Annotated in this window: 51 protein-coding genes and 2 pseudogenes (1 of these 53 only partly in view); 29 read left to right on the forward strand and 24 right to left on the reverse strand. The window is 68.9% G+C overall.

Annotated elements, in window-relative coordinates; all coding sequences use genetic code 11:
• Both HTY53_RS19860 and HTY53_RS19865 read right to left on the reverse strand, forming a co-directional pair.
• Window positions 1–268 (reverse strand): annotated as a pseudogene (locus tag HTY53_RS19860) (DUF3108 domain-containing protein); the annotation flags it as partial.
• The gene (locus HTY53_RS19865; RefSeq protein WP_174108217.1) at window positions 228–1,061 is read right to left on the reverse strand and encodes an IclR family transcriptional regulator; all 834 of its coding nucleotides are present in this window, start codon (window positions 1,059–1,061) and stop codon (window positions 228–230) included. The gene HTY53_RS19865 and the pseudogene HTY53_RS19860, both read right to left, overlap by 41 nt.
• A gap of 386 nt (window positions 1,062–1,447) precedes the next feature.
• Here HTY53_RS19865 and HTY53_RS19870 point away from each other — a divergent pair, with 386 nt between their 5' ends.
• The 7 genes from HTY53_RS19870 to rfaE2 all read left to right on the forward strand — a co-directional run bounded on the left by HTY53_RS19870 (window position 1,448) and on the right by rfaE2 (window position 8,355).
• Window positions 1,448–2,413, forward strand: a complete 966-nt coding sequence (locus tag HTY53_RS19870; protein ID WP_174108334.1) for a tripartite tricarboxylate transporter substrate binding protein — start codon at window positions 1,448–1,450, stop codon at window positions 2,411–2,413.
• Window positions 2,414–2,503: 90 nt separating this feature from the next.
• Window positions 2,504–3,487: a fumarylacetoacetate hydrolase family protein gene (locus tag HTY53_RS19875; RefSeq protein ID WP_174108219.1), complete on the forward strand. Its 984-nt coding sequence runs from the start codon at window positions 2,504–2,506 to the stop codon at window positions 3,485–3,487.
• 146 nt (window positions 3,488–3,633) lie between these two features.
• Window positions 3,634–4,473, forward strand: a complete 840-nt coding sequence (locus HTY53_RS19880; RefSeq protein WP_174108221.1) for an enoyl-CoA hydratase/isomerase family protein — start codon at window positions 3,634–3,636, stop codon at window positions 4,471–4,473.
• 110 nt (window positions 4,474–4,583) lie between these two features.
• The gene (locus HTY53_RS19885; protein WP_174108223.1) at window positions 4,584–5,549 is read left to right on the forward strand and encodes a PhaM family polyhydroxyalkanoate granule multifunctional regulatory protein; all 966 of its coding nucleotides are present in this window, start codon (window positions 4,584–4,586) and stop codon (window positions 5,547–5,549) included.
• Window positions 5,550–5,596: 47 nt separating this feature from the next.
• A complete protein-coding gene (locus HTY53_RS19890; RefSeq protein ID WP_174108336.1) occupies window positions 5,597–6,799 on the forward strand; it encodes a patatin-like phospholipase family protein in 1,203 nt (400 codons plus the stop codon).
• 172 nt (window positions 6,800–6,971) lie between these two features.
• Window positions 6,972–7,835, forward strand: coding sequence for an acyl-ACP desaturase (locus HTY53_RS19895; protein ID WP_174108225.1), 864 nt, complete (start codon window positions 6,972–6,974; stop codon window positions 7,833–7,835).
• Between the two features lie 19 nt (window positions 7,836–7,854).
• Window positions 7,855–8,355: a D-glycero-beta-D-manno-heptose 1-phosphate adenylyltransferase gene (rfaE2, locus tag HTY53_RS19900; RefSeq protein WP_174108227.1), complete on the forward strand. Its 501-nt coding sequence runs from the start codon at window positions 7,855–7,857 to the stop codon at window positions 8,353–8,355.
• Window positions 8,356–8,471: 116 nt separating this feature from the next.
• Here the strand turns inward: rfaE2 and HTY53_RS19905 are convergent, their stop codons facing one another.
• A complete protein-coding gene (locus tag HTY53_RS19905) occupies window positions 8,472–9,359 on the reverse strand; it encodes a type III pantothenate kinase (RefSeq protein ID WP_254600035.1) in 888 nt (295 codons plus the stop codon).
• Window positions 9,356–10,270, reverse strand: coding sequence for a biotin--[acetyl-CoA-carboxylase] ligase (locus HTY53_RS19910; RefSeq protein ID WP_174108229.1), 915 nt, complete (start codon window positions 10,268–10,270; stop codon window positions 9,356–9,358). The genes HTY53_RS19905 and HTY53_RS19910 overlap by 4 nt, the downstream gene beginning before the upstream one ends.
• 129 nt (window positions 10,271–10,399) lie before the next feature.
• Between HTY53_RS19910 and HTY53_RS19915 the strand changes: the two genes are divergently transcribed.
• The 5 genes from HTY53_RS19915 to HTY53_RS19935 all read left to right on the forward strand — a co-directional run bounded on the left by HTY53_RS19915 (window position 10,400) and on the right by HTY53_RS19935 (window position 15,323).
• Complete coding sequence (locus HTY53_RS19915) at window positions 10,400–11,524, forward strand: MlaE family ABC transporter permease (protein ID WP_174108230.1); 1,125 nt, start codon at window positions 10,400–10,402, stop codon at window positions 11,522–11,524.
• Entirely contained in the window at window positions 11,521–12,399 is an 879-nt protein-coding gene (locus tag HTY53_RS19920) for an ABC transporter ATP-binding protein (RefSeq protein WP_174108232.1), read from the forward strand. Before HTY53_RS19915 ends, HTY53_RS19920 begins: the two co-directional genes overlap by 4 nt.
• Window positions 12,399–13,358, forward strand: a complete 960-nt coding sequence (locus HTY53_RS19925) for an MlaD family protein (protein ID WP_174108234.1) — start codon at window positions 12,399–12,401, stop codon at window positions 13,356–13,358. Before HTY53_RS19920 ends, HTY53_RS19925 begins: the two co-directional genes overlap by 1 nt.
• 71 nt (window positions 13,359–13,429) lie before the next feature.
• Window positions 13,430–14,029, forward strand: a complete 600-nt coding sequence (locus HTY53_RS19930; protein ID WP_238509790.1) for an ABC-type transport auxiliary lipoprotein family protein — start codon at window positions 13,430–13,432, stop codon at window positions 14,027–14,029.
• Window positions 14,030–14,054: 25 nt separating this feature from the next.
• Window positions 14,055–15,323, forward strand: a complete 1,269-nt coding sequence (locus HTY53_RS19935; RefSeq protein ID WP_174108235.1) for a VanZ family protein — start codon at window positions 14,055–14,057, stop codon at window positions 15,321–15,323.
• Here HTY53_RS19935 and pxpA read toward each other — a convergent pair.
• The 3 genes from pxpA to pxpB form a co-directional block, all read right to left on the reverse strand.
• Window positions 15,320–16,054, reverse strand: a complete 735-nt coding sequence (gene pxpA / locus HTY53_RS19940; protein ID WP_174108237.1) for a 5-oxoprolinase subunit PxpA — start codon at window positions 16,052–16,054, stop codon at window positions 15,320–15,322. The two genes, HTY53_RS19935 and pxpA, sit on opposite strands and share 4 nt — an antisense overlap.
• A 74-nt stretch (window positions 16,055–16,128) precedes the next feature.
• Window positions 16,129–17,202: a biotin-dependent carboxyltransferase family protein gene (locus HTY53_RS19945; RefSeq protein ID WP_174108239.1), complete on the reverse strand. Its 1,074-nt coding sequence runs from the start codon at window positions 17,200–17,202 to the stop codon at window positions 16,129–16,131.
• Entirely contained in the window at window positions 17,199–17,891 is a 693-nt protein-coding gene (gene pxpB / locus HTY53_RS19950) for a 5-oxoprolinase subunit PxpB (protein ID WP_174108247.1), read from the reverse strand. Before pxpB ends, HTY53_RS19945 begins: the two co-directional genes overlap by 4 nt.
• Before the next feature lie 235 nt (window positions 17,892–18,126).
• Between pxpB and HTY53_RS19955 the strand changes: the two genes are divergently transcribed.
• Together HTY53_RS19955 and HTY53_RS19960 are read left to right on the forward strand one after the other, a co-directional pair.
• Window positions 18,127–19,116, forward strand: a complete 990-nt coding sequence (locus HTY53_RS19955; protein ID WP_174108249.1) for a tripartite tricarboxylate transporter substrate-binding protein — start codon at window positions 18,127–18,129, stop codon at window positions 19,114–19,116.
• Between the two features lie 63 nt (window positions 19,117–19,179).
• Window positions 19,180–20,826, forward strand: coding sequence for an alkaline phosphatase family protein (locus HTY53_RS19960; RefSeq protein WP_174108251.1), 1,647 nt, complete (start codon window positions 19,180–19,182; stop codon window positions 20,824–20,826).
• Here the strand turns inward: HTY53_RS19960 and HTY53_RS19965 are convergent.
• The 4 genes from HTY53_RS19965 to HTY53_RS19980 all read right to left on the reverse strand — a co-directional run bounded on the left by HTY53_RS19965 (window position 20,823) and on the right by HTY53_RS19980 (window position 23,896).
• Window positions 20,823–21,479 carry a MarR family winged helix-turn-helix transcriptional regulator gene (locus tag HTY53_RS19965; protein ID WP_174108253.1) on the reverse strand — a complete coding sequence of 219 codons (657 nt, stop codon included), beginning with the start codon at window positions 21,477–21,479 and terminating at the stop codon, window positions 20,823–20,825. The two genes, HTY53_RS19960 and HTY53_RS19965, sit on opposite strands and share 4 nt — an antisense overlap.
• Window positions 21,480–21,516: 37 nt before the next feature.
• A complete protein-coding gene (gene lipA / locus HTY53_RS19970) occupies window positions 21,517–22,515 on the reverse strand; it encodes a lipoyl synthase (RefSeq protein ID WP_174108255.1) in 999 nt (332 codons plus the stop codon).
• A 36-nt stretch (window positions 22,516–22,551) separates the two neighbouring features.
• On the reverse strand, window positions 22,552–23,343 hold the full coding sequence (lipB, locus tag HTY53_RS19975; RefSeq protein WP_174108256.1) for a lipoyl(octanoyl) transferase LipB: 792 nt from the start codon (window positions 23,341–23,343) through the stop codon (window positions 22,552–22,554).
• 190 nt (window positions 23,344–23,533) lie between these two features.
• The gene (locus tag HTY53_RS19980) at window positions 23,534–23,896 is read right to left on the reverse strand and encodes a DUF2917 domain-containing protein (RefSeq protein WP_174108258.1); all 363 of its coding nucleotides are present in this window, start codon (window positions 23,894–23,896) and stop codon (window positions 23,534–23,536) included.
• 209 nt (window positions 23,897–24,105) lie between these two features.
• On the opposite strand from HTY53_RS19980, the gene HTY53_RS19985 reads away from it, so the two are divergent.
• Window positions 24,106–25,059 carry a transcriptional regulator GcvA gene (locus tag HTY53_RS19985; protein ID WP_174108260.1) on the forward strand — a complete coding sequence of 318 codons (954 nt, stop codon included), beginning with the start codon at window positions 24,106–24,108 and terminating at the stop codon, window positions 25,057–25,059.
• Between the two features lie 16 nt (window positions 25,060–25,075).
• On the opposite strand, the gene HTY53_RS19990 is transcribed toward HTY53_RS19985, so the two are convergent.
• The 6 genes from HTY53_RS19990 to gatC all read right to left on the reverse strand — a co-directional run bounded on the left by HTY53_RS19990 (window position 25,076) and on the right by gatC (window position 31,205).
• Window positions 25,076–26,143: a tyrosine recombinase XerC gene (locus tag HTY53_RS19990; protein WP_174108262.1), complete on the reverse strand. Its 1,068-nt coding sequence runs from the start codon at window positions 26,141–26,143 to the stop codon at window positions 25,076–25,078.
• 23 nt (window positions 26,144–26,166) lie between these two features.
• Window positions 26,167–26,934, reverse strand: a complete 768-nt coding sequence (locus tag HTY53_RS19995) for a DUF484 family protein (RefSeq protein WP_174108264.1) — start codon at window positions 26,932–26,934, stop codon at window positions 26,167–26,169.
• A 299-nt stretch (window positions 26,935–27,233) separates the two neighbouring features.
• Window positions 27,234–28,691 (reverse strand): Asp-tRNA(Asn)/Glu-tRNA(Gln) amidotransferase subunit GatB, encoded by a 1,458-nt coding sequence (gene gatB, locus HTY53_RS20000; protein WP_174108265.1) that lies wholly within the window; start codon window positions 28,689–28,691, stop codon window positions 27,234–27,236.
• 59 nt (window positions 28,692–28,750) lie between these two features.
• A complete protein-coding gene (locus tag HTY53_RS20005; RefSeq protein WP_238509775.1) occupies window positions 28,751–29,245 on the reverse strand; it encodes a hypothetical protein in 495 nt (164 codons plus the stop codon).
• A complete protein-coding gene (gene gatA, locus HTY53_RS20010; protein WP_174108267.1) occupies window positions 29,242–30,765 on the reverse strand; it encodes an Asp-tRNA(Asn)/Glu-tRNA(Gln) amidotransferase subunit GatA in 1,524 nt (507 codons plus the stop codon). Before gatA ends, HTY53_RS20005 begins: the two co-directional genes overlap by 4 nt.
• Before the next feature lie 140 nt (window positions 30,766–30,905).
• Window positions 30,906–31,205 carry an Asp-tRNA(Asn)/Glu-tRNA(Gln) amidotransferase subunit GatC gene (gatC, locus tag HTY53_RS20015; protein WP_149317339.1) on the reverse strand — a complete coding sequence of 100 codons (300 nt, stop codon included), beginning with the start codon at window positions 31,203–31,205 and terminating at the stop codon, window positions 30,906–30,908.
• A 680-nt stretch (window positions 31,206–31,885) separates the two neighbouring features.
• Here gatC and HTY53_RS20020 point away from each other — a divergent pair.
• The 5 genes from HTY53_RS20020 to rodA all read left to right on the forward strand — a co-directional run bounded on the left by HTY53_RS20020 (window position 31,886) and on the right by rodA (window position 38,280).
• Entirely contained in the window at window positions 31,886–32,929 is a 1,044-nt protein-coding gene (locus HTY53_RS20020) for a rod shape-determining protein (RefSeq protein ID WP_023264573.1), read from the forward strand.
• Window positions 32,930–33,143: 214 nt separating this feature from the next.
• Window positions 33,144–34,196, forward strand: a complete 1,053-nt coding sequence (gene mreC / locus HTY53_RS20025) for a rod shape-determining protein MreC (RefSeq protein WP_174108269.1) — start codon at window positions 33,144–33,146, stop codon at window positions 34,194–34,196.
• Window positions 34,193–34,705 (forward strand): rod shape-determining protein MreD, encoded by a 513-nt coding sequence (gene mreD, locus HTY53_RS20030; protein ID WP_174108270.1) that lies wholly within the window; start codon window positions 34,193–34,195, stop codon window positions 34,703–34,705. Before mreC ends, mreD begins: the two co-directional genes overlap by 4 nt.
• Before the next feature lie 60 nt (window positions 34,706–34,765).
• The gene (gene mrdA / locus HTY53_RS20035) at window positions 34,766–37,126 is read left to right on the forward strand and encodes a penicillin-binding protein 2 (protein ID WP_174108272.1); all 2,361 of its coding nucleotides are present in this window, start codon (window positions 34,766–34,768) and stop codon (window positions 37,124–37,126) included.
• A gap of 11 nt (window positions 37,127–37,137) precedes the next feature.
• Entirely contained in the window at window positions 37,138–38,280 is a 1,143-nt protein-coding gene (rodA, locus tag HTY53_RS20040; RefSeq protein WP_174108274.1) for a rod shape-determining protein RodA, read from the forward strand.
• 9 nt (window positions 38,281–38,289) lie between these two features.
• Here the strand turns inward: rodA and HTY53_RS20045 are convergent, their stop codons facing one another.
• A complete protein-coding gene (locus HTY53_RS20045) occupies window positions 38,290–38,991 on the reverse strand; it encodes a tetratricopeptide repeat protein (protein ID WP_174108276.1) in 702 nt (233 codons plus the stop codon).
• 274 nt (window positions 38,992–39,265) lie between these two features.
• Between HTY53_RS20045 and HTY53_RS20050 the strand changes: the two genes are divergently transcribed.
• The 3 genes from HTY53_RS20050 (at window position 39,266) to HTY53_RS20060 (ending at window position 42,401) form a co-directional block, all read left to right on the forward strand.
• Window positions 39,266–40,234, forward strand: coding sequence for a LysR family transcriptional regulator (locus HTY53_RS20050; protein WP_174108278.1), 969 nt, complete (start codon window positions 39,266–39,268; stop codon window positions 40,232–40,234).
• A 190-nt stretch (window positions 40,235–40,424) separates the two neighbouring features.
• Window positions 40,425–41,420 carry a Bug family tripartite tricarboxylate transporter substrate binding protein gene (locus HTY53_RS20055; RefSeq protein WP_174108279.1) on the forward strand — a complete coding sequence of 332 codons (996 nt, stop codon included), beginning with the start codon at window positions 40,425–40,427 and terminating at the stop codon, window positions 41,418–41,420.
• A 9-nt stretch (window positions 41,421–41,429) separates the two neighbouring features.
• Window positions 41,430–42,401: a M14 family metallopeptidase gene (locus tag HTY53_RS20060; RefSeq protein ID WP_174108281.1), complete on the forward strand. Its 972-nt coding sequence runs from the start codon at window positions 41,430–41,432 to the stop codon at window positions 42,399–42,401.
• Between the two features lie 43 nt (window positions 42,402–42,444).
• On the opposite strand, the gene HTY53_RS20065 is transcribed toward HTY53_RS20060, so the two are convergent.
• Window positions 42,445–43,398, reverse strand: coding sequence for an Rpn family recombination-promoting nuclease/putative transposase (locus tag HTY53_RS20065; RefSeq protein ID WP_174108282.1), 954 nt, complete (start codon window positions 43,396–43,398; stop codon window positions 42,445–42,447).
• A 119-nt stretch (window positions 43,399–43,517) separates the two neighbouring features.
• The gene (locus HTY53_RS20070; RefSeq protein WP_174108284.1) at window positions 43,518–43,790 is read right to left on the reverse strand and encodes a helix-turn-helix domain-containing protein; all 273 of its coding nucleotides are present in this window, start codon (window positions 43,788–43,790) and stop codon (window positions 43,518–43,520) included.
• 222 nt (window positions 43,791–44,012) lie between these two features.
• Between HTY53_RS20070 and HTY53_RS20075 the strand changes: the two genes are divergently transcribed.
• Entirely contained in the window at window positions 44,013–46,073 is a 2,061-nt protein-coding gene (locus HTY53_RS20075) for a methyl-accepting chemotaxis protein (RefSeq protein ID WP_368041044.1), read from the forward strand.
• Here the strand turns inward: HTY53_RS20075 and HTY53_RS20080 are convergent.
• Entirely contained in the window at window positions 46,060–46,683 is a 624-nt protein-coding gene (locus HTY53_RS20080) for an Sbal_3080 family lipoprotein (RefSeq protein WP_254600036.1), read from the reverse strand. The two genes, HTY53_RS20075 and HTY53_RS20080, sit on opposite strands and share 14 nt — an antisense overlap.
• A 344-nt stretch (window positions 46,684–47,027) precedes the next feature.
• Here HTY53_RS20080 and HTY53_RS20085 point away from each other — a divergent pair, with 344 nt between their 5' ends.
• From HTY53_RS20085 to HTY53_RS25145, 5 genes and pseudogenes are all read left to right on the forward strand, one after another.
• Window positions 47,028–50,378: a carboxyl transferase domain-containing protein gene (locus tag HTY53_RS20085; RefSeq protein ID WP_174108286.1), complete on the forward strand. Its 3,351-nt coding sequence runs from the start codon at window positions 47,028–47,030 to the stop codon at window positions 50,376–50,378.
• An 81-nt stretch (window positions 50,379–50,459) separates the two neighbouring features.
• On the forward strand, window positions 50,460–52,247 hold the full coding sequence (locus HTY53_RS20090; protein ID WP_174108287.1) for an AMP-binding protein: 1,788 nt from the start codon (window positions 50,460–50,462) through the stop codon (window positions 52,245–52,247).
• Window positions 52,248–52,419: 172 nt separating this feature from the next.
• Window positions 52,420–53,409 carry a Bug family tripartite tricarboxylate transporter substrate binding protein gene (locus tag HTY53_RS20095; RefSeq protein ID WP_174108289.1) on the forward strand — a complete coding sequence of 330 codons (990 nt, stop codon included), beginning with the start codon at window positions 52,420–52,422 and terminating at the stop codon, window positions 53,407–53,409.
• A 49-nt stretch (window positions 53,410–53,458) separates the two neighbouring features.
• Window positions 53,459–54,256, forward strand: a complete 798-nt coding sequence (locus HTY53_RS20100) for an IclR family transcriptional regulator (protein ID WP_174108291.1) — start codon at window positions 53,459–53,461, stop codon at window positions 54,254–54,256.
• Between the two features lie 22 nt (window positions 54,257–54,278).
• Window positions 54,279–54,410: pseudogene (locus HTY53_RS25145) on the forward strand (hypothetical protein); the annotation flags it as partial.
• Window positions 54,411–54,431: 21 nt separating this feature from the next.
• Here HTY53_RS25145 and HTY53_RS24850 read toward each other — a convergent pair.
• The 3 genes from HTY53_RS24850 to gcvA form a co-directional block, all read right to left on the reverse strand.
• Window positions 54,432–54,578, reverse strand: a complete 147-nt coding sequence (locus tag HTY53_RS24850) for a hypothetical protein (protein ID WP_254600037.1) — start codon at window positions 54,576–54,578, stop codon at window positions 54,432–54,434.
• 255 nt (window positions 54,579–54,833) lie between these two features.
• Window positions 54,834–55,547, reverse strand: a complete 714-nt coding sequence (locus HTY53_RS20110; RefSeq protein WP_174108295.1) for an MgtC/SapB family protein — start codon at window positions 55,545–55,547, stop codon at window positions 54,834–54,836.
• 76 nt (window positions 55,548–55,623) lie between these two features.
• Window positions 55,624–55,968, reverse strand: partial view of a transcriptional regulator GcvA gene (gene gcvA, locus HTY53_RS20115; protein WP_174108297.1) — the 3' end only. The gene runs 579 nt beyond the window's last position; 345 of the gene's 924 nt are visible here — the last part of the coding sequence; its start codon lies beyond the right edge, outside the window — the gene reads right to left on this strand; it ends in the stop codon at window positions 55,624–55,626.

Below are 55,968 nucleotides of genomic sequence, written 5' to 3' on the forward strand. Positions count from 1 at the left end.
GAGCGGGAGCGGGTTTGGGCGGAGGCGGTCGCGGACGTGGCGGCGGGGCCGGCGCCACGGCGACCGGCTTGGGCGGCAGCAGGATCGCCTCGAGCGCCGGCGTGTCGACCGCGTCCAGCGGGATCAGCGGACCCGGCATCCGCACCAGCCCGATCAGCACCAGCGCATGGGCGATCAGTACGACGGCCAGCGCGACCGCCCAGCGCAGGCGGCGCGCACGTTTCGCATCAGGCGTGACCGGCGTTTCCGGTCGGCGGGGTCCCGCCAAGATATCCAAGCTCCGTCGAGATCCGTTGTGCAATCTCGCGCACTCGGCGGTCGATCGCTCCGCCCCATTCTGCATCGAATACGGTCTGGGCGCCCAGCACGATCAGCGCCATCGCGACGTGGCCGCTGGCATCGAACACCGGAAACGAGATCGCGTTGATGCCGGGCAGCACGCCGCCCAGCGTGCGGGCCGCGCCGTGCGCGCGCACGTCGGCGCACACTGCATCGTAGTCGGCCAGCGAGCGGGGCAGGTCCGGCAGGTTGTCGTCGCGGCGCTCGTTGAGCTCGCGCTCGATCAGTGGCAGCGTCTGCTGGCGCGGCAGATAGGCGCCGAACAGTCGCCCGGTGGCCGAATTGAGCATCGGCATCACGTCGCCCAGCCGCAGGCTGACGGTGACCGGATGGCTCGACTCCTCCCAATGCACCACGGTCGGGCCGTGGTTGCCCCAGACCGCGATGCCGACGGTCTGGTCGATGTCGTCGCGCAGCTGGGACAGGATCGGCCGCGCCTTCTTGACCGGATCGAGCCGGTTCAGCCCGGCCAAACCCAGTTGCAGCGCGAACGGCCCCAGGTCGTAGCGTCCGCTGACCGGATCCTGCGCCACCATGCCCAGCCGCTGGAAGCTGACCAGATAGCGGTGCGCCTTGGCCGGATTCATGTCGGCCGCGGCGGCCAGGTCGCGCAGCATCATCGCGCGCGGCGAGGCGGCCAGCGCCTTGAGCAGCTGGAAGCCCACTTCGATGGACTGGATGCCGGTGCGCAGCTTGGCGTCGTCTTCGTCGATTTCGGTCATGCGTCGAAACAGGGCGGGCAGGATTGGGGCACGGGCTCGGGCACGGACGGCCACGGACGGGCCGCGGACAGGCCACGCCGGTTGGCGGGCAAGCGCGGCAATATAGTTCGATTCCGGCACGTCGCGCTACGCCTCGATCCGTAAATTTACTATAGCGAAATCGATTTACCAGTTTTTAATCCGTCGCTAGACTGCGCAAAGCGTGCCTGACCGCGCTTTAAATCGCCGAGAGTGCCTGAAAGCGCCCGAAAACACCCGACAGCGCCGGTCCAGAAATCACGGCCGCACCACAACATCTCCCGGAGACCCGCATGCCAGCCCCGTTCGCCGCTGCGCGCACCGCGCGCCTTTCCCCGTCGAAGCTGCGTCGCCTGCTGAACGCCGCCATGCTCAGTGCCGCCGCGCTGGCGGCCATGGCCGCCGTCCTGCCGCGTCCGGCCGCCGCCCAGCCGGCCTGGCCCAGCCAGCCGGTCCGCTGGGTGGTGCCCTACCCCGCCGGCGGCGGCACCGACGTGGTGGCGCGCACGCTGGCCCAGGCAATCTCGCCCGCGCTGGGCAAGCAGGTGGTGATCGACAACCGTCCGGGCGCGGCGACGATCGTCGGCGCCGACACCGTCGCGCACAGCAAGCCGGACGGCTACACGATCCTGACGGCCGACACCGCGACGCTGGCGGCCAACCCGTCGCTGTACAAAAAGCTGCCGTACGACCCGGCCAGGGACTTCGTCCATGTCGGCATGATTGCCCGCTTTCCGCTGATCCTGGTCGCCAACCCGAACTTCCCCGCGCGCACGCTGAAGGAGGCCGTCGACTATGCGCGCCAGCACCCCGGCAAGGTCAACTTCGCCTCGCCCGGCGCCGGCAGCCCGCACCATCTGGCGATGGAACTGTTCATGGAGCAGACCGGCGTCAGGATGACCCACGTTCCGTACAAGGGCGCGGCCCCCGCCGTGCAGGACCTGCTGGCCGGCCAGGTCGACGTGATGTTTCTCGATCTGGCGGCAGGCCAGCAGAACGTGCTCGGCGGCAAGCTGCGCGCGCTCGGCAGCGCGACGCCGAAGCGGCTCGCCGCGCTGCCGCAGGTCCCCACGGTGGCCGAGGGCGGCGTCGCCGGCTTCGAGGCCTATGCCTGGCAGGGCGTGGTGGCCCCGGCCGGCACGCCGCAGCCGGTGGTGACCCGGCTGAACGCCGAACTGGTCAAGGCGCTGAAGCAGCCCGAGGTACAGAAGCGTTTCGAGGGCATCGGTGTCGAGCCGGTCTCCAGCACGCCCGACGAATTCGCGCACTACGCGCGCAGCGAGGCGGAGCGCTGGGGCAAACTGATCAAGGCCAAGGGCATCACGGTAGACTGACGCCCTCGCGGCGGCCGGCATGGCCGGCGCCGCTTCAGCCATCCCGGACGCCGGCGCGATGCCGGCGTCGTTCTTGATGCAGGAATCCCGATGAAACTGGCCACCCTGAAGGACGGCTCGCGCGACGGACAACTCGTGGTCGTGTCGCGCGATCTGAAGACCGCGCACTATGCCACCGACATCGCCGGCAAGCTGCAGACCGCGCTGGACGACTGGCACTTCCTGGCGCCCCAGCTGCAGGACCTGTACGACGCGCTGAACGCGGGCCGTGCCCGCCATCCGTTTGCGTTCGATCCGCGCCAGTGCATGGCGCCGCTGCCGCGCGCCTATCAATGGGCCGACGGCTCGGCCTACGTCAATCACGTCGAGCTGGTGCGCCGCGCACGGGGCGCCGAGATGCCGCCGGAGTTCTGGACCGATCCGCTGATGTACCAGGGCGGCTCCGACGAACTGCTCGGCCCCTGCGACGACATCGTCTGCGCCAGCGAGGCGTGGGGCATCGACTTCGAGGCCGAGGTCGCGGTGATCACTGGCGACGTGCGCATGGGCGCCACGCCCGAGCAGGCGGCCGAAGGCATCCGGCTGCTGGTGCTGGCCAACGACGTGTCGCTGCGCAATCTGATCCCCGCCGAACTGGCCAAGGGCTTCGGCTTCTTCCAGAGCAAGCCGGCCACGGCGTTCTCGCCGGTCGCGGTCACGCCCGACGAGCTCGGCGAGGCCTGGCGCGAGCGCAAGGTCCACCTGCCGCTGAACGTCTGGTGGAACAGCAAGAAGGTCGGCTCGCCCGACTGCGGCACCGACATGGTGTTCGACTTCGGCCAGCTGATCGCCCATATCTGCAAGACGCGCAATGTGCGGGCCGGCAGCATCGTCGGCTCGGGCACGATCTCCAACGTCGACCGCAGCAAGGGATACTGCTGCATCGCCGAGAAGCGCACGCTCGAGACGATCGAGAGCGGCGCGCCGGTGACGCCGTTCATGCAGTACGGCGACGCGGTCAAGATCGAGATGTTCGACGCGCAAGGCCGCTCGATCTTCGGCGCGATCGACCAGGTGGTGGCCGCGCCGGCCTGATCGGCGGCGCGCGGCGTTGCGCCTATAATTCTCCGACCGCCCGGTTGGGGAATTGACGCGGGCCCGACTCGGGCCCGCTCTCCTGCTGCCGGGTCCGGCGCGGCCGCTTGCCGTGCCTCCTTCCACCGCCAGGAGCTCCACCCGCGATGACAGCCACTCCAGCCGCCACCGGCACCGCCCCTTCCTCACGCTACGACCGCTATCAGGCGCTGACGCTGCGTCAGCACGGCCCGATCCTCGAGATCGTGATGGGCGCCCAGCAATCGGCCAACCGCAAGCTCGCTACCGCCGACGCCAACATGCACCGCGAACTGGCCGAGATCTGGCGCGACGTGTCGGCCGATCCGCAGATCCGCGTCGCGCTGATCCGCGGCGAGGGCAAGGGCTTCTCGGCCGGCGGCGATCTGGCGCTGGTCGAGGACATGGCCAACGATTTCGACACCCGCTCGCGCGTCTGGCACGAGGCGCGCGACCTGGTCTACAACGTGATCAACTGCGACAAGCCGGTGGTCTCGGCGATGCACGGCCCGGCGGTCGGCGCCGGGCTGGTGGCCGGGCTGCTGGCCGATATCTCGATCGCCGCGCGCAGCGCGCGCATCGTCGACGGCCATACGCGGCTCGGCGTCGCCGCCGGCGACCACGCCGCGATCGTCTGGCCGCTGCTGTGCGGCATGGCGAAGGCCAAGTACTATCTGATGCTGTGCGAGTCGGTCAGCGGCGAGGAAGCCGAGCGCATCGGCCTGGTCTCGCTGGCGGTCGACGAGAGCGAGCTGGTGGCCAAGGCCTTCGAGATCGCCAACCGGCTCGCCGAAGGTTCGGAAAGCGCGATCCGCTGGACCAAGTACGCGCTGAACAACTGGCTGCGCATGGCCGGGCCCGCCTTCGATACCTCGCTGGCGCTCGAGTTCATGGGCTTTGCCGGACCCGATGTCCGCGAGGGCGTGGCCAGCCTGCGCGAGAAACGGCCGCCGCGCTTCGGCGCATAAGCAGGCGCAAGCCGGCGCGAGCCAGCGCGAGCCAGCGCGAGCCAGTGCGCGCGGGATGCACTGGCAGCGCGCCAACCCAATGACGATGGCCCCACCGCGGAGCACAGACCATGTTTGGACAGATACCCGATTTCAACGACGGCTTCGAATTTCTGCGCAAGATGTGGGGCAACGCGGCGGGCATGCCGACGGGGCTGATGCCGGGCCTGCAGGCGATGACGCCGCCGATGGATCTGGACGAGGTCGACAAGCGCATCCATGACCTGAAGGCGGTCGAAAGCTGGCTGCAGCTCAACGCCAACCTGCTGCGCACCACCATTCAGGGGCTCGAGGTCCAGCGCGCGACGCTGGTCGCGCTGAAGACGGTCGGCGAGGCGCTGTCGCCGGAGGCGCTGCAAAGCGCGATGGAAAACGTCGCCCGGGCGGCCAACGCGCCAAGCGCGGCGCCGCCGCGGCGGCCTTCGGCACCGCCCCCGGCACAGCCTGCCGCCGGCGCGGAAGGCATCGATCCGAGCGATCTGGCCGACATGGCGGAGATGGAGGCCACGCCGGATCAGGATGACGACGACATCCCGGACCACGAACCCCCACCGGAACACGGCAAGCCAGGGAGCGGTCAGCAGGCCGGACCCTCGCAAGCGAAAGGCACAGGGACAGGGGCATCGGCACCGCCGCAGGCCAATCTGTGGTGGGACATGCTGCAGAAGCAGTTCAACCAGATTGCCAGCAGCGCCGCCGCGGCGAGCCTGGCCTCGCTGAACAACCTGGGCGCCTTCGGCGCAGGCCAGCCGGGAGCGGGTGCGGCGGCCCAGAGCAGCGGCTCGCCCGGAGCCACGAGCGCGAACGAAGCGGAACCGTCGGCGCAGTCCGACAAAACTGCCGCCCGGCCGACGGCCCGGGGCCGCACCAGGACGACGGCGAAGGCGGCAAGCGCCGGCAGCACGGCGGGCACCGCGAAGGACGGCAGCAGCGGCAGCAAGAACGGCGCCTCCAACGGCGCCTCCAACGGCGGGGCAAGGCCGGCCGGCAAGACCGCGAAGCCGGCACGCCGCGGCAAGGCGAATAACGGGCACTGACGCCGGAGCGCGCCTTGGCAGCGAGCAAGACCACCGCGGTGATCCTGATGGGCGGCGGCGCGCGCGCCGCCTACCAGGCCGGCGTCCTGCGCGGCATCGCGCGCCTGGCCGCCCGCCATGGCCTGGGCGGGCGCAATCCCTTCCAGATCGTCTGCGGCACCTCGGCCGGCGCGATCAACGGCGCCGGGCTGGCGATCGACGCCGGCGACTTCGATCGCGCCACCGAAACGCTGGCCGCGCTGTGGTCGAGCATCCATGCCGAGGACGTCTATCGCACCGACGTGCTGCGGGTCGGCATCTCGGGCGCCCGCTGGCTGTCGGCGCTGGCGGTCGGTTGGGCGCTGCAGCACGCGCCCCGCTCGCTGTTCGACAACAAGCCGCTGGACAGCCTGCTCAGCGAGCTGTTCGACCCCGAGCGCGTGCAAGGCAGCCTCGACGCCGGCCATCTGCAGGCGCTGGCCATCACCGCGCTGTCGTATTCGACCGGCCGGCACGTGACCTTCTACCAGTCTCACCGGCGCATCCAGCCCTGGCGCCGCAGCCAGCGCGTCGCGGTGGCGGCGCGCATCGGCGTCGACCATCTGCTGGCTTCGTCGTCGATCCCCTTCCTGTTCCCTGCCACCCCGCTGGAGCTGGACGGTCACCACGAGTGGTTCGGCGACGGCACCATGCGGCAGATGTCGCCGCTGTCGCCGGCCATCCATCTGGGCGCCTCCCGCATCCTGGCGATCGGCGCGGCCTCGCGTCAGCGCGCCGGCTGGTACGACACCGTGCCGGCAGGCGGCTATCCGTCGCTGGCGCAGGTCGGCGGCCAGGCGCTGGCCAGCATCTTCCTGGACGGGCTGTCGACCGATGTGGAGCGGCTGCAGCATATCAACACGCTGCTGGCGCGCATGCCGGAGGTCGCCAACGATCGGGAAGGCTGGCGGCCGGTGCAGGTGATGACGATCTCGCCAAGCGAGCCGATCGAGGCGCTGGCGATCGAACATGTCAAGCGGCTGCCGCGCACCGTGCGGGCGCTGCTGGCGCCGCTGGGCGGCACCGAAGCGAAAGGCGCGGCATTTGCTAGTTACCTGCTGTTCGAGCCCGAGTTCACGCAGGCGCTGATCGCCCTTGGCGAGCGCGACGCGGGGGCACAGGGCGACGAACTGGCCGCTTTCCTGTACGGCGTAATCCCCGGCACACCGGCCGCAAGCAGCGCGCCGGCGACCAGCGAGGCAGGCTCGCCGCCCGCCTCGGCGCTGGCCTGACGCGGTTTCAGTGGTTTTCACAATGCCGACAGCTGGCTGTGGCAGGCTGCGGCGGGTCCGCCCTGGCAAGCGGCATCGAACCGTTCGCGCCGCAACTTGCGGACGGCCTGCAAAAGGTCTATAGGAATGATTCGCATCTGGTAGAATCTGCCCGTAATTTCAAAGGCTTACCATGCTCTACCCCGAACTGTTCAAATCGCTGGAAGCGGTCCGATGGCATATGGACAAGGACATCCCCTGGGATTCCTTCGATGCCAGCCTGCTGACGGACGATCAGGCGAAAACCATCCGCATGAACGCGATCACCGAGTGGTCCGCCCTGCCGGCCACCGAGATGTTCCTGCGCGACAACCGCCACGACTCCGACTTTTCGGCGTTCATGAGCGTGTGGTTCTTTGAGGAGCAGAAGCATTCGCTGGTGCTGATGGAGTACCTGCGCCGCTTCCGCCCGGACATGGTCCCGACCGAGGAAGAACTGCACGCGGTGCGCTTCGAATTCGATCCGGCGCCCCCGCTCGAAACGCTGATGCTGCATTTCTGCGGCGAGATCCGCCTGAACCACTGGTACCGCCGTGCCGCCGAATGGCACACCGAACCGGTGATCAAGCATATCTACCGCACGCTGTCGCAGGACGAGGCTCGCCATGGCGGCGCCTATCTGCGCTACATGAAGAAGTATCTGAACCAGTTCGGCGACAACGCGCGCTCGGCCTTCGCCAAGATCGGCGTTCTGATGGCGTCGGCGCGCCGCACCGAGAAGCCGCTGCATCCGACCAATCTGCACGTCAACAAGGCGCTGTTCCCGAACGACACCGTGCAGTCGCGCCTGCCCGATCCGGACTGGCTCGAGCACTGGCTGGACAAGCAGATCCGCTTCGACGAAGGCTGGGAGAAGAAGGTCATCGAACGCATCCTGCACAACATGTCGCTGCTGTTCGAGCGCACCTTCGAGACCGTGCAGGACCTGAACCGCTATCGCAAGGAACTGAACGCGCGGCTGCAAGCCAACGGCGGCACCAACCCCGCCGAAGCCTGACGCCGGCGCCGTCCTTGCGATGACGCTCTCCTCCCCGGCCTTCGAGGCCAAGATCGCCTCGACCGACAATCCCCAGGCGCTGCAACGGCGCCTGGCGGCCTTGCCGCGCCCGATGGTGTTTACCAATGGCGTGTTCGACATCCTGCATCGCGGCCATGCCACCTATCTGGCGCAGGCGCGCCAGCTGGGCGCCTGCCTGGTGGTCGGCGTCAACAGCGACGCCTCGGTGCGGATGCTCGGCAAGGGCGACGATCGCCCGCTCAATGGCGAGGCCGACCGGATGGCGCTGCTGGCCGCGCTCGAATCGGTCGATCTGGTGCTGATGTTCGGCGAGAAGACGCCGGTCGAACTGATTCGCGTGGTCCGCCCGGACATCTACGTCAAGGGCGGCGACTACGAGATCGATACCCTGGAAGAAACCCGGCTGGTGCGCAGCTGGGGCGGCCAGGCCTACGCGATCCCCTTCCTGCACGACCGCTCGACCACCAAGCTGCTGCACAAGGTCCGGCAGGGTGCCTGAGCGATCGAGCAGTTGAGCGGCTGAGGCCGCGAGCCGGCTCACGGCCGTCGTGCTGTCGGCCAGCGCCCGCGCTTGTCCCACACCGAGCCCGCACCGAGCCCGCGCCCAGCCTGCGCTCAGTCCGCCCGCTGCTGCGCCGCCATCACCGACAGACCCAGCAACACCAGATTCTCGTGCCGCTCGAAGGGCAGCGTCAGCGCGCCGGCCAGCGCCTCGCGCGCGCCGCCGGACAGCAGGCAGCGGGCCGGACCGCGCTCGCTCAGCATGCGCCAGGCGCGTTCGATCGACCCGACCTGGGCCGCCAGGCAACCGGCGGCGATCGCATCGCGGGTGTTGTCGGCCCACGCCGTCGCGGCATGAGCTTCGCCAATCTCGACCGCGGGCAGTTGCGCGGTATTGCGCGCCAACGATCCCATCATCAGCGCCAGGCCGGGCAGGATCATGCCGCCGGCAAAACGCGAGCGCGCCGGCGTGCCGCCGCTGCCATGATGGCCGTCGGGTGCCAGCACCACGTCGATCGTGGTCGCGGTACCGGCCGTGACGATCAGCAGATTGCCGTCGGGCAGATGGTGCCGCGCGCCGATGCTGCCGACCCAGCGGTCGACGCCGAGCTGGCTCGGTTCGCGATAGCCGTTGTCGAGCGTGCCGTGCGACGCCGTGGCCCGCGCCCAGTGGACCGCCGGCGGACCGCCGAAGGCATCGGCCAGCAAGGCGTCGACCGCGGCGGCGATGATCGGGCCCGCCACATTGCTGATCCACACGCCGCGCGGGCCGCCATCGGCATCGGCCAGCGCGCGCCAGTCCTGGGCAAGGGCGGGCAGCGCTTCATGCCCGCAGGCGCCGCTGGCGCGCCAGGGCACCGGCAGCACGCCAGCGGGCGCGGCATCGCGCGACGCGGCCTCGCACCAGGCCCACTTCAAGCGGGTATTGCCGATATCGATCAGCAGCATGGCGCCGTCGGCATTGGCGTTGGCCTTGCCCTTCGCCCCGCCGTTCGCACTCATCGCACCCCCTCGTCCGCAGGCCGCAGCGACACTTCCCCGGAGGCGATCCGCTGCAGGCCGCTGGCGGTTTCCAGCAGCAGATGGCCCTCGTGGTCGACGCCGCGCGCCATGCCCTCGGCCTGCACCGCGCCGTCGTGCAACAGCCGCACCGGCTGGTCGCGATAGGCATCGCGCGCCGACCAGCGCCGCGCCATCGGCGCGAAGCCATCCGCGAGGAAGGCGCTACGCATCGCCGCCAGCCGATTCAGCACCGCGGCCAGCAGATCCGTCGGCCCATGCAGCGGATCGAATCCATCCATGCATTCGGTGACGCCGGCCAGCGAGCGGCCCAGCGCGGCCTCCATCGCGGCGTCGCGCACCAGGTTCAGGCCGATGCCGACCACCGCCCAGACACGCTGCGGACCCGCGGGCACCGATTCGATCAGGATGCCCGCCAGCTTGCGGCCGTCAATCTGCAGATCGTTCGGCCATTTGAGGTCGACCGCCTTGCCCAGCCGTGCGTCGAAGTCGTTCAGGGCCTCGGCCAGCGCCAGTCCGACGGCAAGGCTCAGTCCCGCCAACCGCGCGGGCGGAAGCGCCAGCGGCATCGCCACCGAGAACGTCATGCCCGCCTGGCCCTGCCAGGGCCGCCCCTGCCGTCCACGGCCGGCGGTCTGGCGGTAGGCGAGCCGCAGCATGCCGGCCGGCGGCATGTCGCCCTCAGCCCACGGCGCCCGGCGGCAGGCCTGGACCAGATCGGCGTTGGTCGAGCCGGTTTCCTCGACGAGTTCGCACTGCCATTGCCGCGCGTCGTCGACCAGCGCGGCCTGCAGGCGAACGGGATCGATGCGCCAGACGGGCGGCAGGGGCGACGACGCGGCGGAATGGGCCGAATCGGTGGGATCGGTCGAATCGGTCGATGAGGCGGTCATGCGGGCAGCAGAAGGCGGGAATCCGGTGGGGCCGAGGGATCTCGGGCCATGCGCATTGTAGCGGCGCGACTTTGGCGGCTGCTCTCGCGTGGCTTAAAATCGGCTTTCGCACCTTACATCGGTCAGCCATTGGAACGCTATACGAAGCCGGACATCGCTGTCACGCAACAGGACGGCACCGCCGCCGTGCAGTTGCAGGGGGACTGGACCGCGTTGTCGCTGGCGCAGGCGCGCTGCGCCCATGACCTGCGCCGGCAGTTGCAGGGACTCGTTCCCGATGCGGCGCGCTGGCAGCTGACCGGCATCGGCCGGCTCGACCATATCGGCGCGCAACTATTGTGGCAGGCCTGGGGCGAGCGCTTTCCGGCCCATCTCGAGGCCACCGACGGCCAGCGCCGCGCCTTCGAGCGGATCGCCGCGGTACGGCGGCTCGGCTGGAAAAAACGGATGGTCGACCGCTTCAACCCGGTCACGCTGCTCGGCGCATCGGTGCTGTCGCTGTTCTCGCAGCTCGGCAACGGCATCGCGATGCTGGGCCAGCTGTCGCTGGACCTGCTGCGCTTCGCCGCGGCGCCGCGGCGCGGGCCGTGGCGCGAGATCTCGGCGAATGTCTACAGCATCGGCTACAAGGCGCTGGGCATCACCGCGCTGGTCGGCTTTCTGATCGGCGTGGTGCTGGCCTATCTGCTGGCGAGCCAGCTGCGTACCTATGGCGCCAGCGTCTTCATCGTCAATATCCTCGGCATGTCGGTGATCCGCGAACTCGGTCCGGTGCTGGCCGCGATCCTGGTGGCCGGCCGCTCGGGCTCGGCGATCACCGCGCAGATCGGCGTGATGCGGGTCACCGAGGAGCTCGACGCGATGCGGGTGATGGGCATCTCGCACAGCTTCCGGCTGATCATGCCGCGCGCGATCGCACTGGCCGTGGCGATGCCGCTGCTGGTGGCCTGGACCGCGCTGCTGGCGCTGATCGGCGGCATGGTGGCCTCGAACGTCCAGCTGGGCCTGAGCCCGGTCTTCTTCCTGCGCGAGCTGCCCAATGCGGTGCCGGTCGCCAACCTGTGGCTGGGCCTGGGCAAGGGCGTAGCGTTCGGCATGCTGATCGCGCTGACGGCGTGCCACTTCGGGCTGCGCATCAAGCCCAATACGCAGAGCCTGGGCGAAGGGACCACCGCCTCGGTGGTCACCGCGATCACCGTGGTGATCGTCGCCGATGCGGTCTTCGCGATCCTGTTCAAGGATGTCGGCATATGACGGCGATCATCGGTACCCCCGCGGACACCGGCACCGGCACCGGGCAGCACGCCCGCACGCCGATCATCGAGGTGCGCGGGCTGGTCAAGCGCTTCGGCGACACCGTCGTGCACGACGGGCTGGACCTGGAGGTCTACCGCGACGAGGTGCTGTCGATCGTCGGCGGCTCGGGCACCGGCAAGACCGTGCTGCTGCGCCAGATCGTTGGCCTGGAGCGCCCCACCGCCGGCACCATCCGGCTGTTCGGCGAAGACCTCGCCGGCCTCGACCCGGCGCGGCTGCAATGGATGCGCAACCGCTGGGGCATGCAGTTCCAGCGCGGCGCGCTGTTCTCGTCGCTGTCGGTGATCGACAATATCGCGCTGCCGCTGCGTGAACTTCGCTGCCTGCCCGACAATCTGATCTGCGAAGCGTCGCTGCTCAAGCTCGAACTGGTCGGACTGTCGGCGCGCGACGCGGACAAGATGCCGGCCGATCTGTCCGGCGGCATGATCAAGCGCGTGGCGCTGGCCCGCGCGCTGGCACTGGAGCCGGAACTGGTGTTCCTGGACGAGCCCACCGCGGGCCTGGATCCGATGGCATCGGACGACTATGTCGCGCTGATCCGCGAACTGCGGCGCGAACTGAAGCTGACGGTGGTGATGGTCACGCACGATCTGGACACGCTGGTCGCGCTGTCCGACCGCGTCGCGGTGCTGGCCGACCGCAAGGTCCTGGCCGCGCTGCCGATCCCGCAGCTGGTGAGGATCGACCATCCCTTCATCCGCGAATATTTCCTCGGCGAACGCGGCCGGCGGGCGCTCAGCGCGCTGCCCGCCGGCGCCAACCCTGCATCGGACGTGGCGGCCATGGGCCGTCACGCTGGAGGTTCGTGATGGAAAACAAGTCGAACGCCTTTCTCGCCGGCGTCTTCACCATCGGCCTGGCCGTGCTGGTGCTGTTCGCGCTGTTCTGGTTCGGCACCGACCACACCGAACGCGTGCCCTACGACTTGGTCACGCGCTCGACCGTGACCGGGCTCGGCCCGCAGGCCGACGTCAAATACCGCGGCCTGACGGTGGGCCGGGTCGAATCGATCCGCTTCGATGCCTCCGTGCCGGGCCAGATCATCGTGCGCATCAGCGTCGACAAGGAGGCGCCGATCACGCGCACGACCTATGCCACACTGGGCCTGCAGGGCGTGACCGGCATCGCCTATGTGCAGCTGGACGATACCGCCGCGCAGGAAGGCAGCACCGCGCCGTCGCCGCCGCTGGAGACCTCGCCGCGCTCGGTCGCCCGCATCCAGATGCGGCCGGGCTTCTTCGAGGAGCTGGAGCGGCGCGGCGACTCGCTGCTGACGCAGGTCGAATCGCTGATGGCCTCGCTCAACGACATGTTCCAGGGCGAGAACCGGCGCGAGCTGATGACGACGATCCGTTCCATCAAGGAAGGCGTCGACGACTATGCGCGCGTCGCGCGTGCGCTCGAACCGGCCGCGCGACAACTGCCGCAGGTCACCGCGAATCTGAACGCGACGCTGAAGTCGACCCAGCAGCTAACCCGCGAGCTCGGCAGTCCCGACGGCACGCTGCTGCGCACCGTCGACGGCGTCGGTCAGCAGTTGCGGGCCGCAGCGGGCTCGGTCGAGCACGCGGCCAACAATCTGAACGACCAGACCCTGCCGCAGCTCAACGGCCTTGCGCGCGATGCGCGGCAGACGGTGCGCAGCCTGGACCGCGCCGCCGGCCAGTTCAACGAACGGCCGCAGAGCGTGCTGTTCGGCGGCTCGGCGACCCCGCCCGGTCCCGGCGAGGACGGCTTCAGCGCGCCATCGGCGGGGACCGCACCGTGAATCCAACCGTCCACCGTGAACCGATGCCCATGACCGACGCTGTCCCGCTCCGCCTTGCCCGCCTTTGCGCCATGCCCCGCTTCGGCGCCGGCGCAATGCTGGTCGCCACGCTGCTGGTCGCCGCACTGCTGGCCGGCTGCTCGCTGCTGCCCGCCACGCCGCACAGCACCACCTACGACCTCGGCCCACCCGCCGCCGCGCCGGCCGCGGGCAAGACCCTGCCGCCGCTGCGCGTGCTGTCCACCGATGGCCCGTCCTGGCTCGACGGCAACGCGATCCACTACCGGCTGCGCTATGCCCAGGCCGAGCGCCTGCAGCCCTATGCCACGCAGCGCTGGATCATGTCGCCGGTGCGGCTGTTCGACGAACGGCTGCGCGAAGCGGTATCGGCGCGCGGCGAGCTGAGCTGGGGCGGCGACACGCAGGCGCCCGCGCTGAAGGTCGATATCGTCGACTTCGAGCAGGTGTTCGACAGCGCCGACAGCAGCCGCGGCGTGGTCCAGGTGCGCGCCACCGTGATGCGCAACGGCATGATCGGCCAGAAGACCTTCACCGCCGAGCAGCCCGCCCCCAGCGCCGACGGTGCGGGCGGTGTACGGGCACTGGCCGGCAGCACCGATGCCGTGATCGCGGCGATCATCGACTGGGTGGCGACGCTGCCGGTACGCTGAACCGGTACGCCAGCAAAGCGGCACCATGAAACAGGCCGATCTGCCCCCCTCTTCCGCTCCGCCGGATCCGCGCCTCGCCGCGGCGCCGCTGGAGAGCGCGATTGCGCTGCGCCATTCGCCGCTGGCGCGCTTCGGCCTGCTGTGCGTGACGCTGCTGATGGTCTATGCCAGCCTGTACCCGTTCACCGGCTGGACCGACAACGGCATCTCGCCGTGGGCCTTCCTCAATGCGCCCAAGCCGCGCTACATCACCGACTTCGATCTGCTGACCAACGTGCTCGGCTATTGCCCGTTCGGCGCGCTGGTGGTGCTGTCGCTGCATCCGCGCGTGACGGGGGCGCGCGCCGCGCTGCTGGCCTTCGCCGCGGGCTTCGTGCTGTCCGGCGCGATGGAAGCGCTGCAGACCTGGCTGCCCAACCGCATCCCGTCCAATATCGACCTGATGACCAATGCGCTGGGCGCGCTGCTCGGCGGCACGATGATGGCGCCGTTCGCCAGCGCGATGATCGACCGCGGCACGCTGCGGCGCCTGCGCATCGCCTGGTTCGAGTCGCACGCCAGCTTCGCCATCATCCTGATCCTGCTGTGGCCGTTCGCGCAGATCTTTCCGCAGGAGCATCTGTTCGGCATGGGTGGCCTGGTGCGGCAATGGCTGACCAATCCCGACTCGTGGCCAATGCAACTGGTGCAGTGGGTGTTTCCCGGCTTCCTGCGGCTGCAGGAAGACATCGGTCTGCGCCCCGACGACATGCAGCAACACCAATTGCTCGAATCGCTGGTGACCGGCTGCGCGTGGGTGGGCACCGGCCTGTTCGCCTCGGTGGCGATGCGGCGGCAGGCGCCGACGCTGCGCATCCTCGCCGGCCTGCTGGCCGCCACGCTGCTGCTCAAGGGCCTGGCCGCCGAACTGCAGTTTCCGGCCGACAATGCGTTCAACTGGCTTTCGGAAGGCGGCCGCTACGCGCTGGTGACGGGCACGCTCGCGCTGGTGCTGCTGGTGCGCCTGCCGCGCCCGCTGCGCGGCATCCTCGCGATGAGCGCGCTGCTGACGCTGGTGATCCTGACCAACGTGCTGCCGCCCAACCCTTATGCATGGGTCTCGGAACAGGGCTGGCGCCTCGGCCGCTTCGTCCATTTCAACGGCCTGGCCCAATGGCTCGGCTGGCTGTGGCCCTTCCTCGCCTTCTGCTATCTCGCCTGGCGCGTCGAGCAGTTCGGGCTGACGCGGCGAAGGGAACGGAGGAGCCGGCGCGGGGGGCGGCGGGCCGCGCCGAACACCGGCGACTCCGCCTAAGCCCGCACCGCAATCCCCTCATCCCGCAAACGGTCCCGGATCCGCTGCGCGAAGGCCAGCGCGTGCGGGCCGTCGCCGTGCAGGCAGACGGTATCGGCCTGGATCGGGATCCATTGGCCGTCGATCGCGCGCACCTTGCGCTCGCGGACCATCGACAGCGTCTGCGCCAGCACGGCCTGGTCGTCGTCTAGCAGCGCGCCGGGCGTGCCGCGGCGGACCAGGGAGCCGTCGGGGTTGTAGCCGCGATCGGCGAAGACCTCTTCCTTGACCGTCAGCCCGGCCTCGCGCGCAACCTCGATCATCACGCTGCCCGCCAAGCCGAAGAAGGTCAGCTGGGGGTCGAAATCGCGTACCGCGTCGACGATCGCCTGCGCCTGCACGCGGTCGCGCGCGGCCTGGTTGTAGAGGGCGCCATGCGCCTTGACGTGGGCGAGGCGGCCGCCCTGTGCCCTGACGATCGCGGCGAGCGCGCCGATCTGGTAGAGCACGTCGGCATAGACCTGGCGCGGATCGCGCTGCATCTCGGTGCGGCCGAAGTTCTCGCGGTCGGGATAGCTCGGATGCGCGCCGATCGCTACGCCTTTCGCCAGTGCCCACTGCACCGTCTGCAGCATGGTGGAGGCGTCGCCGGCATGCCAGCCGCAGGCGATATTGGCCGAGCTGATCAGCGCCAGCAGCGCTTCGTCGCTGCCGCAGCCTTCGCCGAGGTCGGCATTCAGATCGATCTGCATGTCGGGTCTCCAGGATGGGTTCGGTCGGTTCGTTGCGTTCGTTTGGTTCGCTGCGTTCGTTGGGTGCTCTCGCGTCACGGCAGCGTGGCGCCGGCCGGTGACAGCTGGCGCGTCATCGCCCGCCGCCGCGCGGCCGGCGCCTGCGCCCCGGTCCGGGCCTCGGATTGCCATGCCACCGCCTGTGCGACCTGGCCCAGATATGTCTGCACCTGCATGCGCGCGGCCTCTGCCTCCTCGAGGCCGACGCGGTGAAAACGCACCGCGGCGCCGAGCGGCGCCTGCGCCAGGCGCCACAGATCGGCCTCGATGACGACGCCGATCTTCGGATAGCCGCCGGTGGTCTGGGCATCGGCCATCAGCACGATCGGCTGGCCGCCCGGCGGTACCTGCATGACGCCCGGCACCACCCCGTGGGACAGCAGCTCCGGGGCGCCGGAGCGCCGCGCCAGCGCGGGACCTTCGAGCCGGAAGCCCATGCGGTTGCTGTTGGGCGTGACGGTCCAGTCGGCCTCCCACAGCGCCTGCTGGGCATCGGGCTCGAATTGATCGTACTCCAGCGCGGGCAGCATGCGGATCGACAGCGCGCGGCCGTCGGCCTGCGGCGCCGGCAAGGCCCAGGCCGGCGACAGCACGCCAATTCTCGGCGATGGCGGCGATGGCGGCGATGGCACCGCGGCAGCTTCGGACCGAAGCGCGGCCAGCCGATCGCCCCGCCGCAAGGCGCGGCCCTGGTATCCGCCGAAGCCGGCCTTCAGATCGGTGCTGCGCGAGCCCATCGCGAGCGGCACATCGATGCCGCCGGCCACGCACAGATAGGTACGGGTGCCGGCGCGCGCGGCCGGCAGGGTCAGCGTGCTGCCCGCGCGTACGTCGAACGCGTGCCAGCACCAGACCAGCTCGCCGTCGAGATCCGCGCGGCATTCGGCGCCGGACAGCGCGATGCGCAGGTCGGCATGAAAGCGGACCGTGGCGCGGCCCAGCGTGAATTCGATCGCGGCGGCACCGGCGTCATTGCCCAGCAGCAGATTGCCGACCCGCAGCGCGACGCTGTCGAGCGCGCCGGCCCCGCCGACGCCGAATCGCCGCATGCCGTTGCGGCCGAGGTCCTGGATCGACGCCAGCGCGCCGGGGCGAAGGATCTCGATCATGCGCGTACCGGTTTGGCCATCGATGCAGCGACCGATTCGACGGATTGAACGACGAAGCGCACGGTGTCGCCTGGCGCCAGCAACGAGGGCGGATCGCGCTCGGGTTCGAACAGCGCCAGCTCGGTGCGGCCGATCAGCTGCCAGCCGCCGGGCGCGGCCGCCGGATAGACCCCGGTCTGCTCGCCGCCGATGCCGACCGCGCCGGCCGGCACCGCCAGGCGCGGCTCGGATCGGCGCGGCGTGGCGAGCGCCGGGTCCAGCCCGCCGAGATAAGCGAAGCCGGGCTGGAAGCCGAGAAAGTAGACGGTATAGGTTCCCTCGCTGTGTCGCCGCACCACTTCCTCGGGCGTCAGGCCGGTATGGGCCGCCACATCGGCCAGATCGGGGCCGTCGTCGCCCCCGTAGCGGACGGGGATCTCCACGATGCGGCCGCTGGCATTGCCGCTCTCGGCGCCCTCGCCCCGTTCCCACGCCTGCTTCAGCGAGGTCTCCAACTCGGCCGGGTCGGCCTCGTCATCGAACAGGACTGTCAGGCTGTTCATGCCGGGATAGGCATCGACCACGCCCGGCCATGCGCCGGCCTGATCCGCCATCGCCCAGAAGCGGCGTTGCACGTCGAGCGACGCAGGGGGCGGCACACTGCACAGCAGCGCGCGCTCGGCAAGACGGTGAATCGTGCAACTGGCCATGGTGGTTTTTGGTCCGGAATCCAGGTGGCGGGCGCCGTTCGGGCAGGCGCGGCGAAACGCGAAATGGCGTCTTGTCGGCAATTTATCGAGAAAGTGAGTTTTGCGAAACCTGTGCCGTCATGCCGGCGCCTAGGGTTTTCCATAGCCAGGCGACGCGATAGTTGATTAGATCAATCGTCGCTGTCCCGCTTAAATTTCCCCGCATCCTCGCAGAAAGGAACCTCACGGAGACGCCATGACATTCGCAACCTTCGCCCGCAAGGCCCGCCACGCGGCGGTGGCCGTTGCACTGCTGGCAGCCGGCGCGGCCGCCGCGCCCGCCGCGCTGGCGCAGAAGATCGACGGACCGCTGCGCTTTGTCGTCGGATACGCGCCAGGCGGCGCCTCGGACCGCGCCGCGCGCATCGTCGGGCAGGCCCTGCAGGCCAGGTACGGCGTCACCGTGGTGGTCGAGAACAAGGCCGGCGCCGGCGGGCGACTGGCCGCGCAACAGCTCAAGCACGCCGGTCCCGCCGACAACGTGCTGATGCTGGGCAATCCGGCGGTCATGACGGTCGCGCCGCTGGTGTTCAAGGACACCAGCTACGATCCAGACGCCGACTTCGTGCCGGTGTCGCAGGTCTCGTCCTACGACTTCGCCGTAATCACGGGTCCGCAGGTGCCGGTGCGGGAGATGTCGCATCTGGTGGCCTGGCTCAAGGCCAATCCCGGCAAGGCCTTCTTCGGCGTGCCGGCCACCGGCAGCCTGCCCCACTTCTTCGCGCTGATGTTGGCCGAGCGGGCCGGCGTCAAGGGTGACGTGGTCGGCTACAAGGGCTCGGCGCCGCTGGCGACCGACATGCTGGGCGGTCAGGTGCCGGTCGGCGTCGACACGCTGGACGCGGTGCTGTCGCTGCATCAGAGCGGCAAGCTGAAGATCCTGGCGGTCTCCGGCAAGACGCGCTCGTCGTTCGCCAAGGACATCCCCACGCTGAAGGAGGCCGGCATCGATCTGTCCGCCGACGGCTGGAACGCGTTCTTCGCGCCCCGGTCGATGCCGCCCGAGAAGGTCAAGGCGCTGTCGGCGGCGATCCACAGCGTGATGTCGGACCCGGCGGTGCAGCAGCGCTTCGTCGCCGCCAACATGCAGCCGGTGGCCAGCACGCAGCAGCAGACCGCGGACATGCTGAAGGCCTACAAGGCGCAGTGGCAGCCGGTGGTCCAGCGCAGCGGCTTCCAGCAATAACCTTCCCGCAATAACCTTCCCGCAATGACGTCCGGCCGGACGCATCAGCAAGGAGCGACGGCGATGGCCCGCAATATCCTCTTCATCATGTGCGACCAGCTGCGGTGGGACTACCTGTCCTGCACCGGGCATCCGACCATCCGCACGCCGAACATCGACGCGCTGGCCGCGCGCGGGGTGCGGTTCTCGCGCGCCTACGCGCAATCGACGATCTGCGGCTCGTCGCGGATGAGCTTCTACACCGGCCGCTATGTCGATTCGCACGGCGCCGCCTGGAACAACTTCCCGCTGAAGGTCGGCGAGATGACGCTGGGCGACTATCTGCGCCCGCTGGGCCGGCAGACGGTGCTGGTCGGCAAGACCCATATGGCGGCCGACACCGAGGGCATGGCGCGGCTCGGCATCGATCCGGATTCGACGATCGGCACACGCGTGGCCGAGTGCGGCTTCGATCCGTACGAGCGCGACGACGGCCTGCACGGCAGCGGGCCGTCCGGCCGCTACGACCCGAAGCCGGTGCGCTACAACGACTACCTGCGCGAGCTCGGCTACGCCGGCGACGATGGCTGGGACGACTGGGCCAATGCCGGCGAGGACGAGAACGGCAATCTGCTGTCGGGCTGGCTGCTGCGCAATTCGACCCGGCCCGCGCGCGTGGCCGAGGAGCATTCGGAAACGCCATACATGACGCGGCGTGCGATGCAGTTCATCGAGCAGGCCGGCGAGTCGCCGTGGTGCCTGCATCTGTCCTATATCAAGCCGCACTGGCCATGCATCGCGCCCGCGCCCTATCACGCGATGTACGGGGCCGCCGACGTGCCGCCGCCGGTGCGCAGCGAGACGGAACGTGCGCAGCCGCATCCGATCTACCAGGCCTTTCTGAATTCGCGCGTCAGCCGCGCGTTTTCGCGCGACGAGGTGCGCGAGGCGGTGATTCCCGCCTATATGGGCCTGATCACGCAGATCGACGACCAGATTGGCGTGCTGATGCGCTTGCTGGAGAGTAAGGGCCGGCTCGACGACACCATGATCGTGTTCACCTCCGATCATGGCGATTATCTTGGCGACCACTGGATGGGCGAGAAGGACCTGTTCCACGAGCCGTCGGTGCGGCTGCCGCTGATCGTGGTCGATCCCTCGCCGGCGGCCGACGCGACGCGCGGCTCGGTCTGCGATGCGCTGGTCGAGGCGATCGATCTGGTGCCGACCTTTGTCGAAGCCTGTGGCGGCGCGCCGCAGCCGCATCGGCTCGAAGGCCGCGCGCTGCAGCCCTGGCTGCACGGACAGCCGCCGGCCAACTGGCGCCGCCATGCGATCAGCGAATACGACTACTCGGCCACCGGCGTTGCGGTGTCGCTGGGCGTCGCGCCGCTCGATGCGCGGCTGTTCATGGTGGTCGACGAGCGCTGGAAGTACATCCATGCGCCGGGCTTCCGGCCGATGCTGTTCGATCTGGTCAACGATCCGCAGGAGCTGCACGACCTCGGCGACGATCCGGCCCACCAGGCGCAATGCGAGCGCATGTATCTGGCCCTGGCGCAATGGGGCCTGCGGCAGTCGCAGCGTACCGCGATCAGCGACGAGCGCATCGCCGCGATGCGCGGCGCCTCGATCCGCAAGGGCATCCTGCTGGGATTCTGGGACGAGAGCGAGCTGCCGGAGGAGCTGCTGCACGAGAAATGGCGTGGCGCGCGCGAGGCGCTGCGCTAGCGGACGGGACTCTCTTTGTCCGAGGTGGCTTCCGTCTCCGATGCGACCTCCGATCCGGCCTGCGATTCATCCTCCGGCGCCGTCCATTGGCGGCGCGCGCCGCCGCGCCAGCGATTGGTGCTGACCGTCGTGGCAACCTGCCGCTTCACGCGCACCGCCTGCTCGGTCAGCGCGGTCAGCAGCGTGTCCAGCGTCGCCACTTCGCCATCGGACAGCGTCTCGACCAGACGCCGATTGATCGCCGCCACTTCCTCGAACAGCTGCCGATAGAGCGCCTGCCCCACCGGCGTCAGCGCGACGCTGGCGCGGCGGCGGTCGCCATCGAGCGTCTGGCGGCGGATCAAACCCTTCGCGGTCAGGCGCGTGATCGCGCGCGACACGCGGGTCCGGTCCAGATGGCATTGGTCGGCGATCTCCGACGGCGCCTGCGCGCCGCGCACGGCCAGCAGCCCCAGCAGCGCCCATTCGCGGCGCGACACGCCGTACTGCCCCTCGCACAGGCGAATCACCGCCGCGCCGCTGGCGCCTACCAGCGCCGCGAGACGGAAATTGAGCAGATCGGTGATATCGCGCGGGGCGCGCAGGCGGCTCGTGCCTGCATCAAGAGAAGGGGCGGCCGCGGAAGAGGCGGCCGCGCGAGCGTTGTCAGGCAAGGCGGATGCCGGCGCCGCGAACGGGCGCCGGGCGGGATCAGGCGAAGCCGGCCTGGTGCGCCTGCTGGTCGGCATGGTAGGAGCTGCGCACCATCGCACCGACCGCGGCGTGGGTGAAGCCCATCTTGTAGGCCTCTTCCTCGAACATCTTGAAGGTGTCGGGATGGACGTAGCGCAGCACCGGCAGGTGATGGTTCGACGGTGCCAGGTACTGACCGATGGTCAGCATGTCGATATCGTGCGCGCGCATGTCGCGCATGACCTCAAGGATTTCCTCATCGGTCTCGCCCAGGCCGACCATCAGGCCCGACTTGGTCGGCACGTCCGGATTGCGTCGCTTGAACTCCTGCAGCAGCTTCAGCGAGTGCGTGTAATCGGCGCCCGGGCGGGCCTGCTTGTACAGGCGCGGCACCGTTTCCAGGTTGTGGTTCATCACGTCCGGCGGGCAGGCCTGCAGGATGTCCAGCGCCTTCTCCAGACGGCCGCGAAAGTCGGGCACCAGCACCTCGATGCGGGTGATCGGCGACAGCTCGCGGGTCTTGCTGATGCAATCGACATAGTGCTGGGCGCCGCCGTCGCGCAGGTCGTCGCGGTCGACGCTGGTGATCACCACGTAGTTCAGCTTCAGCTGGGCGATGGTCTTCGCCAAGTTCAGCGGCTCGTTGACGTCGAGCGGATCCGGGCGGCCGTGGCCGACGTCGCAGAACGGGCAGCGGCGCGTGCACTTGTCGCCCATGATCATGAACGTCGCGGTGCCCTTGCCGAAGCATTCGCCGATGTTCGGGCAGCTCGCTTCCTCGCACACCGTCACCAGATTGTTGGCGCGCAGGATGTCCTTGATCTCGTAGAAGCGCGAATTGCCGGTGGCGGCCTTGACGCGGATCCAGTCCGGCTTCTTCAGCTTCTCGGCGGGGACGATCTTGATGGGAATGCGGGCGGTCTTGTCGGCCGACTTCTGCTTGCGGGTCGGGTCGTAGGCCGCGCCTTGTGCGGCATCGCCTTGGGGATTCGAAGTGGCGATCAGGGCGTCGCTCATGGTGTTCTCCGCGCGCTCCCCGCGCGCATAGGTCGGCTAGGCCGTGGTCAGGGGTGTCAGTTGGCCGGGGGCCATGGCGGCTGGCTCGTTCGCCGGTTCGTTCGCTTGCTCGCTCACCGCCGGCTCGCTGGCTGCCGTGCGCAGCTGCGCCGCCGCCAGTACCTCGCACAATGCTGCCGCCAGGCGTCGTGCGATCTCGGGTTGGTGCCGGGCGTCGACCGGTACGTGGCGCACGGCGCCGTCGGTATCGGCCTGCCGCACCGTCGCGCCGGCGCGCGCCATGTCGACCGTTTCCAGGCCGGCATAACCGCACGGGTTGATACGCAGGAACGGGTCCAGGTCCATCCGCACGTTCAGGCTGACGCCGTGGTAGCTGCAGCCGTTGCGGATCTTCAGGCCCAGCGCGGCGATCTTGGCGCCGCGGTGCGGACCGTCGGACAGATAGATGCCGGGCGCGCCAGGCTTGCGTTCGGCGGGCAGATTATACGCCGCGAGCGTGTCCAGTACCGCCTGCTCGATCGCATGGACCAGCTCGCGCACCATCAGCTTGCGGCGGCGCAGGTCCAGCAGCAGGTAGGCGACGACTTGTCCGGGGCCGTGATAGGTGATCTGTCCGCCACGATCGATCCGCACCATCGGGATGGCGGGATCGGGAGACAGCAGGTGCGAAGGATCGCCCGCCTGCCCCAGCGTATAGACCGGAGGGTGCTCGACGAGCCAGATCTGGTCGGGGGATTCGGCGGTGCGCGCGGCGGTGTAGGCGCGCATCGCGTCGAAACAGGGCGCGTAGTCCTCCCGGCCCCGTTCGATGACTTCGATTGCTTGCATGCCGAGAGTGTAGCGAAAAGGGCCGGTTCGCACCGGCCCCCTGCTTCGCTGGCGGCTGTCACCCTGGCGCCTTCAGGGTTGTCCGCCGCCCGGATGTCGTTCGGGATGACCTTCGCCGGAGATCGCGGGCGCCGGCGGCCGGCTGTACACCAGCCGCAGATGGCGCCGGCTCGAGGAATCCGCTTCCGGTTCAGGACGCCGCGACGACGTCCCGGTTAGGCGACCATTGCGTGCCTCGAACCAGTCGTCTCACGATGCGGTTCACCAGATGCGGCAGGTTGGTGGCGGCCGGGCGGCGGGCTTCGGCGATCAGCGCCAGCCGCACCGGGCGTTCGGCGCGCGGATCGACGCTGAGCACCACTTCGTCGCCGCGGTTCAGCTGCAGGCTGGCGCCGCAGCGCAGCCAGTAATCTTCCGAGTCGCCGTCGCGGGTGACCCACAGGTTCAGGCCGGCGGCATCTTCCACATAGAGCCGTTGCGCGGTATGCACCGACAGCGGCGCGACCTCGCCCGGGTTCAGGCTGAAGACGGTCGTTGTGAGCAGGGTTTCCATTTTGGACTTCCTTCACTAAGGTGACGGTACCGTCCGGCACGCGAGTCTCGCGTGGCTGGCGTCGCGCTTTACCGTGTCTGGCCTGGTTTGGCCTGGCGCGCTCGCTGTTGCGGTCCCGATGCACTGCATTCTAGTGATTGCCCGGCCACCTCCAAAACGATATATATTGATTTCCCTTGTTAGCCTATCTCACATAACGCACTCCTGAGATGACCCTCAAGCGCAACCCCGTCGAACTGCCGCGCGCCTGGCATCGGGAACTGCCGCGGCTGCCGGCGCTGACCGCACTGCGCGCCTTCGAGGCCGCCGCCCGGCACGAAAGCTTCTCGCGCGCCGCCACCGAGCTGTTCGTCACGCATGGGGCGGTCAGCCATCAGGTGCGCGCGCTGGAGGAGGAACTGGGCCAGCCGTTGTTCGCCCGCAACGGCAAGCGGGTCAGCCTGACGCCGGCCGGCCGCGTCTACGCCGAGCGCGTACGCGACGCGCTGCTGCAGATCGCCGAGGCGACGCGGGCGCTGCAGTCCGGCACGCGCGACAAGCGGCTGACCATCAGCACCATGCCGTCGTTCGCGGCGCGCTGGCTGACGCCGCGCATCGGCAGCTTCATCGAGCGGCATCCCGAGCTGGACGTCGAGCTGATGTCGTCGAACACGCTGGTCGATTTCACCCGCGACGAGGTCGACGTGGCGCTGCGCATGGGCAGCGGCGACTATCCGGGGCTCTATGTCGAACGGCTGCTCGACGACGTGTTCTTCCCGGTCTGCAGCCCGAATTTCCTGGGCGGCAAGCTGCCGCAGCGCCCCGAGGACATGCAGGGGCTGACGCTGCTGCGCGGCGAAGGCGATCCGTGGCGGCCCTGGTTCGAGGCGGCGGGGCTGGACTGGCCCGAGCCGCGCAAGGGCCTGATGTTCGAGGATTCGTCGCTGCTGCTGCAGGCCGCGGCCGAAGGCCAGGGCATCGCCCTGATCCGCTCGTCGCTGGCCTATAACGATCTGCTGTCCGGGCGGGTGGTGCGGCTGTTCGACGTCAGCATCCCGTGTCCGTGGCTGCTGTACTTCGTCTGCGCGCCGGCGATGCTGGAGACGGCCAAGGTACAGGCCTTCCGCAACTGGCTGTTGCCCGAGATCGCGGCGTTCCGGCAGATCCTGTCGCAGTGGGCCTAGGACGGGCCTGCGCGCTTCAGGCCGGGTCGTCGTCGTCCGGCGTCGAGGTTGGTGGCGGTGCGGCCGGCGGTGCGGGAGGCGCGTCCGCTTCGGACAGCCGTGCGCGCGGGTGGGCCTGGTCGTAAACCTTGGCCAGATGCTGGAAATCGAGCGCGGTGTAGATCTGCGTGGTCGCCACACTGGCGTGGCCCAGCATCTCCTGCACCGCGCGCAGATCGCCGGAGGATTGCAGCACGTGGCTGGCAAACGAATGCCGCAGCATGTGCGGATGCACGTCGGCCGGCACGCCGGCGCGGATGGCCTGCTGCTTGATGCGGGCGCGCACGGTCCGGTCCGACAGCCGCTCGCCGCGCCGCGACAGAAACAGCGCGTGTCGATGATCGGCGCCGGCAGCAGGCTTGACCCAGCCGTCGCGCACCGCCAGCCACGCCCGCAGCGCCTGCACCGCCTTGCTGCCGACCGGCACGCTGCGGCGGCGCGAACCCTTGCCGAGCACCGTGACTTCGCCGGCGGCCAGGTCGATCCAGCCCGACGAGCGATAGCCGTCCTCTTCCACGTAGCGCAGATCGAGCTGTACCAGTTCGGACACGCGCAGCCCGCTCGAATAGCCGAGTTCGAAGACGGCCTGATCGCGCAGCCCTTCGGCGCCCTTGCCGGCCGGCTGGCCGACCAGCGCCACCGCATGTTCGACCGACAGCGCCTTGGGCAGCGGCCGTCCGGCCTTGGGGGCGCGCACGCCGTCGACGGGATTGGCCTCGACGCCATGGCCGTGCCGCGCGGCCCACAGGTAAAAGCCGCGCCAGGCCGACAACGCCCGCGCAATGCTGGTGGAAGCCAGGCCGCTGCCGCGCAGGCGCGCGGCGAAGCTGCGGATCTGGTCGGTGCGCAGCGCGGTCAGCGCGGTACCGGGGGCGAATTTGGCGGCCTGTGCCTGCAATACCGACAGGTCGCGCCGATAGCCGACCAGCGTGTGTTCGGCCAGCTTGCGGCTGCTGGCCAGCCAGTCAAGATAGCTGCGCAGCAGCGGATCGAGTACGGGAGTGGGCGCGTCCGCCTCGGCGGTGGGTTCGCTGGAGCGGGCCATCTGCCGCTGCCCGAGTCCTGGCGTCAGCCGCGCAGGCGCGCCAGCGCCGCGCCGGCCAGTTCGCCGATGCGGCTCAGATAGGCGGTGCCCATGCCTTCGTGGAAGCGCCGCGGGTCGGGCGAGCCGAGCACCAGCAGGCCGAAGGTCGGACCCGCTTCGGCGTCTTCGCCGGCGGGCGCGCGCAGCGCGACCATTGCCAGCGAGGCGATGTCGTCGCGCTCGAGCCAGTCGACTGCCTGCTTGCCGCCTTCGCCCAGCGAGTCGGCGGCGGCCGCGCTCGCCCGCGGCGCCGGCGGGGCGCCGTCTTCGGCGACGGTGGGCTCGATGGCCCATGGATTGGCACCGCAATACGGCGTCTGCAGTCCCTCGGCAAAGCGGCGCGCGGCTTCCGTAGCGGCGGTCTGATCGCCGCGGAGCAGATCGAGCGGCGCATGGGTTTCTGCCAGCTGCCACAGCCGCAGCGCGACGGCCGGCACATCGAACACCTGCTGCAGGCCCTGGCTGACTGCCATCGGCAACGCCAGCGCATCGGCCTCGCCGAGCAGACGCAGTTGCCACGCGTGCATGCGGTTCTGCGTGCGGTCGTTGTCGTGGCCGTGGCGCATCAGATTGGCCAGCTTCAGTTCGAGCCCCTTGTTCTTCTCGCGCAGGATTTCCATCTGGCGCTGCTGCAGCGACACCGCGCGATGGCTGTGCGGGCTGGTCAGCTGCACCGAGGCCAGCAGCTCGGCATGGTCCTCGAAGAACTGGGGATGACTTTGCAGATAGGCGGCGACGTCTTGCGGATTCATTGGCGGGTCATCGAACGATTTGCGCTGGAGTGTAGCAAAGCCTGCCGGGCGGGACGGCTTGCCCTCTCCCCCGGCTCCTCTCCCGCAAGCGGGAGAGGGAAGAAAAACGGGGTCGACCTTTCCCCTTTCCACCTGCGAGAGAGGGGAAGAAAACGCGGTCGGTGTTCCCTCTCCCGCTTGCGGGAGAGGGCCGGGGAGAGGGCCCGGCGCTCGAACGACCAACATGACTTCCAACCTACCGCGCAATAAAAAAAACCCGCGCCAGGACGCGGGTTCACCATCTTCCTCGATGGAGCCAATCAACCGAGCTTCTTGCGCAGCAGCTCGTTGACCTGGGCCGGATTGGCCTTGCCCTTGGTCGCCTTCATCGCCTGGCCGACCAGCGCGTTGAATGCCTTCTCCTTGCCCGCCCGGAACTCCTCGACCGACTTGGCGTTGGCGGCCAGCACTTCGTCGATGATGGCCTCGAGCGCGCCGGTATCCGACATCTGCTTCAGCCCCTTGGCCGCAATGATCGCGTCGGCATCGCCATCGCACTCGCCGGCCCACATCGCCGGGAACACGTCCCTCTTGGCGGTGTTGTTCGACACCGTGCCGTCGGCGATGCGCTTGAGCAGCAGCGCCAGCTGTGCGGGCCGAATCGGCGCGCGATCGATCTCGATGCCTTCGCGGTTCAGCTGCGAAGCGACATCGCCCATCAGCCAGTTGGCCGCGGGCTTGGCATTGGCCGCGCCCGCTTCGGCGACGACCTGCTCGAACCAGTTGGCCAGCGCCTTCGACGAGGTCAGCACGCTGGCATCGTAGGCAGGCAGGCCGTATTGCGAGACGAAGCGCGCCTGCATCGCGGCGGGCAGCTCCGGCATTGCGGCGCGCACGCGCTCGACCCACGCCGGCTCGATCTCCAGCGGCAGCAGGTCCGGATCGGGGAAGTAGCGGTAGTCGTGCGCATCTTCCTTGGTCCGCATCGCGCGGGTTTCGCCGGTGTCCGGATCGAACAGCACGGTGGCCTGCTGGATCTCGCGGCCATCCTCGATCTCGGCGATCTGCCAGCGCACCTCGTATTCGATCGCCTGCTGCAGGAAGCGGAACGAGTTCAGGTTCTTGATCTCGCGGCGCGTGCCGAGCTTGTCGCTGCCGACCGGCCGCACCGACACGTTGGCATCGCAGCGAAAGCTTCCTTCCTGCATGTTGCCGTCGCAGATGCCCAGCCATACCACCAGCGAATGCAGCGCGCGCGCATAGGCGACGGCCTCGGCGGCGCTGCGCATGTCGGGCTCGGTGACGATCTCCAGCAGCGGCGTGCCGGCGCGGTTCAGGTCGATGCCGGTCATGCCGGCGAAATCCTCGTGCAGCGACTTGCCCGCGTCCTCCTCGAGGTGCGCACGCGTCAGCTGCACGGTCTTCTCGTAGAACTCGCCCTTGCGGCCCTCGACCTGGAAGGTCAGGCTGCCGCCCTGCACCACCGGGATCTCGTACTGGCTGATCTGGTAGCCCTTGGGCAGATCGGGGTAGAAGTAATTCTTGCGGGCGAACACGCTATGCGGCGCGACGTGCGCGCCGATCGCCAGGCCGAACTGGATCGCACGCTCGACCGCGGCCTTGTTCAGCACCGGCAGCGTGCCGGGCAGCGCCAGATCGACCGGGCAGGCCTGCGTGTTGGGCGCCGCGCCGAACGCCGTGGAGGCGCCGGAAAAAATCTTCGAGGCCGTCGATAGCTGCGTATGCGTTTCGAGGCCGATCACCACTTCCCATTGCATGGCGGTATTCCTGTTGGTTCCTTGCGGCGGCGCCGGCATGGGCCGCGCCGCGGTGTCGTTTATTGCGTGCGCGCGCAGGTGCCGGTGCCCGGTTCGAACATCACCGGCCACGCCTCTTCATAGATGCCCGGCGTGCAGCGGCTCTGGCAATTGGCGTGCGCCAGCGTGACGCGGCGCGGGTCCTGCCAGACCAGCAGCTTGCACGCGCTGCCGTCGCGCGCGGCCAGTTCGATATGCGGCTTGCGACGGGTCTGGCGGAACTCGGCCAGGTCGAAGCTGCACGAGCCGCGCTTGCCGACCCACAGCTTCCACGACAGCTGCTGCACGTTGTTGTCCGACACGCGCAGTTGCGCATCCTCGCGGAAACCGTCTTCCTCGGTGCGGCGGCAGTCGCCGGCCAGATCGATGTCGCGATCGGCGATCGGCGTCGGACCGCCGATGCGCGGCAGCGGAATGCAGCCGGCCAGCGCGGCCAGCAGCACGGCGGTCAATGCCAGTCGGCCGGCGGAAGGCCGGAGGCGACGGCGGGTCGAAAGAAGCGCGCTCATGGTCATCCCTGCGAGGGCTGGCGCAGATGCCAGTCGGTGGCCTGCTGGAAGGCGTGCGCGGTCTGCAGCAGCTGCGCCTCGCCGAAGTAGTTGCCGATCATCTGCAGGCCGACCGGCATGCCGCCCTCGCCGAAGCCGCAGGGCACGCTCATGCCGGGCAGGCCGGCGAGGCTCGTCGACAGCGTGAAGACGTCGGCCAGATACATCTGCACCGGGTCGGCGCTCTTCTCGCCGAGCTTCCACGCCACCGTCGGCGCCACCGGTCCCATGATCACGTCGCACTCGCCGAAGGCGCGCTGGAAGTCGTCCGCGATCAGGCGGCGGATCTTCTGCGCCTGCAGGTAGTAGGCGTCGTAGTAGCCGTGCGACAGCACATAGGTGCCGACCAGGATGCGGCGCTTGACCTCCCAGCCGAAGCCCTCGGCGCGGCTCTTCTTGTACATGTCGAGCAGGTCGCGGTACTCGGCCGCGCGGTGGCCGTAACGCGCGCCATCGAAACGCGACAGGTTCGACGAGGCCTCGGCCGGCGCGATCACGTAATAGACCGGGATCGACAGTTCGGTCTTGGGCAGCGACACCTCGACCAGCGTCGCGCCCAGCTTCTCGTATTCGCGCAGCGCGGCGCGCACCGCGGCCTCGACATCGGCCGACAGGCCGGCGCCGAAGTACTCGCGCGGCAGGCCGATGCGCAGGCCCGCCAGCGGCTGGTTCGCGCTGGCGCCGCCGCGCGGCTGGCCCAGCAGCCGCGTGAAGTCCTCGTCCACGCCGCCCTGCGCCGGCGTCAGCGAGGTCGAATCGCGCTCGTCGAAACCGGCCATCGCATTGAGCAGCAGCGCGCAGTCTTCGGCGCTGCGTGCCATCGGACCGGCCTGGTCCAGCGACGAGGCGAACGCGATCATGCCGAAGCGCGACACGCGGCCATAGGTCGGCTTGATGCCGGTGATGCCGGAGAACGAGGCCGGCTGGCGGATCGAGCCGCCTGTGTCGGTGCCGGTCGCGGCTGGCGCCAGGCCCGCGGCCACCGCGGCGGCCGAGCCGCCCGACGAGCCGCCGGGCACGCGCGACGCGTCCCACGGGTTGCGCACCGGGCCGAAGTGCGAGTTCTCGTTGGACGAGCCCATCGCGAACTCGTCCATATTGGTCTTGCCCAGCGTCACCATGCCGGCGGCGGCGAGCCGCTCCACCACGGTGGCGTCGAACGGGCTCTCGTAGTTGGCCAGCATGCGCGAGCCGGCGGTCGAGCGCCAGCCGCGCGTGACGAACACGTCCTTGTGAGCGATCGGCACGCCGGTCAGCGGACCGGCCTCGCCGCGCGCGCGGCGCGCATCGGCCTCGCGCGCCTGGGCCAGCGTCAGGTCCGCGTCGACGTGGACATAGGCGTTCAGCGCGCCGGCCTGCTCGATGCGAGCCAGGTAGTCGCGCGCCAGTTCTTCGGCCGACACCGCGCCGGCGGCGAGCGCATCGGCGATCTGGCGCAGCGAGGTCACGGTCGAGCCGACCGGGAAGGAGGAAGCGGAAGAAGACATGGAGTGTCGGAAAAGCTTCGGAGAACGGCGGCGGGGCATCGCCTCGCGGCCGGATCAATTCAGGAGACGTCGCTGGCGTATCGGTATCGGCACGCCGATACGGAACTGTCGCGATAGGTCGGCGAACCCGGCACGGGACCTTACTCGATCACCTTCGGCACCAGGTAGAGACCGGCCTCGGTGGCCGGCGCCGGGCGCTGGTAGTCGTCGCGCCGGTTCGGCTCGGTGACGACGTCGTCGCGCAGGCGCTGCTGCATCTCGCGGACCGCCGACAGCGGGTGCGCCAGCGGCGCGACGCCGCTGGTGTCGACCGCCTGCATCTGCTCGACCAGCGAGAAGAATTGGTTCAGTTGCCCGAGCGTCTGGCCGGCTTCTTCATCGCTGATGTCGATGCGGGCAAGATGGGCGATGCGCTTGACGTCGGTAAGCTCGAGTGCCATGGCGTGGATGCGAGGAATTCCAGAAGGCCCGGCGTGAACCGGGAGAACGACGACCGTGCGGGCAGAGTCGGGAAGCGCTGGACCGGACCAGGCCCGTGGACCTTGGACGGCGCCGCGTCGGGTCCGGTGTCGGCCCGGCATCAGCCTGGCAGAAGTGCCGCGCGCGGCGCCCGACGATCGTCTGAATTACAGGTTTTTTCAGGGCAATTTGCCGCCGAAACACGCGGAATTATAAGGTATCATTCCGTTTTGCCGCCGCCCCTGGCGGCGCCTTCGCCGCTTGGACCCAAGGTCCGGCCGCTGAAGGACGCCGGACCCGACTGCCCGCCGGGGCCCGGAGCAGGATCCTCCGATTAGACCGACTCGCTGCTGCCCCATCGTGGGTGCCGGGTCTGTGGCGCCCGGACCATCGTCCGGCCATCCGCCAAATGAAGTTTGGCGAACTTTCTGGCGCCGTCTAATCAAAGGTTCCCGTGGGAGTGTGTTCCGCCGGCCCGGCGGGGCCCTTCCTCCGGACTGTTGCGGTTCGCCTGGCGCACTGCAACGGCAAGGGCGGGACCGTGGATGCGCGGAGAACGCGCGCCGTTTCCATCGACGACATATGAATATCGCGGCCGGCGCCAAGGACTGGCGCCGGCCGCTTCGCATACCTGCGAACCCACCAGAAAACAGGACTCCTGATGTTCGGATTTCTCCGCAGCTACTTTTCCAACGATCTCGCGATCGACCTCGGCACCGCCAACACGCTGATCTATATGCGTGACAAGGGCATCGTGCTCGACGAACCGTCGGTGGTCGCGATCCACCTGGGCGGCGGCCCGAACGCCAAGAAGACCATTCAGGCAGTCGGCAAGGAAGCCAAGCAGATGCTGGGCAAGGTGCCGGGCAACATCGAGGCGATCCGCCCGATGAAGGACGGCGTGATCGCCGACTTCACCGTCACCGAGCAGATGCTCAAGCAGTTCATCAAGATGGTGCACGACAGCAAGCTGCTGCGTCCGTCGCCGCGCATCATCATCTGCGTGCCGTGCGGTTCGACCCAGGTCGAGCGCCGCGCGATCCGCGAGTCGGCGCTGGGCGCCGGCGCCTCGCAGGTCTACCTGATCGAGGAACCGATGGCCGCGGCGATCGGCGCCGGCCTGCCGGTGTCCGAGCCGTCGGGCTCGATGGTCGTCGATATCGGCGGCGGCACCACGGAGGTCGGCATCATCTCGCTGGGCGGCATGGTCTACAAGGGCTCGGTGCGCGTCGGCGGCGACAAGTTCGACGAAGCCATCGTCAATTACATCCGCCGCAACTACGGCATGCTGATCGGCGAGCAGACCGCCGAAGCGATCAAGAAGGAAATCGGCTCGGCCTTCCCGGGTTCGGAAGTGCGCGAGATGGAGGTCAAGGGCCGCAACCTGTCCGAAGGCATCCCGCGCGCCTTCACGGTCTCGTCCAACGAGATCCTGGAAGCGCTGACCGATCCGCTGAACCAGATCGTCTCTACCGTCAAGATCGGCCTGGAACAGACCCCGCCGGAACTCGGCGCCGACATCGCCGAGCGTGGCATCACGCTGACCGGCGGCGGCGCGCTGCTGCGCGACCTGGACCGCCTGCTGGCCGAAGAGACCGGCCTGCCGGTGCTGGTGGCCGAGGATCCGTTGACCTGCGTGGTGCGCGGCTCGGGCATGGCCCTGGAGCGCATGGACAAGCTCGGCAGCATCTTCGCCTACGAGTAAGCCGGTCCGGCAAAGGATCGTTCCCGTGGCGAAGCGCGCCCTGCCCGCACCGCTGGCCGAGGCCGGCCACGGGCAGGTCCGCCGCCGCGCCACCCTGGGCAAGCAGGCCGCCGCCACCGGGCGGCCTGCGCGACTCCGCCAATTCTGGTCCGCCCCCGGACGCCCGAGCGCGGCGTGCCGGCGACGCGGACCGCCACCGCCTGCGTACGGCTAAATGGATTACACGCCGCCACCGCTATTCAAGCAGGGCACGTCCGCGTTCGCGCGCCTGGTCATCTTCGTCACGATGGCGCTGGTGCTGCTGGTCGTCGACGCCCGCTTCGATGCGCTGTCCACGGTCCGGCAGATTGCCGCCACCGTGCTGATGCCGGTCGAGCGCGCCGTGCTGGTGCCGCGCGACATGGCGCGCACCGCGTTCGACTATCTGCAGTCGTCCGCCGCGCTGGCCAGCGAGAACCGCGAGTTGCGGCGGCGCGCGGTGGCCCAGGCCGACGACGCGCTGCGCCAGGCCCAGCTCGAGGCCGAGAACCGGCAACTGCGCAAGCTGCTCGACCTGAAGGAGCAATCGGCGACGCCCGTCACGGCGGCCGAGGTGCTGTACGACGCGCGCGATCCGTACAGCCAGCGCATCGTGATCGACCGCGGCAGCCAGCACGACGTGCGCGCCGGCTATCCGGTGATCGACGATCGCGGCGTGGTCGGCCAGGTCACGCGGGTGACGCCATTCCAGTCCGAAGTCACGCTGCTGACCGACAAGGACCAGGCGATCCCGGTGCAGGTGGTACGCAACGGCCTGCGCAGTCTCGCCTTCGGCGGCGGCAAGGCCGGCATGCTGGATCTGCGCTTCATGGCGGCGTCGGCCGATCTGCAGCAGGGCGACCTGCTGGTGACCTCCGGCCTGGACGGCGTCTATCCGCCTGGCCTGCCGGTCGCGCGCATCGTGCAGATCGAACGCAAGGCCGACACCGCGTTTTCCCGCGTCTACTGCGAGCCCGTCGCGGGCGTGCGCTCGCACCGCCAGCTGCTGGTGGTGCGCTACGACGCCGAGAAGCCCTCGCGCGAGCTGCCGGCCGGCGACAACGGCAACAGCACGGCGGGCAAGGCCAGCAAGACGGAGAAGGCGGGCAAGGCCGCGGAGAAGGCGGAGAAGGCGGAGAAAGCCGAGAAAGGCGATAAAGCCGACAAGGCGCCGAAGCCGAAAGCGGACACCGCGGCCACGATCGCCACGGCGTCCTCGACCGCGTCGAGCCAGGAGCAGAAGCGGTGACCCATCCCCAATACCTGCTGCGGCCGGTCAATCCGGCCTTCATCGCGCTGACCTTCGTGCTGGCGTTCCTGTTCAACCTGCTGCCGTGGGGCGACATCCTGTGGGTGCCCGACATGGTGGCGCTGGTGCTGGTGTTCTGGAACATCCACCAGCCGCGCAAGGTCGGCATGGGCGTGGCCTTCGTGCTGGGCCTGCTGATGGACGTGCACGACGCACGCCTGCTCGGCGAGCACGCGATGGCCTACACGCTGCTGGCGTATTTCGCCATCACGATCCACCGCCGTGTGCTGTGGTTCAGCGTTTATACCCAGGCGCTGCACGTGCTGCCGCTGCTGTTCATCGCCCATGCGGTGCCGGTCGTGATCCGGCTGCTGATGGGCGCGCCGCTGCCCGGCTGGCCGCTGCTGGTCGCGCCCGGCATCGAGGCGCTGCTGTGGCCGCTGGCCACCGGCCTGCTGCTCGCGCCGCAGCGCCGTTCGGTCGACGTCGACGAAACCCGGCCAATCTGACGGCATGGCACTCCGATCGCTGTTCCTCTCCGTGCCCCGACCGCCCGTCCACGCAGCACCATGACCGAAATCCGCAACGTCGAACTCGAGCTCGGCCGCTTCCGCCTTCGCGTGGCGGCCGCGGCGCTGTTCGCCGTGATCCTGTTCGGCCTGCTGTTCCTGCGCTTCTTCTGGCTGCAGTGGTACAAGCACGACCAGTACTCCGCCAAGGCCGAGGACAACCGCATCTCGGTGGCGCCGATCGAGCCGAACCGCGGCATCATCATGGACCGCAACGGCATCGTGCTGGCGCGCAATTATTCCGCCTACACGCTGGAGATCACGCCGTCCAAGCTGACGCAGTCGCTGGACGACACCATCGACGAGCTGTCGGAACTGATCGACATCCAGCCGCGCGACCGCCGGCGCTTCCGCCGGCTGATGGAAGAGTCGCGCAGCTTCGAGAGCCTGCCGATCCGCAGCCAGCTGACCGACCAGGAGGTGGCGCGCTTTTCCGCACAGCGCTTCCGCTTCCCCGGCGTCGACGTGCGGGCGCGGCTGTTCCGCCAATATCCGATGGGCGAATCGGCCTCGCACGTGGTCGGTTATATCGGCCGCATCTCGCAGCGGGACCAGCAGCGCATCGAGGCGATGGACGAGGCCAACGACGCCGATCCGGCCAAATACGATCCACGCAAGGACGCCGACAACTACAAGGGCACCAACTACATCGGCAAGATCGGCATCGAGCAGAGCTACGAGACCGAACTGCACGGGCTGACCGGCATCGAGGAAGTCGAGGTCAGCGCCGGCGGGCGGCCGATCCGCACGCTGTCGACCGCGCCCGCCACGCCCGGCAACAACCTGATCCTGTCGCTCGACATCCGGCTGCAGCAGCTGGCCGAGGCGCTGTTCGGCGATCGCCGCGGCGCGCTAGTGGCGATCGAGCCGGCCACCGGCGATATCCTCGCGTTCGTCTCCAAGCCCACCTTCGACCCGAACCTGTTCGTCGAGGGCATCGATACCGCGACCTGGAACGAGCTGAACAGTTCGCCGGACAAGCCGCTGCTGAACCGGCCGCTGCGCGGCACCTATCCGCCGGGCTCGACCTACAAGCCCTTCATGGCGCTGGCGGCGCTGGCGACCGGCAAGCGCACCGCGCAATGGGGCATGCACGACCCCGGCTTCTTCACGCTCGGCAACCACACGTTCCGCGACGACAAGCCGGGCGGCCACGGCTGGGTCGACATGGTCAGTTCGATCGTGGCCTCGTGCGACACCTACTACTACGCGCTGGCGCGCGACATGGGCGTCAACGCGATCCACGACTTCATGAAGCCGCTCGGCTTCGGCCAGCTGACCGGCATCGATATCGAGGGCGAGAGCCGCGGCATCCTGCCGTCGACCGACTGGAAACGGCGCGCCTACCGCAAGCCGGAGCAGCAGAAGTGGTACGACGGCGAGACCATCTCGCTGGGCATCGGCCAGGGCTACAACAGCTTCACGATCCTGCAGCTGGCCCACGCGACCTCGATCCTGGTCAACAACGGCGTGGTGATGAAGCCCCACCTGGTCAAGGCGATCGAGGACGCGGTCACGCGCCAGCGCCGCCTGACGGTGCCGAAGGAAAGCTACCGGCTGCCGTTCAAGCAGTCCGATATCGACGTGATCAAGCGCGCGATGGTCGGCGTCACGCATTCGGGCACCGCGGCCAAGGTGTTTGCCGGCGCGGCTTACGAATCGGCGGGCAAGACCGGTACCGCGCAGACCTACTCGCTGGCCAAGGGCGAGAAGTACAACCACCATGCGCTGGCCGAGCACAAGCGCGACCACGCGCTGTACACCGCGTTCGCCCCGGCGGACAAGCCCAGGATCGCGCTGGCGCTGATCGTCGAGAACGCGGGCTTCGGCGCGGCGCACGCGGCGCCGATCGCGCGCAAGGTGATGGACTACTACCTGCTGGGCAAATGGCCCGCCGAACTGGCCGCGATCGCGCCGCCGGCATCCGAGCGCGCCCATGGCCTGCCGCCGGTCGCGACGCCCAGCGTATTCACCACCGGCCATACCGCCAGCATCGCCAGCGCGACGGCGATGGGCAACACGCTGGCCAACGAGGACACGGAAGGCGAGCCAGGCGGCAAGCAACAGGACGCCGAAGGCGGTGCCAGCGCGGTGGCCGCCGCGCCGGCCATCGATCCCCAGGCCATCGCGCCGGCCTCCGCGCCGCTGACGCTCGAAGGCCGCATGCGCCAGGCGCTCGGCCACAGCAGGCCGCCGCACGAGGGCCCGCCGTCGACCCCGGCCGCGCCGCCGGCCCCTGGTAGTCCGGGCACGCGCAAGACGCCGCCCGGCGCGCCGGGGCCCGCTTCGTCGCCGACTCCATCCCCCGCATCCCGCGCCCGGCAGGCCGCCGCAGCGCCGGGCGCCAACGCCACGCATTGAAGGAGGCGCAGATGGATCGCAGACGCGCCCTGTCTCTGATCAAGACCACGCTGACCGGCTTCGACAAGCCGCTCGCGCTGATCGTCTTCCTGCTGTTCGCCACCGGCATCGTCGCGCTGTATTCGGCCTCGGTCGACATGCCGGGCCGGGTCGAGGACCAGCTGCGCAATATCCTGCTGTCCTACGCGGTGATGTGGGTGATCGCCTATCTGCCCACACAGACGCTGATGCGCGTAGCGGTGCCGCTCTATACGCTCGGCGTCGCGCTGCTGATCGCGGTGGCGATGTTCGGGCTGATCCGCAAGGGCGCGCGCCGCTGGCTCAATGTCGGCATCGTGATCCAGCCGTCGGAGCTGATGAAGATCGCGATGCCGCTGATGCTGGCCTGGTACTTCCAGAAGCGTGAAAGCGGGCTGCGCTGGTTCGACTTCATCGTTGCCGGCGTGCTGCTGGCCGTGCCGGTGGGGCTGATCGCCAAGCAGCCCGACCTGGGCACGGCGCTGCTGGTGCTGGCCGCCGGTATGTACGTGATCTACTTCGCCGGCCTGTCGTGGAAGCTGATCCTGCCGGCGCTGGCGATCCTGGTGACGCTGATTTCCGCGCTGCTGTTCTTCGAGCACGACATGTGCGCGCCGGGCGTCAACTGGCCCGTGCTGCACGACTACCAGCAGCACCGAGTCTGCACATTGCTCGACCCCACAACCGACCCGCTCGGCAAGGGCTTCCACACCATCCAGTCGATCATCGCGATCGGCTCGGGCGGCCTGATGGGCAAGGGTTGGCTCAAGGGCACGCAGACCCACCTCGAGTTCATTCCCGAGAAGCACACCGACTTCATCTTCGCGGTCTATTCGGAGGAGTTCGGGCTGATCGGCAATGCGGTGCTGCTGGTGCTGTACCTGCTGCTGATCTTCCGCGGGCTGTATATCGCCGCCAATGCGCCGACGCACTTCTCGCGGCTGCTGGCCGGCGCGGTGACGCTGATCTTCTTCACCTACGCCTTCGTCAACATGGGCATGGTCAGCGGCATCCTGCCGATCGTCGGCGTGCCGCTGCCGCTGATCAGCTACGGCGGCACCGCGCTGGTCACGCTGGGCATGGGGATCGGCATCCTGATGAATATCTCGCGGCAGAAGCGGCTGATTCAGACCTGAAGGCGCGCGCTACATCGTCGGCGTGCGCGATCTGACCGTCTGCTCCAGCAGCGAACGCAGCTTGGCCAGCGCGCCGGGATCGCCCCGTGCCGCGGCGCGCGCGTACCAGATCTTCGCCTGTTCGATATCGCGCTCGACCACGCCAGGCTCGCCGCGCTCGTAGAAGCTGGCGACGATGTACTGCGCGCCGCCATCGCCCGCGGTCGCGGCCCGCGTGTACCACTCGAAGGCCTTGGCGTAATCGCGCGGCACCCCGCGGCCGATGAAGTAATTGGTCGCCAGCGCGACCTGCGCCTGGATATGTCCGCCCTGGCTGGCGCGCTGATACCAGCGGTTCGCCTCCTCCAGCGACTTGGGCACCAGATCGCCGCGCTCGTGCAATTCGCCCCAGGTGAATTGCGCATGCGTCATCTCGTTGTCGGCCGCCTTCTTCAGCCAGACCAGTCCCTCCTGCGGCTTCGACGCGGTGCCATCGCCGCGCAGCAGCATCATCGCGTAATTGAACTGCGCCAGCCGGTTGCCCTGCCGCGCCGCCTCCGCGAAGTCGCGCAACGCCGCATCGAACGCCCCCGCCTCGTAGGCGACCACCGCCTGTCGCGTCAGCGTCTCCGCCGGCTGCGGCGGCCGCGGCGCCGCCATGGCGGTCTGCCACCCGCCAAGCAGGACCAGTATGCAGGCGGCGTGGCGGACGAGGCGGCGAAGGGTCGGCATGGCGAACTCCCAGCAAGGTCGGGCCTTCCAGCCAGTGTAGGAGTCGGTCGAAAGGGGCGATAGGCTGCGCCGAGTCATTCTCGGAACAAATATGTGAGAGCATTTCGCTTGCCATCGCATTCTTCCCGGGCATGGTGCGCGCCTCGCCTGGTGACTGGCGGCGGTCACGCCGCGAGCGTGCGTACGACTGCGGACGCTCTAGAATGACGCGGCCGCGCACGCGGATGCGCTGCCGCCAGCCCTCCCCCGACACGAACCGATCGTCCGCCTCCCCATGCATATCCGTTGGCTCGAAGACTTTGTATGCCTGGCCGAGGCCGGCAGCCTCGCCCGCGCGGCCGAACTGCGCAATGTCACCCCGCCGGCGTTCGGCCGCCGCATGCAGGCGGTGGAAGTGTGGGCCGGCGCGCCGCTGATCGATCGCAGCGTGTTTCCGGTCCGGCTGACCGCCGAGGGGCGGCAATTCCTCGAGGCGGCGCAGTCGGCGCTGCATACCCTCGAGGAAACGCGGCTGGCGCTGCGCGCCGCCCATCGCGTCGACGCCAGCACGGTGGTGATCGCCACCGGCAAGACGCTGTCGCGCTCGCTGGTGCCGGTCTGGCTGGCCGGGCTGCGCCAGGCGCTGCGGCACGATCCGGTGGCCGCAGGCTTTCGTACCCGGCTATCGACCTTCGCCATGCACGACGCGATGGCGATGTTCACGGAGGGCGATGCCGATTTCCTGCTGTGCTACAGCCCGCCCGACCTGCCGGTGCGGCTTGACGAGGCCCGCTATCAGTTTCATCCGGTCGGAGTCGAGCGGCTGGTGTGCGTCGCCGCCGCCGACGCCGCCGGGGGGCCGTGCTTCCGCCTGCCCGGCCGCGGCAAGAACGGCAAGAGCGCGCCGGTGCCGACGATCGCCTATGCCGAAACGCTGACGATGGGCCGCATGGTCAATCAGGAGATCGCGCGGCGCAAGCTGGCCAGCCGCCTCGACGTGGTGGCCGTCTGCGACTTCGCGGAATCGGTGCACGAGATGGTCCGCCAGCGCATGGGCCTGGCCTGGCTGCCGGCCCGGCTGATCGCTGACGATCTGCACGCCGGCCGGCTGGTGCGCGCCGATATCGGTAGCGCGGGGGACGCGGGAACGGAGGGCGGCCAACACGGCGGCAATCGCGATCTGGTGCTGCAGATCCGGCTCTATCGTCCGCGCGCACCGATGCGTCCGCTGGCCGAAGCGTTCTGGCGGGCCGCGACGGCGTGATCTCGCCGGACGCGGACGCGATGCCGCGCCGCCGTGCCGCCGTGCCGCCGTGCCGCCGTGGGTAACCGCCTTGCCGCCACGCTTGCCAATCCGGCAATCGCCGTTGCCAAACCCGCATGCGCGGATGCGGCGCCGCTCCCTAACATCGCGCCATACCACATCGATAACACATAGACACGGGAGCGTTGCCATGAAGATCTCGCTGCGGACTGCCACCGCCGCCACCTTGCTGTTCTCGGCCATCTCGGCCATGTCGCTGCTGCCTGCGGGCGCGGCGCGGGCCAGCGAATGGCCGGCCAAACCGATCACGCTGGTGGTCGGCTACACGGCCGGCGGCAGCGTCGACCTGGTCGCCCGTACCGTCGCCCCTGAGCTCGGCAAACGGCTGGGCCAGAGCGTCGTGATCGAGAACCTCGGCGGCGCCGGCGGCACCATCGGCGCGTCGCGGGTGGTCAAGGCCGAGGCCGATGGCTACACGCTGCTGATGGGCTCGGGCAGCGAGGTGTCGATCGCGCGCCTGACCAATCCGGCGGTACGCTACGACGGCGAGAAGGACTTGGCGCCGATCACCTTCGTCGGCACACAGCCGATGGTGCTGGTCGGCAAGCCGACGCTGCCGGCCCGCAATGCCGGCGAACTGATCGCGCTGGCCAAGGCGCAGCCGGACAAGCTGGCCTACGCCTCGTCGGGCGTCGGCACGCCGCTGAACCTGGCGGGCGAGCTGATCAAGCAGCAGGGCAAGGTCGGCATCACGCACGTGCCGTACAAGGGCGCATCGGCGATGGCGACCGATCTGCTCGGCGGCCAGATCGATCTGGCGGTGATGGTGCTGTCCTCCGCGCTGCCGCATATCCAGGGCGGACGGGTCAAGGCCTATGGCGTGACCGAGGCCCGGCGCGCCGCGGTGGCGCCCGACGTGCCGGCGCTGGCGGAGACGCCCGCGCTGAAGGGCGTCGACATGGGCGTCTGGTTCGGGTTGATGGCGCCGAAGGCCACGCCGCGCGCGGTGGTGGATCGGCTCAACACCGAGATGCAGGCGGTGCTGGCGATGCCGGAGGTCCGCAAGAAGCTGGCCGAGGCCGGCGTCGAGGTCGCGCCCGCCAATCCGGCGCAGTTCGCCGCCTTCGTCAAGCGCGAGACCGCCAAGTACCGCACCATCGTGCAAGCGGCCGGCATCCAGCAATAACGAGGACCCATGAACACGATGACCACGCTCGACGCCTATCCGGTCGAAGTCGCGTTTCCCGATATCCGGCCGTATGCCGACGGCAATACCGGCATCGCCTATGTCCATCATTTCGACAGCGGCGTGCCGGGTCCGCACGTGATGATCAACGCGCTGACGCACGGCAACGAGGTCTGCGGCGCGATCGTCGTCAAGGAACTGCTGGATCTGGGGCTCCGGCCGCGCCGCGGGCAACTGACGCTGGCGTTCGCCAACGTCGACGCCTATCACCGCTTCGATCCGGCAAAGCCGGATGCTTCACGCTTTGTCGACCAGGACTTCAACCGCGTCTGGACCGCCGCGGTGCTCGACGATGCGTCGCGCGACTCGTCCGAACTGCGGCGCGCGCGCGAGATGCGGCCGCTGATCGACCGCGTCGATCTGCTGCTGGACCTGCATTCGATGCACGAAAAAAGCCTGCCGCTGATCGTGTCGGGCCCGCTCGACAAGGGCGTGACGCTGGCGCGGGCGCTCGGCGCTCCGGCGCATGTGATCGTCGACGAAGGCCATCCGGAAGGCCGGCGCATGCGCGACTACGCCGGCTTCGGCGATCCGGCCAGCCCGAAGAATGCGCTGCTGATCGAGTGCGGCCAGCATTGGGAGGCATCGTCGGTGGCGGTGGCGCGCGACAGCACCGCGCGCTTCCTGTTGACCGCCGGCATCGTCGACCGCAGCGACCTGCCTGCCGGCTGGCTGTCGGCGCAGGCCGCGCCACAGCGCGTGGTGCGCGTGACCGAGCCGGTGGTCGCCACCAGCATGAACTTCCGCTTCGCCGGTCCTTACACCGGCCTGGAGACCTTCGCCGAGGCCGGCACGGTGATTGGCTGGAACGACGATGTGCCGGTGGTGACGCCGTATCCGGATTGCGTGCTGGTGATGCCGTCGCTGCGCCAGTTGCGTCCCGGCGTGACGGTGGTGCGGCTGGGACAGCTGGAGCCTTGATCCTTCGCGGCAAAGATGCCCGCCAAGAGCATCGCCGCGGCCATTAACGTGTCTTGAAGACGGCGTCGAGCGATTTGGCGTCCAGGAGCCGCCCGCTCCATCGCCGGATGTCGGCCGCCTGCGCCGCGTTCAGCTTGGCAACGACCCCCGGTGGCAGCGGCCCAAACCGGCGTGCCAGCAGTTGCTGCAGCACCCGGGCCGCGCCTTCCCGCCGGCCCTTTGTGATTCCCTTCTTCTCGCCCTTCTCTTCGTGTCGGGCGGCCCACTCGTCCATCCGTTGTGCCAGTGACATTTCCAAATCCTCCAGATCTCGAACCCGTGGCAGCGTGAGCTTGCCCTTGCGCTGCCTCAACAATACGCCACGCATCCACATCGCCAAAGTCCGCTTGAGTTCCTTGCGTCCGTCGATCCAGCAACGGACCTCGCGAATCACGCGGACCAGACTCCGCTCGTTCTTCAATCGGTTGAAACGCATCACCGCCGCCACCAGATTGCGGCGCCGAGCCAGTTGTGCTTCCGAGTACTGGCTTTCGTCGATCAGGTGATAGCGAAAACGCGGAACCGGGAAGTCCGCATCGTGAGCGATCAGGCTTTCGACATCCACCGGCGCCCTCCACTTTGTTTCGCCGTTGTACAGCACGATCGGCAACACGGGCGGCAACAGACGGCCCGGTAAACATTCCTTGCGCCGGATCAGGTCCTGGTACAGAAGCATCAGGTAGCTGAGCACTCGCACGGCCATGAATGTGTCCACGGTACTCTGGAACTCGATCAGGATGTACAGGTACATCCACTGCTGTCCCGTTCGCACGCGCCAAACCACGTCATCAGCCCGCTCGCGGAAGTCATCGGTCACGTAGCTGCACGGCATGCGCTCCAGGGTGGAGAAATCCACCTTGCGCCACCATTGCTTCGGCACAAAGCTCTTCAGCAGGTCCCTGACGAATTCGGGACAGGTGTACAGAAACTTGTAGGAGACGTCGTCGTGCTTGGCCATCGTGCCGATCATGCGTGGGGGCGCATCGCGCCGAAACCGCCAGCATGCCGACTCAAGGGCTATGAAGCTTTCGTAATAGTTGCCGCGCTATGAGTTACTGAATTGTGGCCACCGACCAGCTAACTCGCCTCCCCTGCCGCAGCCTTGCGCTGCCGCTTGAATCGTTTCAATCCTGCCGCGGAGAACCATCCACAGCGCCCGCCCCCGCTCGAGGGGATCACCGTCCCGTCGTGGAAAAGGCGCTGGAATGCGACCAGCGACACCTCAAGATATTCTGCGGCTTCCTCTGCGGTGAATTGCTCCTCGGCCAGATGGCCGAACAGTTCTTCGTGACAGACGTCGTCATCTGCAGGTTTCGGATATTCGGCGGAACGGACGGAGTATCGAGCCATGATTTTTTTGGTGCCAGAACGGATTGCGTAGGGAGACGCAGGATAACGAGGCCCGGAAGGCCAGGCCACGCTTTGCGGACCACCGCCTGTAGAAATCGGTGAACACCCTCATCAAGCGCAGCACGTCCTCAGCCGTAAACCGATCCATGACGACGTGACGGAGATCATGCGTCCGCCGTGCGCCATGTGGTGCCGGCAACTTCCCTTTTGCAGGAAACGGACGTGCGCCCCCTTGCCCCCGCCCCCCTTGCTTCGTCGGCTGCCGGCCTTGCCGGCGCTTTATCTCCTTCCCCTGCTGATACCTCCTCCGCCAGCAAGCCGTCGCGCCGCTGGCGCCTTGGCGCCGCGCGGATCGGCACGCGGCTCGCGCTGATCGTGCTGGCCGTGCAAGTGCTGGTATTCGGCCTGTTCGCCTGGGTACTGTCGGACAGCAGCATGCGCCAGCTCGAGGCGCAGCAGCGCGCGGCGATGAGCGCGCAGAACGAGACGCTGCGCGATCTGCTCGGCCAGTTCGACGACACCATGCTGCAGGAGGCCGACCGCTTCCTGCTGAGCTTCGCCGCGCTGGTGCCGGGCCCGTATGCGGTCGACCCCGCGCAGACCATCGAGGTCGCCGGCCAGCCGACGCCGCAGTTCACCAGCGGCGAGGTCGTGCTGAACAACAACTTCGCGGTGCCCGACCGCTTCTTCTCGACCACCGGCGGCACCATCGCCACGGTGTTCGCGCGCCGCGGCGACGATTTCGTGCGCGTGACCACCTCGCTGAAGAAACAGAACGGCGAGCGCGCGGTCGGTACGCTGCTCGATCGCGCCGGCGGCGCCTATGCCGCAGTGCAGGCGGGCCGCTCCTACCGCGCGCTGACGTGGCTGTTCGGCAAGCCGTATATGAGCAAGTACGAGCCGGTGCGCGATGCCGCCGGCAAGATCGTCGGCGCGCTCTATGTCGGCGTCGATGTCAGCGCCGAGCTCGCGATGCTGAAAAACCGCATTCGCCGCAAATCGATCGGCGCCGACGGACATTTCCTGGTGGTCGACGCCAAGCCCGGCCCCGACCAGGGCAAGCTGCTGGTTGGCCGCCGCCAGGAGGGCACGGTGCAACTCGACGCGCGCGACGAAGACGGCAAGACCTGGCTGCGCGAGATGATGACCGCGCGCCAGGGCAGCCTGACGCATCGGGTCGCCTTCGACGGCAGTGCTCCGGCGCTGCGCCTGACCGCATTCGAGACGTACCCGGAATGGCAATGGCTGATCGTCGGCTCGGTGCCGGTCGACAGCCTGCGCGCGGAACTGATCGCCAACCGCAACCGCTTCCTCGCGGCGGGCCTCGCGCTGGCGCTGCTGGTGTCGGCGGGTTTCTGGTGGATGCTGCGCCGGATGGTCAGCGCACCGCTGGCCGATGCGGCAGCGGCGGCGCGCAGTCTTGCCGCCGGCGACCTGACCGCACGGCTGGACAGCCCGCGCCGCGACGAGATCGGCGAGCTGATGCGCGCGATCGACGGCGTCGGCCAGGGCCTGTCGGGCATCGTCGGCACCGTGCGCGCCAGCGCCGATGCGATCGTCGCCAGCACCGGCGAGATCGCCAGCGGCAACGCCGATCTGTCGGCCCGCACCGCGAGCCAGGCCAGCAGCCTGGAGCGCACGGTCGCCAGCATCGAGCAGCTGAGCGCGACGGTGCGGCAGAACGCCGATGCCGCGGTGGACGCCGACGCCACCGTGCGAAGCGCCGCCGACGCGGCGCGGCACGGCGGCAGCACGGTCGAACGGGTGGTGCAGACCATGGATGGCGTACACCGCAACGCGCAGCAGGTGGTCGACATCATCGGCATGATCGACGGCATCGCGTTCCAGACCAACATCCTGGCGCTGAATGCAGCGGTCGAAGCCGCACGGGCCGGCGAGCACGGCCGCGGTTTCGCGGTGGTGGCCGGTGAGGTGCGCAGTCTCGCGCAGCGCAGCGCCACCGCGGCGGGCGAGATCAAGGCGCTGATCGAGCGGACCGTCTCCGATCTGCGCGACGGCCACGCAGCGGTACAGCAGGCCGGCAGCGCGATGGAGGACATCGTGCGCCAGGTCGAAGGCATCGCCACGCGCATGGCCGAGATCAGCGCGGCCTCGCGCGAACAGTCGCAGGGCATCGCACAGGTCAGCGGCGCGCTGGCCGAGATGGACGGCGTCACGCAACAGAACGCCGCGCTGGTCGAGGAGGCCGCGGCGGCGGCCGAGAGCCTCGATCAACGCGCCCAGCAGCTGCGCGAGGCGGTGCAGGCGTTCAGGCTGGCGTAGCGGCGGCGCTGCCGCCCGTCCCGCTATTCGGATCGGACAGCGGGGCGTTGCGATCCCGCGCCTGCGGATGCGGCAGGCGGCCCGGGAACAGCTGGTCGACCAGTTCGTCGATCTTCTGCGCCGGGTCGATCAGGTGGCTCAGGTTGACGCCGCCCTGGCTGCGCCGCGCATCGTAGACCGCCTTGCCGACGCGTTCGCCGCGGCGATAGACGGTGATGTCGGCGGTCGCCAGGAAGGGGCGCCAGTACGACTGCGAGGTGGCCGCATAGGTCGCCGTCAACGTGCAGGCCGCCACCGACGATCCCGGCGGCAGCAGCCGCGCCTCGAAGCCGCGGCGCTGCAACGAATGCAGCAGCGTCGCCGCGAACGGCGCGCGACCGGCGGGACTGTCGATCACGCAGAACGGCGCCCCGAGATCGGGATCGATGCGGACCATCGCCGCGATCGGGTCGGCCGGCGGTGGCGCTTCGGCCGGGCTGACCGACTGGTAGGTGGCGCAGCCCGCGGTCAGCGTGGTCAGCGCCGTCAGTGCGGACAGCATCAGCAGGCCCGCGCGGGCGGACGAAGCGGCAAACGCGGCGCGGCCGCGGCGTGGCAGGGCGGAAGTCATGGCGATCCCTCTGGGTCCGGTTGGTTCGATGGCGCGGTGGCAGGTCTTGCTCCCGCCGGCATCGCAACGCGCGCATGGCGGGGTCTCTGCCGGTTAACGGCAGCAGGCGCGGCATCTGTAGGGACGAACTGGTGCGGCATCGACGCAGCATCGATTTGCCACGGCGCCAGATTTTGAGCCGCAATTCTGCATAGCGGAATTCGTGAGTGGTCGATTATCGCCAACGTCTTGTTGTACGCGCTTGTCGCGGGCGTTCCTCGCCATGTAGATTCTGCTTTGCAGAATCACATGCCAAAAAACAATGCGCCCCGTTTCCACGGCGGCGACATCGAGAGGGGACACTTGTGAAGAAGCTGTTGATCGCCAATCGCGGCGAGATCGCCTTGCGCGTGCAACGCGCTGCGCGCGATCTGGGCATCGCGACCGTCGCCGTTTACGCGCGCGACGACGCCAATAGCCGCCACCGCCTGCTGGCCGACGAGGCCGTCGCGCTCGACGGCGAAGGCCCCGCCGCCTACCTCGACATCCCCGCCGTCCTTGCCGCCGCACGCCGCACCGGCTGCGACGCGATCCATCCCGGCTACGGCTTTCTCAGCGAACGCGCCGACTTCGCGCACGCCTGCGCCGAGGCCGACCTGATCTTCGTCGGCCCCACGGTCGATCAGCTGGCGCTGTTCGGCGACAAGGGCCGGGCGCTGGCGCTGGCGCGCGAATGCGGCGTGCCGGTGATGCCGGCCACCGAGGGCGGCGCCACGCTGGAAGCGGTGACCGCCTTCTTCGACGCACAGCAAGGCGCGGGCATCGTGCTGAAGGCAGTCGGTGGCGGCGGCGGACGCGGCATGCGCGTAGTGCGCGAACGCGAGGCGCTGGCCGAAGCCTATGCGCGCTGCCGTTCGGAGGCGCGCTCGGCGTTCGGGGTCGACGCCGTCTATGCGGAACGGCTTGTCGCCCGCGCCCGCCATATCGAGGTGCAGATCGCCGGCGATGGCCACGACGTGATCGCGCTCGGCGAGCGCGACTGCACGCTGCAGCGGCGCTTTCAGAAGCTGGTCGAGATCGCTCCCAGCCCGGCGTTGGACCCGGCGCTGCGCGAGCGCATCGCCGAGGCCGCCCGCACGCTGGCACGCCGCGCCGGCTACCGCAGCCTGGGCACCTTCGAATTCCTGGTGGAGGAAGCCGAGCCCGGCACCGCGGCGGCATGCGATGGCGCGCGCCAGTCCTTCGTCTTCATCGAAGCCAACCCGCGCCTGCAGGTCGAACACACCATCACCGAGCAGGTCACCGGCGTCGATCTGGTGGCGCTGCAACTCGGCTTGGCGCAAGGCAGGACGCTGCGCGAACTGGGCCTCGATCCGCGACAGCCGCCGGCAACACGGGGCTATGCGATCCAGGTCCGCATCAACGCCGAATCGATCGATGCGCAGGGGCTCGGCCGCCCGGCGCAAGGGCGGCTGGAACGCTTCGATCCGCCGACGGGCCCGGATGTTCGCGTCGACACGCATGGCTATACCGGCTACGCGCCCTCGCCGCAGTACGACACGCTGCTGGCCAAGCTGATCGTCTCTTCCGGCAGCGCGCGCTTCGCCGACGCGGTGCGGCGGCTGCAGCGGGCGCTGGACGAGTTCACCATCCGCGGCATCGCGACCAATCTCGATCTGTTGCGCGCGCTGGCCGAGCGCGAGGACTTCGCCACGCAGCAGATCCATACGCGGCATGTCGAGGCGGTGCTGCCCGAACTGCTGACCCGTGCCGCGCAGCTCGAAGCGCAGAGCCACGCGCTGCAGGCGGTGCAGGACAACGCCGGCGGCGCTGCAATCGCCGCGGTCGCGGCAACGCCGATCGGCGCCAGCAGTTTCGACGAGCAGCTCGGCGAAGGCCTGCACGCCGTGCGCGCGCCGATGGCCGGCCGGCTCGTCGAGGTCAGCGTCGCGGTCGACCAACTGGTGCAAGCCGGCCAGACCGTCGCGGTACTGGACGCGATGAAGATGGAACACGCGATCGTCGCCGGACAGCCGGGCCGCGTGATCGACCTGCGCGCCGAGGCCGGCGAACAGGCCGCCGAAGGCCAGGTGCTGCTGGTGCTCGAACCGGCCGACGCCGGCGCGCACACCGGCGGCGACGCCGAACAGGCCGATCCGAACGCCATCCGCGCTGACCTGCAGCGCGTGATCGATCGCCATGCCTTTCTGTACGACGAGGCGCGGCCAGATGCGGTCGCGAAGCGCCGCGCGCGCGGCCAGCGCACCGCGCGCGAAAACGTCGCCGATCTGTGCGATGCCGGCACCTTCGTCGAGTACGGCGCGCTCGCGGTGGCCGCGCAGGCCAGCCGGCGCAGCGAGGCCGACCTGATCGCCAATACGCCGGCCGACGGCCTGATCACCGGCATCGGCGGCGTCAACGGTGCGCTCTTTCCGGCCGAGCGCTCGCGCTGCGCGGTGCTCGCCTACGACGCCACCGTGCTGGCCGGCACGCAGGGCAAGCGCAACCACATCAAGACCGATCGCATCCTCCAGGTCGCGTTGCAGAACCGGTTGCCGACGGTGATCTTTGCCGAAGGCGGAGGCGGACGGCCCGGCGACGTCGACTTCCCCACCGTGGCGGGCCTCTACCAGCCCTCGTTCGCGGCATTCGCCGCGCTCAGCGGCGAAGTGCCGGTGATCGGCATCGCCTCGGGCCGCTGTTTCGCCGGCAACGCGGCGCTGCTCGGCTGCTGCGATCTGATCGTCGCCACGCGCAACGCCAATATCGGCATGGCCGGCCCCGCGATGATCGAAGGCGGCGGGCTGGGCGTGTTCCGCCCCGAGGACATCGGGCCGGCGGCGGTGCAGCACCACAACGGCGTGGTCGATCTGCTGGTCGACGACGAGGCCGCCGCGGTGGCCGCGGCCAGGCACTATCTGTCGATGTTCCAGGGGCCGGTCTCAGACTGGCAAGCGCCGGATCCGCGCGAGCTGCGGCGCGTGGTGCCGGAGAACCGGCTGCGCGTCTACGACACGCGCGGAGCGATCGCCGGCATCGCCGACGTCGGCAGCGTGCTGGAATTGCGCAGCGGCTTCGGCACCGGCATCCATACCGCGCTGGCCCGCATCGACGGCCGCCCGGTCGGCATCCTGGCCAACAACCCGCGCCACCTGGGCGGCGCCATCGATGCCGACGCCGCCGACAAGGCCGCGCGCTTCATGCAGATCTGCAATGCACATGGCTTGCCGATCGTCTCGCTGATCGACACGCCGGGCTTCATGGTCGGCCCCGAGGTAGAAGCACGCGCGCAGGTGCGCCACGTGTCGCGCCTGTTCGTGATCGGCGCCAAGCTGCGCGTGCCCTTCCTCGCGGTAGTGCTGCGCAAGGGCTATGGCCTGGGCGCGATGGCGATGGCCGCGGGGGGCTTTCGCGCGCCCACCTTCACGCTGTCGTGGCCAACCGGCGAGTTCGGCGGCATGGGGCTGGAAGGCGCGGTGCGGCTGGGCTTTCGCAAGGAGCTCGAGGCGCTGCCCGAAGGCCCCGAGCGCGATGCGCTTTACCAAAAGCTGGTGGCGCAGATGTACGAGCGCGGCCATGCGATCAACGCCGCCGCCGCGCTGGAGCTCGATGCGGTGATCGATCCGGCCGAGACGCGGCAGTGGCTGGTGACGGGGCTCGATGCCGGCGCATCGAACCCGCATCGGCCGGTGCGGCAGTACGTCGACGCCTGGTAGCAGACACCGCGCCGGCGCATCGCCGAGCCTGTCACCCCGTCCCTTCCATCGACCCGAACAAGAACGAACAGGAGACAGCAGATGGACCGCGAGCAATCGAACCCAACGGCATCGCATGACGCAGCATCCGAGGCCCAGTTCTTCGCGGACCTCGAAGCGCGCCATCGCAGGATCTGGCCCGCCGGCCTGCCGACCGCGCCGGTGTATCCGCACGGCGAGGTCGCGCTGGGGGAGTACCTGCGTGCCTGGGCACGCCTTCGCCCCACGCATCCGGCGCTGATCTACTACGGCACCGAAGTCAGCTATGCCGAGCTGGACGACCTCAGCGAGCGCTGCGCCGCGCTGCTGGCCTCGCACGGCATCGGCGCCGGCGACCGCGTCGCGGTGATGATCGGCAACTGCCCGCAGTTCCACGTGGTGTTCTACGGCATTCTGAAGCTCGGTGCCGTCTACGTGCCCGTCAATCCGCTGTTCAAGGAAGAAGAGCTGCGCTACGAGTTGAACGACTCCGGCGCCACCGCGATCGTCGTGCTCGATCAGCTGGCCGGCATGCTGATGGCGGTCAAGAACCAGACGCGGATTCGCACCGTCTTCACTACCAGCCAGGGCGAGATGCTGCCGGCGCAGCCGACGGTGCCGCTGCCTGCAGGACCGAACGGGGGCCTGAAGGCGCCGCCGCAGCGCCTCGAAGGCACCACCGACTTGATGCCCGCGATCCGCGCGACGGGGCCCATCGCCCTGCCCCCGGTCGACCTCGACGCGCTGGCCGCGCTGAACTACACCGGCGGCACCACTGGCATGCCCAAGGGCTGCATGCACACGCAGCGAGACATGGTCTACACCGCGGCCGCCTCGTATGCGTTGACCGGCGGCGTCGACGCCGCGCGCATGGCCGAAGGCTCCAACGACGTGATGCTGAACTTCCTGCCGATGTTCTGGATTGCCGGCGAGAACCTCGGGCTGATCTATCCGATCTTCAGCGGCGCCACCGTGGTCGTGCTGGCGCGTTGGGACCCGGTCGCGGTGATGGCCGCGATCGACCGCTATCGCGTCAACCGCACCTTCGTCGTGGTCGACAATGCGGTCGAGCTGATGAACCACCCCGAGCTGCCGCGCTACAACCTTCGCTCGTTGCGGCATACGCGCGCCGCCTCGTTCATCCGCAAGATCACGCCTGACATCCGGCGGCGCTGGTTCGAGCTGACCGGCAGCGTACTGGCCGAGGGCGCCTGGGGCATGACCGAGACGCACACCAGCGACACCTTCACCACCGGCATGCAGGACGATGACATGGACCTGCGCGGCCGGCCGGTGTTCGTCGGCCTGCCGGTGCCGGGCACGCGCATCAAGATCTGCGACTTCGATACCGGCGCACTGCTGCCGATCGGCGCGGAAGGCGAAATCGTCGTCAGCACGCCGTCGCTGTTCAAGGGCTACTGGGGCCGTCCCGACGTCGACGCCGAGGTGTTTCGCGACGGCTGGTTCCGCACCGGCGACATCGGCGCCTACGACGAGGACGGGTATCTGCATTTCCTCGGCCGCCGCAAGGAAATGCTGAAAGTGCGCGGCATGAGCGTATTCCCGTCGGAGCTGGAGGTGCTGCTGTCGCGCCATCCCGCAGTGCTGGGCTCGGCCGTGGTGGGCAGGCCCGACCGCGACAAGGGGCAGATGCCGGTCGCCTTCATCCGGCTGCGGCCCGAACACACCGCCACGGTGGACGCCGACGCGCTGCACGCCTGGTGCCGCGAACAGATGGCGGTCTACAAGGTGCCCGAGATCCGCATCGTCGACGAACTGCCGCTGACCGCGACCGGCAAGGTGCGCAAGGTCGAACTGCAGGCGCAGCTGGAGGCCGAGCAGGGGCAATGAGGACGCAATGAAGGGCGCAATGAAGGGCGCAATGAAGGGCAATGAAGGGCAATGAAGGCGTAATGAGGACGTAGTGAAGGCAGTGAGCGCGACCGACACCGCTTCATGGCCTCGGTCGCACATTCATCGCAAGGGCGCCGCACGAGTGCCCCATGACATCAGGAGACAAACCATGAATCCGTCCCGCCGCAGATTGCTGCAGACGTCCGCCGCGCTCGCCGGCAGCCTCGCGCTGCCGCGCCTTGCCGGCGCGCAGGCGACCGGCACTGCCACCATCGACGGCCCGATCCGCATCGTGCTGCCCTACCCGCCCGGCGGCTCGACCGATGCGATCACGCGCTTTATCGCCGACCGGCTCGGCGCGGCGGTCAAGCAAACCGTGATCGTCGAGAACCGGCCCGGCGCGGCGGGCATGATCGGCGCCGCGCAGGTGGCCAAGTCGCCTGCCGACGGCCGCACGCTGCTGTTCACCAATACCGCGCTGATCCAGAGCCCGCTGATCCAGCCCAAGCCGCTCTACGACCCGATGACGGATTTCGATCCGCTGTCGCTGGTCGCCGACGCCGCGCAAGTCTTCGTCGCCAATGCCGATCTGCCGGTCAAGACGCTGCGCGACTACGCCGCCTATGCCAAGGCGAATCCGGGCTCGGCTTACGGCAGCCTCGGCGTCGGCTCGACCGGCCATCTGTACGGCGAGCTGTTCAAGCGGCGCGCGCAGGTCGAGATCGTGCACGCCGCCTACAAGGGCGATGCACCGGCGATCGCCGATTTGCTTGCCAAGCAGTTGCCTGCAGGCTTCGTCTCGACCGTGGTGGCGCGCACCTATGGGGAAGCGGGCCGCATCAAGGTGCTGGCGACGCTGGGAACCAGCCGCGTGCCGTCGATGCCCGATGTGCCGACCTTCGCGGAATCGGGGTATCAGGGCTTCGAGGCGATCGGCTGGATCGGCATGCTGGCGCCGCATGGCTGCGCCCGCCCGGTGATCGACCGGCTGTCGACCGAAATCGCACGCATCGTGCGCTCGCCCGATGGCTCGCGCATGCTGACGGAGGCCGGTATGCTGCCACGCGGCACCAGTGCCGACGAATTCGCGGCCCTGCTCAAGCGCGACCAGAAGGTGTGGCAGTCGCTGGTGCAGCAGACCGGCATCCGGGTCGGTTGAACCTACTCTGCCGGCGGGCCCGCCGGCAGCCAACAGGAGTCCATTCGCCATGCGCGACAGCTCGACCTCGAGCCGGCCTGAACCGAAGGAAGACCGGCATTTCATCACGGCGCTCGCGCGCGGGCTCGAAGTGCTGGCGTGCTTTCGTTCCAGCGACCGTGCGCTGGGCAACCAGGAGATCGCGCAGCGCTGCCGACTGCCCAAGTCCACCGTGTCGCGCCTGACCGCGACGCTGACCAGGCTCGGCTACCTGACGCAATACGAAGGAAGCAACAAGTACTCGCTCGGCACCGCCTGCCTGGGCCTGGGCAGCGCGATGCTGTCGCGGCTCGATATTCGCAAGGTGGCGCGGCCGCTGATGCAGGAACTGGCCGACTTCTCAGGCGGTACCGTGTCGCTTGGGGCGCGCGACAGATTGTCGATGATCTATGTCGAGCATTGCCGCAGTTCGGCCGCGATCTCGCTGACGCTCGATATCGGCTCGCGCATTCCGGTCTCGACGTCGGCCATCGGACGAGCGTGGCTCGCCGTGGCGGCCGACGGCGAACGCGATGCGCTGCTCGAGCAGATACGCGAACTCGACGACGTGGCATGGCCGCGCATCCGCAAGGGCATCGAGCAAGGGTTGGAGGACCATCGCGCCCTCGGCGTGGCTTGCTCGTTCGGCGACTGGCAGAAGGACGTCAACGGCATCGCGCGCGGCTTCGATCCGGGCAACGGCATGGCGGCGATGGCGCTGAACGTCGGCGGCCCCTCATACAACCTGTCGCCGGAATTCCTGCTCAACGAAGTCCGTCCGCGTCTGCTCCAGGTGGTGCAGCAACTGGAGTCGACCTTTCCCAGGTAAGGCGTACCCAGCGCGGGCGAAAAAAAGCCAGCCCGTAGGGCTGGCCAAGAACCAAGGAGACACACAAACGCGCATAAACGTCGCGCGCAAAACGGAACAAGCACTACAAGATGCTGCGGAACTGCCTTGCGGACTTGCGCTTGCGCAAGCCTGAACGCCGCAAACCCCATCCGCCTCAGCCGACGAAGGCCTGGCGGCAACGCAGCGCCATCACCTGCGCCTCGAAGGCGCGTGCGGCGAGCCGGGCCAGATGGGCCGTGCGGCGGCGGCGCGTTTCGGCGCGCACGTGCGCCGATTTGCCGGTTTCTGCGGTGTCATTCAAGCGCCATGCGGCGCGGGTCACGTAAAGAATCCTGGCGAGAGCCTGCGCATGTTGCACAGGCATCCTGTCAAGGGCCGGAGCCATGGTTGCTTACCTCTGCAGTTGTTCGGGACGGAATGACAAGTCAATGCCAACCGTTTCACTGAACGATACACAGGGGGCCGGCGGGCCCTTATCAAGCGCGCGCCGAAAGCAATGTGGGCGTAGTCCTACAAAAAACGCTGCCCCGCGGCCGGCATGGAACGAGGCACGGAATCAGCTCGTGCTCGGACTCCAGAAGGCCTGCCGCACGGCCGGTAGCGCGGCCAGCCGCTGCACCAGGCGGTCCAGCGCATCGCCGTCGAAGGAGGTGCCCGCCAGCGTCGCCTCCATCTCGACCTCGTCCTGCCCGAACGGCCGAATGTCGAGGTCGTGCACCGGATAACCGCCGCGCTCCAGCGCCGCTTCGAGCTGCGCCATCACCGCCTTCTGGTGGCCGCGCTCGGCGATCACGTGGACGGTACCGGTGACCTCGACCGATTCGACATCGAGCGGCCTGCGGTTGATGGCATCGACAATGGGCCGCAGCAGCGTGTTGGCCGCCAGCACGAACACCGTCGCCAGCATCGCCTCGAGAATCAGATCGGCGCCGGCCGCCGCACCGACACCCGCGGAGCCCCACAGCGTCGCTGCGGTATTGAGCCCGCGCACATTGCCTTCCTCGCGCATGATCACGCCCGCGCCGAGAAACCCGACGCCGGACACGACGTAGGCAATCACATGCACCGCGCCATCGTGGCCATGCAGGCGATTGGCGAGATCGACGAACACCGCCGCACCGACGGCGACCAGCACATTGGTGCGCAGGCCCGCGGTGCGCTGCCGATACTGCCGCTCGACGCCGATCGCGCCGCCCAGGACAAAGGCGGCGGTCATGCTGACCAGGGAGTCGAGCAGGGAGGGAAGGTTGATGTTCTGCAGGGCTTCCATGCGGGTTCCTGTCGCGATGCGATGGCCTGCGCCGGGTGCCTTCGTGCGGCATCCAATGCGGCCGGTTTAACCCCGGTCATTGGCGGCCGGGTGCGCCGGCTGCCGCCGGGTCGACGCCCTGCACCTCTGCGAGAATCCACTCGCGAAACGACGCGATCTTCCCGCGCGCATGGGTGTCCTCGGGGTAGACCAGGTAATACGCGAAGGCATCGAGCAGCGTGACATCGGCGAGGCGGACCAGCGAGCCGTCGGCCAGTTCGCGCGCCACCATCGCCGCCGGAAGCAGGCCGGCGCCCTGCCCCGCCATCACCGCCTTCCATAGCAGGCTCGAATCGTCGAACGAGGGTCCACGCGGGCGTTCGATCTCGTCGATGCCCTGCGCCTGAAACCACAGATGCCAGCCCTTGCGTTCGGTGTCGTG

Origin of the sequence: Cupriavidus gilardii, from assembly GCF_013314895.1 — a bacterium.
Classification (GTDB): Bacteria; Pseudomonadota; Gammaproteobacteria; order Burkholderiales; family Burkholderiaceae; genus Cupriavidus; species Cupriavidus gilardii_C.

What these genes read in the sequence shown, in the direction of transcription:
- mreC (WP_174108269.1), top strand. Translation starts at nt 33,144, where the DNA reads ATGGATTACACGCCGCCACCGCTATTCAAGCAGGGCACGTCCGCGTTC.
- HTY53_RS19935 (WP_174108235.1), top strand. Translation starts at nt 14,055, where the DNA reads ATGAAACAGGCCGATCTGCCCCCCTCTTCCGCTCCGCCGGATCCGCGC.
- lipB (WP_174108256.1), bottom strand. Translation starts at nt 23,343, where the DNA reads ATGCAAGCAATCGAAGTCATCGAACGGGGCCGGGAGGACTACGCGCCC.
- pxpB (WP_174108247.1), bottom strand. Translation starts at nt 17,891, where the DNA reads ATGGCCAGTTGCACGATTCACCGTCTTGCCGAGCGCGCGCTGCTGTGC.
- HTY53_RS19980 (WP_174108258.1), bottom strand. Translation starts at nt 23,896, where the DNA reads ATGGAAACCCTGCTCACAACGACCGTCTTCAGCCTGAACCCGGGCGAG.
- HTY53_RS20065 (WP_174108282.1), bottom strand. Translation starts at nt 43,398, where the DNA reads ATGGCCAAGCACGACGACGTCTCCTACAAGTTTCTGTACACCTGTCCC.
- HTY53_RS19920 (WP_174108232.1), top strand. Translation starts at nt 11,521, where the DNA reads ATGACGGCGATCATCGGTACCCCCGCGGACACCGGCACCGGCACCGGG.
- pxpA (WP_174108237.1), bottom strand. Translation starts at nt 16,054, where the DNA reads ATGCAGATCGATCTGAATGCCGACCTCGGCGAAGGCTGCGGCAGCGAC.
- lipA (WP_174108255.1), bottom strand. Translation starts at nt 22,515, where the DNA reads ATGAGCGACGCCCTGATCGCCACTTCGAATCCCCAAGGCGATGCCGCA.
- HTY53_RS20055 (WP_174108279.1), top strand. Translation starts at nt 40,425, where the DNA reads ATGAAGATCTCGCTGCGGACTGCCACCGCCGCCACCTTGCTGTTCTCG.
- HTY53_RS20090 (WP_174108287.1), top strand. Translation starts at nt 50,460, where the DNA reads ATGGACCGCGAGCAATCGAACCCAACGGCATCGCATGACGCAGCATCC.
- mrdA (WP_174108272.1), top strand. Translation starts at nt 34,766, where the DNA reads ATGACCGAAATCCGCAACGTCGAACTCGAGCTCGGCCGCTTCCGCCTT.
- HTY53_RS20080 (WP_254600036.1), bottom strand. Translation starts at nt 46,683, where the DNA reads ATGACTTCCGCCCTGCCACGCCGCGGCCGCGCCGCGTTTGCCGCTTCG.
- HTY53_RS20045 (WP_174108276.1), bottom strand. Translation starts at nt 38,991, where the DNA reads ATGCCGACCCTTCGCCGCCTCGTCCGCCACGCCGCCTGCATACTGGTC.
- HTY53_RS19875 (WP_174108219.1), top strand. Translation starts at nt 2,504, where the DNA reads ATGAAACTGGCCACCCTGAAGGACGGCTCGCGCGACGGACAACTCGTG.
- gatB (WP_174108265.1), bottom strand. Translation starts at nt 28,691, where the DNA reads ATGCAATGGGAAGTGGTGATCGGCCTCGAAACGCATACGCAGCTATCG.
- HTY53_RS19895 (WP_174108225.1), top strand. Translation starts at nt 6,972, where the DNA reads ATGCTCTACCCCGAACTGTTCAAATCGCTGGAAGCGGTCCGATGGCAT.
- gatA (WP_174108267.1), bottom strand. Translation starts at nt 30,765, where the DNA reads ATGTCTTCTTCCGCTTCCTCCTTCCCGGTCGGCTCGACCGTGACCTCG.
- HTY53_RS20050 (WP_174108278.1), top strand. Translation starts at nt 39,266, where the DNA reads ATGCATATCCGTTGGCTCGAAGACTTTGTATGCCTGGCCGAGGCCGGC.
- HTY53_RS19995 (WP_174108264.1), bottom strand. Translation starts at nt 26,934, where the DNA reads ATGAATCCGCAAGACGTCGCCGCCTATCTGCAAAGTCATCCCCAGTTC.
- gatC (WP_149317339.1), bottom strand. Translation starts at nt 31,205, where the DNA reads ATGGCACTCGAGCTTACCGACGTCAAGCGCATCGCCCATCTTGCCCGC.
- HTY53_RS19990 (WP_174108262.1), bottom strand. Translation starts at nt 26,143, where the DNA reads ATGGCCCGCTCCAGCGAACCCACCGCCGAGGCGGACGCGCCCACTCCC.
- HTY53_RS20100 (WP_174108291.1), top strand. Translation starts at nt 53,459, where the DNA reads ATGCGCGACAGCTCGACCTCGAGCCGGCCTGAACCGAAGGAAGACCGG.
- HTY53_RS20095 (WP_174108289.1), top strand. Translation starts at nt 52,420, where the DNA reads ATGAATCCGTCCCGCCGCAGATTGCTGCAGACGTCCGCCGCGCTCGCC.
- HTY53_RS20020 (WP_023264573.1), top strand. Translation starts at nt 31,886, where the DNA reads ATGTTCGGATTTCTCCGCAGCTACTTTTCCAACGATCTCGCGATCGAC.
- HTY53_RS19890 (WP_174108336.1), top strand. Translation starts at nt 5,597, where the DNA reads ATGGGCGGCGGCGCGCGCGCCGCCTACCAGGCCGGCGTCCTGCGCGGC.
- HTY53_RS19880 (WP_174108221.1), top strand. Translation starts at nt 3,634, where the DNA reads ATGACAGCCACTCCAGCCGCCACCGGCACCGCCCCTTCCTCACGCTAC.
- HTY53_RS20110 (WP_174108295.1), bottom strand. Translation starts at nt 55,547, where the DNA reads ATGGAAGCCCTGCAGAACATCAACCTTCCCTCCCTGCTCGACTCCCTG.
- HTY53_RS20060 (WP_174108281.1), top strand. Translation starts at nt 41,430, where the DNA reads ATGAACACGATGACCACGCTCGACGCCTATCCGGTCGAAGTCGCGTTT.
- HTY53_RS19910 (WP_174108229.1), bottom strand. Translation starts at nt 10,270, where the DNA reads ATGACCGCCTCATCGACCGATTCGACCGATCCCACCGATTCGGCCCAT.
- HTY53_RS20070 (WP_174108284.1), bottom strand. Translation starts at nt 43,790, where the DNA reads ATGGCTCGATACTCCGTCCGTTCCGCCGAATATCCGAAACCTGCAGAT.
- HTY53_RS19955 (WP_174108249.1), top strand. Translation starts at nt 18,127, where the DNA reads ATGACATTCGCAACCTTCGCCCGCAAGGCCCGCCACGCGGCGGTGGCC.
- HTY53_RS19925 (WP_174108234.1), top strand. Translation starts at nt 12,399, where the DNA reads ATGGAAAACAAGTCGAACGCCTTTCTCGCCGGCGTCTTCACCATCGGC.
- HTY53_RS19885 (WP_174108223.1), top strand. Translation starts at nt 4,584, where the DNA reads ATGTTTGGACAGATACCCGATTTCAACGACGGCTTCGAATTTCTGCGC.
- rodA (WP_174108274.1), top strand. Translation starts at nt 37,138, where the DNA reads ATGGATCGCAGACGCGCCCTGTCTCTGATCAAGACCACGCTGACCGGC.
- HTY53_RS19930 (WP_238509790.1), top strand. Translation starts at nt 13,430, where the DNA reads ATGCCCCGCTTCGGCGCCGGCGCAATGCTGGTCGCCACGCTGCTGGTC.
- HTY53_RS19905 (WP_254600035.1), bottom strand. Translation starts at nt 9,359, where the DNA reads ATGAGTGCGAACGGCGGGGCGAAGGGCAAGGCCAACGCCAATGCCGAC.
- HTY53_RS19985 (WP_174108260.1), top strand. Translation starts at nt 24,106, where the DNA reads ATGACCCTCAAGCGCAACCCCGTCGAACTGCCGCGCGCCTGGCATCGG.
- rfaE2 (WP_174108227.1), top strand. Translation starts at nt 7,855, where the DNA reads ATGACGCTCTCCTCCCCGGCCTTCGAGGCCAAGATCGCCTCGACCGAC.
- HTY53_RS19960 (WP_174108251.1), top strand. Translation starts at nt 19,180, where the DNA reads ATGGCCCGCAATATCCTCTTCATCATGTGCGACCAGCTGCGGTGGGAC.
- HTY53_RS19865 (WP_174108217.1), bottom strand. Translation starts at nt 1,061, where the DNA reads ATGACCGAAATCGACGAAGACGACGCCAAGCTGCGCACCGGCATCCAG.
- HTY53_RS20005 (WP_238509775.1), bottom strand. Translation starts at nt 29,245, where the DNA reads ATGACCATGAGCGCGCTTCTTTCGACCCGCCGTCGCCTCCGGCCTTCC.
- HTY53_RS19945 (WP_174108239.1), bottom strand. Translation starts at nt 17,202, where the DNA reads ATGATCGAGATCCTTCGCCCCGGCGCGCTGGCGTCGATCCAGGACCTC.
- HTY53_RS19870 (WP_174108334.1), top strand. Translation starts at nt 1,448, where the DNA reads ATGCTCAGTGCCGCCGCGCTGGCGGCCATGGCCGCCGTCCTGCCGCGT.